This window comes from Bradyrhizobium sp. F1.13.3 (assembly GCF_040548265.1).
In the GTDB taxonomy this organism is placed as follows: Bacteria; Pseudomonadota; Alphaproteobacteria; order Rhizobiales; family Xanthobacteraceae; genus Bradyrhizobium.
The window spans coordinates 112,850-169,822 of record NZ_JBEPRI010000012.1 but is presented as its reverse complement, the minus strand read 5'-3'; the positions used below and the strand labels follow the sequence as shown (position 1 = coordinate 169,822).

50 protein-coding genes and 2 pseudogenes (1 of these 52 running past the window's edge) are annotated in these 56,973 nt (G+C 64.1%); 25 read left to right on the top strand and 27 right to left on the bottom strand.

From position 1 onward, the window contains the following. Positions 1-66: 66 nt before the first annotated feature. A complete protein-coding gene (locus tag ABIB66_RS28920) occupies positions 67-414 on the bottom strand; it encodes a hypothetical protein (RefSeq protein WP_275171496.1) in 348 nt (115 codons plus the stop codon). 164 nt (positions 415-578) lie between these two features. Beyond that, positions 579-1,385, bottom strand: coding sequence for a hypothetical protein (locus tag ABIB66_RS28915; protein ID WP_354209137.1), 807 nt, complete (start codon positions 1,383-1,385; stop codon positions 579-581). Between the two features lie 228 nt (positions 1,386-1,613). On the opposite strand from ABIB66_RS28915, the gene ABIB66_RS28910 reads away from it, so the two are divergent. Continuing rightward, complete coding sequence (locus ABIB66_RS28910; protein ID WP_007607017.1) at positions 1,614-1,907, top strand: antibiotic biosynthesis monooxygenase; 294 nt, start codon at positions 1,614-1,616, stop codon at positions 1,905-1,907. A gap of 109 nt (positions 1,908-2,016) precedes the next feature. Here the strand turns inward: ABIB66_RS28910 and ABIB66_RS28905 are convergent, their stop codons facing one another. Continuing rightward, the gene (locus ABIB66_RS28905; RefSeq protein ID WP_275171499.1) at positions 2,017-3,462 is read right to left on the bottom strand and encodes a helix-turn-helix domain-containing protein; all 1,446 of its coding nucleotides are present in this window, start codon (positions 3,460-3,462) and stop codon (positions 2,017-2,019) included. A 228-nt stretch (positions 3,463-3,690) separates the two neighbouring features. Between ABIB66_RS28905 and ABIB66_RS28900 the strand changes: the two genes are divergently transcribed. The 3 genes from ABIB66_RS28900 to ABIB66_RS28890 all read left to right on the top strand — a co-directional run bounded on the left by ABIB66_RS28900 (position 3,691) and on the right by ABIB66_RS28890 (position 6,295). Continuing rightward, the gene (locus ABIB66_RS28900) at positions 3,691-5,322 is read left to right on the top strand and encodes an isocitrate lyase (protein WP_354209135.1); all 1,632 of its coding nucleotides are present in this window, start codon (positions 3,691-3,693) and stop codon (positions 5,320-5,322) included. Between the two features lie 30 nt (positions 5,323-5,352). Then, positions 5,353-5,559, top strand: coding sequence for a DUF4170 domain-containing protein (locus ABIB66_RS28895; RefSeq protein WP_007595122.1), 207 nt, complete (start codon positions 5,353-5,355; stop codon positions 5,557-5,559). A 181-nt stretch (positions 5,560-5,740) separates the two neighbouring features. Further along, positions 5,741-6,295, top strand: coding sequence for a hypothetical protein (locus ABIB66_RS28890; RefSeq protein WP_354057305.1), 555 nt, complete (start codon positions 5,741-5,743; stop codon positions 6,293-6,295). 125 nt (positions 6,296-6,420) lie between these two features. Here the strand turns inward: ABIB66_RS28890 and ABIB66_RS28885 are convergent, their stop codons facing one another. Beyond that, entirely contained in the window at positions 6,421-7,302 is an 882-nt protein-coding gene (locus tag ABIB66_RS28885) for a metallophosphoesterase family protein (RefSeq protein ID WP_354057303.1), read from the bottom strand. An 80-nt stretch (positions 7,303-7,382) separates the two neighbouring features. On the opposite strand from ABIB66_RS28885, the gene ABIB66_RS28880 reads away from it, so the two are divergent. From ABIB66_RS28880 to ABIB66_RS28860, 5 genes are all read left to right on the top strand, one after another. Next, complete coding sequence (locus tag ABIB66_RS28880) at positions 7,383-7,874, top strand: NUDIX domain-containing protein (protein ID WP_354209134.1); 492 nt, start codon at positions 7,383-7,385, stop codon at positions 7,872-7,874. Between the two features lie 62 nt (positions 7,875-7,936). Next, positions 7,937-8,884 (top strand): glycosyltransferase family 2 protein, encoded by a 948-nt coding sequence (locus ABIB66_RS28875; protein WP_354209133.1) that lies wholly within the window; start codon positions 7,937-7,939, stop codon positions 8,882-8,884. Between the two features lie 67 nt (positions 8,885-8,951). Then, positions 8,952-9,467: a GNAT family N-acetyltransferase gene (locus ABIB66_RS28870; RefSeq protein ID WP_354209132.1), complete on the top strand. Its 516-nt coding sequence runs from the start codon at positions 8,952-8,954 to the stop codon at positions 9,465-9,467. A 37-nt stretch (positions 9,468-9,504) separates the two neighbouring features. After that, the gene (locus ABIB66_RS28865) at positions 9,505-10,206 is read left to right on the top strand and encodes a methyltransferase domain-containing protein (protein ID WP_354209131.1); all 702 of its coding nucleotides are present in this window, start codon (positions 9,505-9,507) and stop codon (positions 10,204-10,206) included. Positions 10,207-10,237: 31 nt separating this feature from the next. After that, positions 10,238-11,410: a hypothetical protein gene (locus ABIB66_RS28860; RefSeq protein ID WP_354209130.1), complete on the top strand. Its 1,173-nt coding sequence runs from the start codon at positions 10,238-10,240 to the stop codon at positions 11,408-11,410. An 11-nt stretch (positions 11,411-11,421) separates the two neighbouring features. Here ABIB66_RS28860 and ABIB66_RS28855 read toward each other — a convergent pair whose 3' ends face one another. From ABIB66_RS28855 to ABIB66_RS28825, 7 genes are all read right to left on the bottom strand, one after another. Further along, entirely contained in the window at positions 11,422-13,779 is a 2,358-nt protein-coding gene (locus ABIB66_RS28855) for a TonB-dependent receptor (protein WP_354209129.1), read from the bottom strand. 148 nt (positions 13,780-13,927) lie between these two features. After that, positions 13,928-14,332, bottom strand: a complete 405-nt coding sequence (locus ABIB66_RS28850; protein WP_275171809.1) for a DUF2946 domain-containing protein — start codon at positions 14,330-14,332, stop codon at positions 13,928-13,930. Positions 14,333-14,490: 158 nt separating this feature from the next. Further along, the gene (locus ABIB66_RS28845; protein WP_354256342.1) at positions 14,491-15,417 is read right to left on the bottom strand and encodes an alpha/beta fold hydrolase; all 927 of its coding nucleotides are present in this window, start codon (positions 15,415-15,417) and stop codon (positions 14,491-14,493) included. Between the two features lie 374 nt (positions 15,418-15,791). Continuing rightward, on the bottom strand, positions 15,792-17,855 hold the full coding sequence (locus ABIB66_RS28840; protein ID WP_354209127.1) for a hypothetical protein: 2,064 nt from the start codon (positions 17,853-17,855) through the stop codon (positions 15,792-15,794). A 7-nt stretch (positions 17,856-17,862) separates the two neighbouring features. Beyond that, on the bottom strand, positions 17,863-20,676 hold the full coding sequence (locus tag ABIB66_RS28835) for a DUF4159 domain-containing protein (protein WP_354209126.1): 2,814 nt from the start codon (positions 20,674-20,676) through the stop codon (positions 17,863-17,865). Continuing rightward, the gene (locus ABIB66_RS28830) at positions 20,673-21,617 is read right to left on the bottom strand and encodes a DUF58 domain-containing protein (protein WP_354209125.1); all 945 of its coding nucleotides are present in this window, start codon (positions 21,615-21,617) and stop codon (positions 20,673-20,675) included. Before ABIB66_RS28830 ends, ABIB66_RS28835 begins: the two co-directional genes overlap by 4 nt. Then, a complete protein-coding gene (locus ABIB66_RS28825; RefSeq protein WP_275171517.1) occupies positions 21,617-22,615 on the bottom strand; it encodes an AAA family ATPase in 999 nt (332 codons plus the stop codon). The genes ABIB66_RS28830 and ABIB66_RS28825 overlap by 1 nt, the downstream gene beginning before the upstream one ends. Before the next feature lie 280 nt (positions 22,616-22,895). Here ABIB66_RS28825 and ABIB66_RS28820 point away from each other — a divergent pair, with 280 nt between their 5' ends. From ABIB66_RS28820 to ABIB66_RS28800, 5 genes are read left to right on the top strand one after another with little or no spacing between them, the layout of a single operon-like run. Continuing rightward, positions 22,896-23,507: a DUF1285 domain-containing protein gene (locus ABIB66_RS28820; RefSeq protein ID WP_354209124.1), complete on the top strand. Its 612-nt coding sequence runs from the start codon at positions 22,896-22,898 to the stop codon at positions 23,505-23,507. After that, positions 23,504-24,175, top strand: a complete 672-nt coding sequence (locus ABIB66_RS28815) for a CoA pyrophosphatase (RefSeq protein WP_247466246.1) — start codon at positions 23,504-23,506, stop codon at positions 24,173-24,175. The genes ABIB66_RS28820 and ABIB66_RS28815 overlap by 4 nt, the downstream gene beginning before the upstream one ends. Beyond that, on the top strand, positions 24,172-24,435 hold the full coding sequence (locus ABIB66_RS28810; protein ID WP_018454951.1) for a DUF6111 family protein: 264 nt from the start codon (positions 24,172-24,174) through the stop codon (positions 24,433-24,435). The genes ABIB66_RS28815 and ABIB66_RS28810 overlap by 4 nt, the downstream gene beginning before the upstream one ends. 9 nt (positions 24,436-24,444) lie before the next feature. Beyond that, positions 24,445-25,701 (top strand): CCA tRNA nucleotidyltransferase, encoded by a 1,257-nt coding sequence (locus ABIB66_RS28805; protein WP_354209123.1) that lies wholly within the window; start codon positions 24,445-24,447, stop codon positions 25,699-25,701. Next, positions 25,698-26,465, top strand: a complete 768-nt coding sequence (locus ABIB66_RS28800) for a sulfite exporter TauE/SafE family protein (protein ID WP_354209122.1) — start codon at positions 25,698-25,700, stop codon at positions 26,463-26,465. The genes ABIB66_RS28805 and ABIB66_RS28800 overlap by 4 nt, the downstream gene beginning before the upstream one ends. A 51-nt stretch (positions 26,466-26,516) precedes the next feature. Here the strand turns inward: ABIB66_RS28800 and ABIB66_RS28795 are convergent, their stop codons facing one another. Continuing rightward, positions 26,517-26,972, bottom strand: coding sequence for a nuclear transport factor 2 family protein (locus tag ABIB66_RS28795; protein ID WP_354209121.1), 456 nt, complete (start codon positions 26,970-26,972; stop codon positions 26,517-26,519). Positions 26,973-26,977: 5 nt separating this feature from the next. Here ABIB66_RS28795 and ABIB66_RS28790 point away from each other — a divergent pair, with 5 nt between their 5' ends. The 3 genes from ABIB66_RS28790 to ABIB66_RS28780 all read left to right on the top strand — a co-directional run bounded on the left by ABIB66_RS28790 (position 26,978) and on the right by ABIB66_RS28780 (position 32,985). Then, positions 26,978-30,493, top strand: coding sequence for a LuxR C-terminal-related transcriptional regulator (locus ABIB66_RS28790; protein ID WP_354209120.1), 3,516 nt, complete (start codon positions 26,978-26,980; stop codon positions 30,491-30,493). Positions 30,494-30,840: 347 nt separating this feature from the next. Beyond that, positions 30,841-31,863, top strand: a complete 1,023-nt coding sequence (locus ABIB66_RS28785) for an L-dopachrome tautomerase-related protein (RefSeq protein WP_354256339.1) — start codon at positions 30,841-30,843, stop codon at positions 31,861-31,863. 39 nt (positions 31,864-31,902) lie between these two features. Then, complete coding sequence (locus ABIB66_RS28780; protein WP_354209118.1) at positions 31,903-32,985, top strand: two pore domain potassium channel family protein; 1,083 nt, start codon at positions 31,903-31,905, stop codon at positions 32,983-32,985. A gap of 96 nt (positions 32,986-33,081) precedes the next feature. On the opposite strand, the gene ABIB66_RS28775 is transcribed toward ABIB66_RS28780, so the two are convergent. Next, a complete protein-coding gene (locus tag ABIB66_RS28775) occupies positions 33,082-33,297 on the bottom strand; it encodes a hypothetical protein (RefSeq protein ID WP_007595064.1) in 216 nt (71 codons plus the stop codon). A gap of 404 nt (positions 33,298-33,701) precedes the next feature. On the opposite strand from ABIB66_RS28775, the gene ABIB66_RS28770 reads away from it, so the two are divergent. Then, positions 33,702-34,775, top strand: a complete 1,074-nt coding sequence (locus ABIB66_RS28770; RefSeq protein WP_354256335.1) for a TauD/TfdA family dioxygenase — start codon at positions 33,702-33,704, stop codon at positions 34,773-34,775. Positions 34,776-34,959: 184 nt separating this feature from the next. On the opposite strand, the gene ABIB66_RS28765 is transcribed toward ABIB66_RS28770, so the two are convergent. After that, positions 34,960-35,871, bottom strand: a complete 912-nt coding sequence (locus ABIB66_RS28765; RefSeq protein ID WP_354209116.1) for a DUF1127 domain-containing protein — start codon at positions 35,869-35,871, stop codon at positions 34,960-34,962. A gap of 278 nt (positions 35,872-36,149) precedes the next feature. Between ABIB66_RS28765 and ABIB66_RS43655 the strand changes: the two are divergent. After that, positions 36,150-36,455 (top strand): annotated as a pseudogene (locus ABIB66_RS43655) (winged helix-turn-helix domain-containing protein); the annotation flags it as partial. 1,055 nt (positions 36,456-37,510) lie between these two features. Here the strand turns inward: ABIB66_RS43655 and ABIB66_RS28755 are convergent. The 6 genes from ABIB66_RS28755 to ABIB66_RS28730 all read right to left on the bottom strand — a co-directional run bounded on the left by ABIB66_RS28755 (position 37,511) and on the right by ABIB66_RS28730 (position 41,329). Next, positions 37,511-37,714, bottom strand: coding sequence for a YodC family protein (locus tag ABIB66_RS28755; RefSeq protein ID WP_354057261.1), 204 nt, complete (start codon positions 37,712-37,714; stop codon positions 37,511-37,513). 372 nt (positions 37,715-38,086) lie between these two features. Then, positions 38,087-38,833 (bottom strand): HAD family hydrolase, encoded by a 747-nt coding sequence (locus tag ABIB66_RS28750; RefSeq protein WP_354209113.1) that lies wholly within the window; start codon positions 38,831-38,833, stop codon positions 38,087-38,089. After that, the gene (gene hemF, locus ABIB66_RS28745; RefSeq protein ID WP_354209112.1) at positions 38,830-39,717 is read right to left on the bottom strand and encodes an oxygen-dependent coproporphyrinogen oxidase; all 888 of its coding nucleotides are present in this window, start codon (positions 39,715-39,717) and stop codon (positions 38,830-38,832) included. The genes ABIB66_RS28750 and hemF overlap by 4 nt, the downstream gene beginning before the upstream one ends. 119 nt (positions 39,718-39,836) lie before the next feature. Beyond that, complete coding sequence (locus ABIB66_RS28740; protein WP_354256331.1) at positions 39,837-40,202, bottom strand: 6-pyruvoyl trahydropterin synthase family protein; 366 nt, start codon at positions 40,200-40,202, stop codon at positions 39,837-39,839. A gap of 16 nt (positions 40,203-40,218) precedes the next feature. Next, entirely contained in the window at positions 40,219-40,851 is a 633-nt protein-coding gene (gene queE, locus ABIB66_RS28735; RefSeq protein WP_354209110.1) for a 7-carboxy-7-deazaguanine synthase, read from the bottom strand. Positions 40,852-40,870: 19 nt separating this feature from the next. After that, the gene (locus tag ABIB66_RS28730; RefSeq protein WP_354209186.1) at positions 40,871-41,329 is read right to left on the bottom strand and encodes a tRNA (cytidine(34)-2'-O)-methyltransferase; all 459 of its coding nucleotides are present in this window, start codon (positions 41,327-41,329) and stop codon (positions 40,871-40,873) included. Positions 41,330-41,607: 278 nt separating this feature from the next. Here ABIB66_RS28730 and petA point away from each other — a divergent pair, with 278 nt between their 5' ends. From petA to ABIB66_RS28700, 6 genes are all read left to right on the top strand, one after another. Further along, positions 41,608-42,138, top strand: coding sequence for a ubiquinol-cytochrome c reductase iron-sulfur subunit (gene petA / locus ABIB66_RS28725; protein WP_026232845.1), 531 nt, complete (start codon positions 41,608-41,610; stop codon positions 42,136-42,138). Positions 42,139-42,199: 61 nt separating this feature from the next. Continuing rightward, positions 42,200-44,272, top strand: a complete 2,073-nt coding sequence (gene fbcH, locus ABIB66_RS28720) for a cytochrome b/c1 (protein ID WP_275171541.1) — start codon at positions 42,200-42,202, stop codon at positions 44,270-44,272. 142 nt (positions 44,273-44,414) lie between these two features. Then, positions 44,415-45,089, top strand: coding sequence for a dienelactone hydrolase family protein (locus ABIB66_RS28715; protein WP_008134159.1), 675 nt, complete (start codon positions 44,415-44,417; stop codon positions 45,087-45,089). 109 nt (positions 45,090-45,198) lie between these two features. Continuing rightward, positions 45,199-46,350 carry a DMP19 family protein gene (locus ABIB66_RS28710; protein ID WP_354209109.1) on the top strand — a complete coding sequence of 384 codons (1,152 nt, stop codon included), beginning with the start codon at positions 45,199-45,201 and terminating at the stop codon, positions 46,348-46,350. A 249-nt stretch (positions 46,351-46,599) separates the two neighbouring features. Continuing rightward, positions 46,600-48,765: an anthranilate synthase component I gene (locus ABIB66_RS28705; protein WP_354057248.1), complete on the top strand. Its 2,166-nt coding sequence runs from the start codon at positions 46,600-46,602 to the stop codon at positions 48,763-48,765. Positions 48,766-48,773: 8 nt separating this feature from the next. Then, positions 48,774-49,313: an adenine phosphoribosyltransferase gene (locus tag ABIB66_RS28700; RefSeq protein WP_007595035.1), complete on the top strand. Its 540-nt coding sequence runs from the start codon at positions 48,774-48,776 to the stop codon at positions 49,311-49,313. Positions 49,314-49,338: 25 nt separating this feature from the next. Here ABIB66_RS28700 and ABIB66_RS28695 read toward each other — a convergent pair. From ABIB66_RS28695 to smc, 7 genes and pseudogenes are all read right to left on the bottom strand, one after another. Further along, positions 49,339-49,671: pseudogene (locus tag ABIB66_RS28695) on the bottom strand (GIY-YIG nuclease family protein). 84 nt (positions 49,672-49,755) lie between these two features. Then, the gene (locus tag ABIB66_RS28690) at positions 49,756-50,424 is read right to left on the bottom strand and encodes a hypothetical protein (protein WP_354209108.1); all 669 of its coding nucleotides are present in this window, start codon (positions 50,422-50,424) and stop codon (positions 49,756-49,758) included. A gap of 60 nt (positions 50,425-50,484) precedes the next feature. Continuing rightward, entirely contained in the window at positions 50,485-51,237 is a 753-nt protein-coding gene (locus ABIB66_RS28685; protein WP_028134861.1) for a P-loop NTPase family protein, read from the bottom strand. Positions 51,238-51,453: 216 nt separating this feature from the next. After that, the gene (locus ABIB66_RS28680) at positions 51,454-52,665 is read right to left on the bottom strand and encodes a M48 family metallopeptidase (protein ID WP_275171552.1); all 1,212 of its coding nucleotides are present in this window, start codon (positions 52,663-52,665) and stop codon (positions 51,454-51,456) included. Positions 52,666-52,697: 32 nt separating this feature from the next. Beyond that, positions 52,698-53,258: a LemA family protein gene (locus ABIB66_RS28675; RefSeq protein ID WP_007595027.1), complete on the bottom strand. Its 561-nt coding sequence runs from the start codon at positions 53,256-53,258 to the stop codon at positions 52,698-52,700. Positions 53,259-53,396: 138 nt separating this feature from the next. After that, complete coding sequence (locus ABIB66_RS28670) at positions 53,397-54,374, bottom strand: small ribosomal subunit Rsm22 family protein (protein ID WP_354209106.1); 978 nt, start codon at positions 54,372-54,374, stop codon at positions 53,397-53,399. 111 nt (positions 54,375-54,485) lie between these two features. After that, a protein-coding gene (smc, locus tag ABIB66_RS28665; RefSeq protein ID WP_354209105.1) for a chromosome segregation protein SMC crosses the window boundary here: on the bottom strand, positions 54,486-56,973 show its 3' portion. The gene runs 977 nt beyond the window's last position; only the last 2,488 of its 3,465 coding nucleotides appear in the window; its start codon lies off the right edge, out of view; the stop codon is at positions 54,486-54,488.

Below are 56,973 nucleotides of genomic sequence, written 5' to 3'. Positions count from 1 at the left end.
AAACAACCCCTCATCCGGCGCTTCGCGCCACCTTCTCCCACAAGGGGAGAAGGAAGAAAGTGAGCGCTACTTCGCCTTCTTGGCTTTGGCCTTCTTCGCCTTCTTCACCGGCTTTTCCTTGGGCGCCTTCTTCTCCACCTTCACCGCGACCGGTGTGCTGGCGGCGATCCGCATCGACCGCGCGTAGCTGTCGGCGACGTTGTCGGCGGACATCTGCAGGCGCTTGGCGGCGGCGATGGCCTGCTCCATGGTGGTCTTGGCCATCATCTTGAAGCGGTCGCCAGTCTCCTTGCTCTTGGCCTTGGCCGCAAGGCCGTTGAATCGATCCCGCCGCTCCTTGGCGCGGGTCATCAGGCCCGTATGCAGCTGTCTGGCCAGTTGCCGGATCACGACATCCAGGTCGGCGTCCGCCATGTTGTTCTATCCTCTTCGAAAACAGTATCGATGCGGGCGGGACTATGCAGATCGGCCCCCACCTTGGCAATTCCCGGCCACGCGTCATCCGCAGCTTCCGGTGACCAAAACAAAAGAGCCGCGCTGTGCGCGCGGCTCTCGGGCTTGGTTTGGCGTTTTTAGCCTTACTTCAGCGAGGCGACTGGGCCGCTTGCCGCTGCCGGATCGGGGTCGAAGCCGAACACGCCGACCAGATATTTGTAATAGTCCGGCAACTTCTCCTTGAGCGCCTCGCGCGACTTCGGGTCGTGGAATTCGCTCTTCCCGGCCAGGAAGATGCTGGCGGTCACCGCAAAGAATTCCATGTGATTCTTCAGCGCATAGGATTCCTTGGGCAGGAGATCCTTGGACTTGGCGTAGGCGTAATAGCCGATCACGCCCTTGTTGGCGTAGCCGTCCGGCAACAGCCGCGCGTGGTAGGCGTGCAGCAACTCGTGCAGCAGCACGGCTTCCTTTTCGTACCGCATCATGTCCGGCCGCAGCATGATCACGCCGAGGCCGGAATCGACCGCGAGGTCGACGGCGTTCGGATTGCTCCAGCGCTGCTTGTTGGGGTCCCAGACCGTCAGCGTGCGGGGAGCGGTGCGCTGGATGTCAGGCGTGACCCGGCCGTAGCACGCGGTCGCGGCGCCTTCGTCGAGGCAGGCGAGTTCGCTGGCGATGATCGGGACGGTGCGGAAGAAGCGCAGCACGCGCGGCGAAAGGCCGGCTGCCTCGACCACGTCGATCTGGCTCTTCACATTGTCGGTGAGCTTGTCGACATCCTGGCGGTCGGAATTCTCCGACAGGTCGAACATGTAGCCGCGGTAGCTCTGGAAGCCCGGCGGTAACGCCTGCGCTGCGCCGGCGGACGCATCAAGCGGTCCGGCATGGGACGGATTGGCAAAGAGCGCGCCGACAATGGTCGCGGTCAGCAGCAACGCAATGCGCATGATGAACCCCCTGATGTCACTTCACGCGGCAGAATAAGCCGCCGTTGTTTGCGAAAAGTGAGTGGGGCGAGACTAAGGCAGCGATGTTGAGGCGTGCTTAACCGATGGTTGCAGATCGCTGAAGTCAATTAGTGCCGGGTTAACCAAGCGTGGATTGCCCGCGCGGTTCGGCGTAGCATGCGATCCGGGCACCGAGCCCCAAACCAGATAGCCGGAAGGGAGGATGCCATGTACGCCGCCATCCGTCAGGCCAAAGCGAAAAGCGGGAGCGCCGAAGAGCTGGCGCGCCGTATCAAGGAAGGCGCCGTTCCGATCATCAGCGACGTCGACGGCTTCCGTGCCTATTACGTCGTCTACGCCGGCGACGACACGGTCACGGCGATTTCGATCTTCGACAAGTTCGAGCAGGCGGAGGAGGCGAACAGGCGTGCGATCGCCTGGATCGAGAAGGATCTGGGCGCGCTGCTTGCAGGCGACGCCCGCGCCGCCGCGGGTCCGGTGATCGTGCATACGCTGGCGTGAAGCCTTCGTCATTGCGAGGAGCGGAGCGACGAAGCAATCCAGGCTGTCACTGCGGAGACAGTCTGGATTGCTTCGCTTTCCCTCGCAATTACGAGGAGGTTGTGCCCTCTCACAACTCCCGTGCATTCGAGAACGCAAAGCTCGACACCCGCCGCGTCGTCTCATCCAAAATCAGCGTGCGCGTGATCGGCGGCTCGGCGCGCTGGGCGCAGTTTTCCCGTTCGCAGAGACGGCAGTTGACGCCGATCGGCGTGCCCTCCGTTTTCTCCAGATCGATGCCGGCAGCATAGACCAGGCGCGCGGCGTGACGGATCTCGCAGCCGAGGCCGATGGCGAAGCGCGGCTGCGGCAGCGGGTGCGGCGCGACGGGGCGGCGCACCATCTGCGCGATCGAGAAATAGCGCGTGCCGTCCGACAGCTCGATGACCTGCTTCAGCAGGCGATCAGGCGTGTCGAAGGTCGAGTGCACGTTCCACAACGGACAAGTGCCGCCGAATTTCGAGAACGGGAACGTGCCCGATGAAAATCGCTTCGACACGTTGCCGGCATTGTCGACACGAAGCAGGAAGAACGGGATGCCGCGCGCGTTCGGCCGCTGCAGCGTCGTGAGCCGATGGCACACCTGCTCGAAGCCGGAATTGAAGCGCTGCGCCAGCAGATGGATGTCGTAGTTCAGCGCTTCCGCCGCAGCCAGAAAAGCCGGGTAAGGCATCATCACGGCGGCCGCAAAGTAGTTGCCGAGCGTGATGCGGAACAGGCGGCGCGGTGTGTCGTCGAGCGGCCCGGCGCGGCCGATGATGGTCTCCAGATGCTGCGCGCATTCAACCAGGCCGAGCTGAAAGGCGAGCTGGAACGCGCGGCCGGGCGGGTCGACCAGCTCGGAGATCAGGAGCTGGCGGCGGTGGCGGTCGAAGCGCCTCAGCGTCTCGCGCATCACGTCCACCGGCATGATGCGGGTCTGGATTGAATGCTTTTCGCGCAGCCGTGCCGCGAGCGCCGCGTAAAGCTCTTCGGCCGGCACGTTGAGCTCGTCGCGCAGAGTCTCCGCGGCCTGCTCGAGTTCCGGAAAGTAGTTGCGGTTGGCCTCGATCAACTCGCGGACGCGCTCGACCGGATTGGCCTCATAGCGGGTGCCGACGTCGCGGTCGGCCATTTGTGCCGCGGCCAGCGTCTCGCCCTGGCGGGCCTCGGTATAGGCGGCATAGAGCCGTTGCAGCGCATGGGTGACGCCGGGGCAAAGCTCGGCGAGATCGCGCAATTCCTGCTTGGGAACGTCGATCTGGCGGAACAGCGGGTCGGAGAAGATCTCGTTGAGTTCGGCGAAAAAGCGGTCCTCGTCGGCGGTCGCGAGGTCGCGCAGGTCGAGGTCGTAGGTTTCGGCCAGCCGCAGCAGGATCTGGGCGGTCACCGGACGCTGGTTACGCTCGATCAGGTTGACATAGCTCGGCGAGATCCCGAGCCCCTCGGCGATCTGGGTCTGCGACAGCCCCAATTGCTGCCGGATCCGCCGGAAGCGGGGGCCGACGAAGAGCTTCTTGCTGGAACCGGCGGGCATTCTCAGGTCTCCGGAGGTGGATCGAAGGCAGTCTTGCTGACCTATTTATTTACAAGATTTACAAAGTGACATCTATTACAAGTACCGATGTTACATGACATCACCATTCAAATACAAGCCTACTATACGAGCTGAGCTTTCTCGCGTTTAGCTTCTGACACGCATCTCGCAATGCGTTGTCAAGAATGTCGATGGCTGGTGGCCATCGTCAGCGAAAGGATCAGGCACATGAACTACCAGCCCCGCGGCATCAGCACCCTCCAGGCCCCCGCCTCCTACCAGAGTGAGGTCGAGGCGGCCCGGTCGCTCCTAGAGACCCAGCCGACCTGGAACGGGGTGTCGGCCGAGGCCGTCGCCCGCATGCGCCTGCAGAATCGCTTCAAGACCGGCCTCGACGTCGCCCGCTACACCGCGGCGCTGATGCGGGCCGACATGGCCGCCTATGACGGCGACCCCACCAAGTACACGCAGTCGCTGGGCTGCTGGCACGGCTTTATCGCCCAGCAGAAGCTGATCTCGGTCAAGAAGCACTTCGGCAAGACCGATCGCACCTATTTGTATCTGTCCGGCTGGATGATCGCGGCGCTGCGTTCCGAGTTCGGCCCGCTGCCGGACCAGTCGATGCACGAGAAAACCTCGGTGCCGGCGCTGATCGAAGAGCTCTACACCTTCCTGCGTCAGGCCGATTCGCGCGAGCTGAACGATATCTTCCGCAACCTCGATAAGGCCCGCAAGGAAGGCGACAAGACCCGAGAGAAGGAGTTGATCGAGAAGATCGACAACTTCCAGACCCATGTCGTGCCCGTCATCGCCGACATCGACGCCGGCTTCGGCAATGCGGAGGCGACCTATTTGCTCGCCAAGAAGATGATCGAGGCGGGTGCCTGCGCGCTCCAGATCGAGAACCAGGTCTCGGACGAGAAGCAGTGCGGCCACCAGGACGGCAAGGTCACCGTGCCGCACGAGGTGTTCCTGGCCAAGATCCGGGCCTGCCGCCACGCCTTCCTCGAACTCGGCGTCGAAGACGGCATCGTCGTGACCCGTACCGACTCGCTCGGTGCCGGCCTGACCCAGCAGATCGCCGTCAGCCACAAGCCCGGTGACCTCGGCGACCAGTACAACAGCTTCCTGGATTGCGAGGAAGTGACGGCGGAGAACGCCCGCAATGGCGACGTCATCATCAACCGCAACGGCAAGATGATGCGTCCGAAGCGGCTGCCCTCCAATCTCTATCAGTTCCGCCCGGGCACCGGCGAAGACCGCTGCGTGCTGGACTGCGTCACCTCGCTGCAGAACGGCGCCGACCTGCTCTGGATCGAAACCGAGAAGCCGCATATCGAGCAGATCGCCAAGATGGTCGACCGGATCCGCAAGGTGGTTCCGAACGCGAAGCTGGCCTACAACAACTCGCCCTCGTTCAACTGGACGCTCAACTTCCGTTGGCAGGTCTACGACGCGATGAAGGAAGCCGGCCAAGACGTCAGCAAGTACAATCGCGCCGAGCTGATGAAGCCGGAATATGACGATACGCCGCTGGCGAAGGAAGCCGACGAGCGCATCCGTACCTTCCAGGCGGATTCGGCCAAGCGTGCCGGCATCTTCCACCACCTGATAACGTTGCCGACCTACCACACGGCGGCGCTCTCGACCGACAATCTGGCGAAGGAATATTTCGGCGACCAGGGCATGCTCGGCTATGTCAAGAACGTCCAGCGCGCCGAGATCCGTCAGGGTATCGCCTGCGCCAAGCATCAGAACATGGCCGGCTCCGACATCGGCGACGACCACAAGGAATACTTCGCCGGCGAGGCTGCCCTGAAGGCGGGCGGCGCCCACAACACGATGAACCAGTTCGGCTAACGCATCACGCTAATCGACAGGAGACTGACAATGACCAACAGCAATTTCTGGGTGATCGGCGGCGAGTTCGGCTCGATGAACTTCCACAAGCTGGTGGAAGGTTCGGCCCAGGTGCAGGGTCCGTTCAAGACCCGCAAAGAGGCCGAGGACGCCTGGCGCTCGGTCTCGGAAGAGAACCGCCACAAGGCGGGCGTCCGCTTCTCGATCGTGGAAGAGCCGTCGCGGGTCTCGGCCTGATAACCTGAATAAGAAGACGTCCAAGGACGGAGGGTCCCATCCGGCGCAAGCCGGGTGGGACCGTCTGTTTTTGGCACAGGTGAACGGCCTGTGGGCACCGTAAGTAACTGGAATTGTAGGGCCTTTGCGGACACTTTGGTTGCTGATAGGTTAATCCGGCCAAGTGAGGACGAGGCCGCCAATGTCAGAGCCCGAGACCAGCGGAATCCATCCCAGCCAGCCGCGCCCGGTGCGGCTGCGCGATGCGCTGTTGCGGGCGCGGATCGAGGCCGCGGACCGGACCGGCGTCGTCGTCGATTTGCGCGATGCCGAGGTGGCGCGGCTCGAGATCCTCAACGATTCGCTCGATCCCCTGTTTGCGCAGGTGCCGGAGCAGATCGACCTGTTCGACCGCGGCATCAGCCAGGGCGATACGCCCAGGCTCTGGATCGACGTCGTCGCGCACATCTTGATGGGGCGCGACAAGCGGATGTACCGCTTCGTGCAGGACACCCGCTTCGGCCGCATCGTGCTCGCCGAATCGCACGACACGTCTGTCATCGTCGAGGCCGTGACCGATTACGTCGCGCGCCGCATGATCGAGCGCGAGCATGCGATGGTGGTCCCGCCCGAGCCGAAGCCCGACGTCGCGCCGCCGCGGCGCCGCTCGCGCCTCTGGCCATTCGTGTTCGGTTTTGTGCTCGGCGCCGCTGCGCTGTTCGGCGTTGCCGTGCTCGCGGCCCTGCGGAGCTGGTGAGGCGTCGTCATTGCGAGGATCCCGCGACAAAATTGCGAAGCAATTTTGCGCTGGCGACGAAGCAATCCAGGCTGCCTCCGCGGAGGGACTCTGGATTGCTTCGCCGCGCTCGCAATGACAGCGGTTTAAATCAACTTCACATGCTTGATCTGCCCGATCTGAAATCCGGCCCCCAGGCTCCGCACCGTCTGCTCGCAACGCCAGCCGATGTTGTCCTTCTCGATCGTGAACAGATTGTACGCCGCAGCCGGGGTGTGCCCGTGCGCGAGCGCGGAGGCCGAGGGCACGCCGATTGCGGGAATGTTGCCGTTGGATCCCTCGAACCACATCGTCGAATGAATGTGGTCGTGTCCGTGCAGGATCAGCTCGACGCCGTGGCGTTTCAAGACCGTCAGCAGCCCGGCCGAGTCAGTCATCCGCTTGTGACGCGCGCCGGACTTCAATGGATGATGCACCAGCAGCACGCGAAAGACGTCCTCGGCCGCGAGCTGCTCGAGCACCTCTTCGAGCGATGCGAGCTGATTGCGTCCGAGCGTGCCTGTCGCCATCAACGGCAAGGTGGGCACCGCCGTGGACAGGCTGATCAGCGCGAGCGGCCCGCGCCGGCGCAGGCTCGGAAAGCCGATACGGCCATCGTCACCCGCAAGATAGGGCGCGAATGTTTCGCCGAAGCGATGAGAGGTGGCGCGGACATAGGCGTCGTGATTGCCGGGAATCGTGGTGACGCGGTCGGGCGGACCGACGCCCTCGAGCCAGGCGCGCGCCGGCGCGAACTCCGCCTCCAGCGCGAGATTGACGAGATCGCCTGTGACCGCGATGTGGTCGGGACCTTGCGCCTTCACGTCGGCGACGAGTGCGTCGAGCACCTCGCGGCGCTGGTACTTGTGACGGTTGCGCGTCCAGTTGACGTAGCCGAGCGCGCGCTTGCCGGCGAGCTCGATCAACCGCGGCTTCGGCAGCGGCGGCAGATGCGGGTCGGATAGATGGGCGAGCGTGAAGGGGGCCATGGGGCGCGATTGCCTCGCTATTCGCCCGCTGTAATGGCAAGGTCGCAGGCTACGTGCAAGCGCGGCATCGAGGGAGCCCGATGGCGGAACGTCTGAACAGCGTCCGACGGAGATTCGAGCCGCTGCTGCGGCGAATCTTCCACGCCTATTTCCTGCTGGTCCGCGGCATGACGCTCGGCGTCCGCGCGGTGGTGCTGGATGCCGACACTAGGGTGTTCCTGGTCAGGCACAGCTACGTCACGGGCTGGTATCTGCCCGGCGGCGGCGTCGATCTCGGCGAGACCATGGAGCAGGCGCTGCGGCGCGAGCTCAAGGAGGAGGGGGATATCGATCTCACCGGCGACGCCGTGCTGCACGGCATCTTCCTCAACAGTCACGTCTCCCGCCGCGACCATGTCGCGGTCTACGTCGTCAGGCAGTTCAAGCAGGATCGCCTGCCCGCGCCCAACCACGAGATCGCCGAGTGCGGGTTCTTCGCGGTCACCGCGCTGCCCGAGGGGACCACGCCCGGCACGCGGCTGCGGATCGCGGAAGTGCTGGACGGCAAGCCCTTGATTGCGACGTGGCGATGATGGCGGCCTGTGCTAGTAAATCGCCGCGCCTGCGGTGTCGGCGCAGGGACGAGGGATGAAGATTGTCTGAATCGACAAGGCCATGGCCGTTTCGGGTCGCCGTGCTGGTGCCCTGCTACAATGAAGAAGCCGCCGTCGCGACGGTCGTCGCCGATTTCCGCAAGGCGCTGCCTGCGGCCGAGGTCTACGTGTACGACAACAATTCGACCGACCGTACCGCGGCGGTCGCGCGCGAGGCCGGAGCGATCGTGCGCAGCGAACGGCGCCAGGGCAAGGGCCACGTCGTACGCCGCATGTTCGCGGACATCGAGGCCGACATCTACGTGCTCGTCGATGGCGATGCGACCTACGACGCGCCGAGCGCCTCGCGCATGATCGACCAGCTCCTCGATGAGCATCTGGATATGGTTGTCGGTCTGCGTGTCGATCAATCGCAAGCGGCCTACCGGCGCGGTCATCGCATCGGCAACCGGCTGTTCACCGGTTTCCTGGCATCGACCTTCGGCCACGCCTTCAAGGACATCCTGTCCGGTTACCGCGTGTTCTCGCGCCGCTTCGTCAAATCCTTTCCGGTCCTGTCCGGCGGCTTCGAGATCGAGACCGAGTTCGCGGTCTATGCGCTGGAATTGTCGCTGCCGGTCGCCGAGGTCGAGACGCCCTATTACGCGCGCCCGGAAGGCTCCTACTCCAAGCTCAATACGTGGCAGGATGGGTTGCGCATCTTCAACACGATGCTGAAGCTCAACCGGTCGGAGCGGCCGCTGCGGTTCTTTTCGGCGATCGGCATCGTCTTCGCGCTGCTGTCGATTGCTTTCGGGCTGCCGGTCGTGATCACCTTCCTCGAAACCGGCCTCGTCCCGCGCCTACCGACCGCCGTGCTCTCCATGGGTCTGATGATCATGGCGCTGCTTTCGGCTTCGTCGGGGCTCGTGCTCGACACCGTGACGCGCGGGCGGCGGGAAATGAAGATGCTCGCCTACCTGTCCCAGCCGCCGCTCGGGAGGACTTGAAATTGCCCCCGGGGCCGAGCGCAATCCCATGGACCGCTGCCCTCCAAGGTGATATCCCGCCGACGCGATGAACGATCTCTCCCTCACCATCCGGTCCGAAGCCGCCGGCGATGCTCAGGCGATCGAGCGGCTGCACGAACGCACCTTCGGGCCCGGCCGCTTCGTGCTCAGCGCATACCGCATCCGCGAGCATGTGGATCATGTGCTCGATCTATCCTTCACCGCCCGCGTCGGTACGTTGCTGGTCGGATCCGTCCGGCAATTGCCGATTTGCGTCGGCGACACGCCGGCGCTGCTGCTCGGGCCCCTGACGGTCGAGCCTCCGTTCCGCAGCCGCGGCGTCGGCCGGCTGCTGCTCGAGCGCGCGCTGAAGGATGCGAAGGCGCAGGGCCATCGCCTGGTGCTGCTGGTCGGCGACGAGCCCTATTACAGTCGCGTCGGCTTCAAGCAGGTCGCCAAGGGGCGCGTCACCATGCCGGGCCCGGTCGATTACAGCAGGCTCCTCGTCATCGAGCTCGTCGAGGGCGCGTTCGAAGGGGTATCGGGTCCGGTCGGCCCCGACTGGAGCAAGGCGCGAACCTGACGCGCCATCGCTTCGAAGCTCACATGAAGGTAGGGCAGTGCCGGTCGATCAGCAATATTACCGGGAGGTGGCGTCCGGGAGCACGGCGGAAAAGCTGCTGATCGCGGCGCGCGACCGCATCTTCCAGGATTTCATCGCCCGGATGCAGCCGTCTGCCTCGGACGAGATCCTGGATGTCGGCGTGTCCGACGTCATCAACGACGGCGCCAACGTGCTAGAGCGAAGCTACCCGCATCAGCACAAGATCACGGCCTGCGGGCTTGGCGAAGGAATCGAATTCAAGGCGGCTTTTCCGCTTTGCCGTTACGTGCAGATCGAACCGAATACACGGCTGCCGTTTGACGACAATGCGTTCGATGTCGCGACGTCCAATGCCGTGCTCGAGCACGCCGGAAGCCATCGAAATCAGGTGCTCCTGGTCGAGGAGCTTTGCCGCGTCGCACGGCGGGTGTTCATCACGGTGCCCAACAGGTTCTTTCCGGTCGAGCACCACACGGCCATCCCGCTGGCGCACTATCTGGATGGCACCTTCAGGATCGCCTGCAGGATCGCCGGCAAGTCGGAATGGACCGACCACCAAAACCTGATTCTGATGACGCGAAAACGGCTGCTGGAGCTCGCCGCGCTGGTTGCCAAATCTGCGAGTGCCAAGTCGTCCAACTCTAAGTCCGCGGCCGTGGGCTACACCGGTCTGTCGCTCGGCCCGCTATCGTCCAATCTCTATCTTGCATTCCGCTGAAGCAGCGACGCCTCCCCGCAGCATGATCCCGATGAACAAAATCCACGCCAGCAAAGCCGTCTTCGCCGTCTTGTTTCTCGCGGTGCTGGTCGGCCATTTCTGGACCATGATGCGATGGAATGAGGCGCGCGGCGTCTATGACGACATCTGCTACCTCAGGCAGGCGCATCTGTTCCAGAGGTTCGGGCTTGTGGAGGGCTTCGACACCAGCCTCGCCCGCGACGACGACGGCTATCAGAAAGCAAAGCTGAAGGAGATCGGCTACCCCGACTGGAACGATACGACCGCTGCGCCCTGTCACAATCTGATGCCGGCCACGGGGAAGGTCGTCATTCAATACCCGCCGGGTGTCGGCCTCGTCTTGGCGTTGTTTCCGCCGGGTCACCAGGTCGTGCCCATGTACATGCTGGCGACCATTGTCGTCCTCGGCTTGGCGCTGTTTGCCCTTTCTCTCGCGCGCAGCATGAGGTCGGTCTTGATGGCCGGGACGTTCGGCTGTCTTGCGATCTACCTGATGGTCAATCCGGTCAAGGCGAGCTATTCGATGGCCCCGACCGTCGTCGTGTGCGCGCTCGCAGGATGTCTCACGGCGCGATGGCTGGCGGGCCCGCGATCCCAACCTAATATCTGGCTGCTGGCGCCCATCGGTTTCCTGCTCGGACTGACCGTCGATTTCCGGTTGGCCAATCTCTTCCTGGCGTCCGGCTATGGCCTGTTTCTCCTCGTCGCGTTCCTTTTGGATCGGACGTTGTCCCGGTTCTTGCAAGGGGTCGTGTTCGGCGTCGCATTGCTGGCCGGCGTGATCCCGACCATCGTCTCTTACGCCGTCAACGCCGGCAGTCCATTCGCGTCGACCTATGGCAACAACCCCGATGTCAGGCCGCTGGATTTTTCGTTCGCGGTGGTCCGGGACTACCTCGCCGATCCGCTCCAGACTTTGCTGATCGTCATCGGAATTGTGGGCTCGATCTGGCTGTTGCGGCAGGCGAACGGCATTCGTCGCGTCGTCGCGCTGCTCACGTTGGCCAATCTGGCGCTCAACCTCGCCTTCTTCTTCACCTATCCGATCGCGACGCCATACTACACGATCCCCATTTCTCTCCTGACATTGTGGACCCTGCTGTTTGCCGTGCTGTTTCAGGAGGCGGCAGAGCACGCCCCTGAAACAGCCGCTTTCAGCCAACGCGCGATGAAGTCCGGCTAGCTATCGCGCTTTCAGAACTTGAAGTTCGCAAACGCCCGCACGCCGATGCCGGGCATCAACACCTCGTCCTTGGTGTAGGACACCGAGTTGCGGATGTTCTCGTTGAGGAGATTGTTGCCGACGAGGCCGGCGATCATCTCGCGCGCACCGAATGCATTCGGATTGAGCTTGGTCTTGTAGCTGACCTCGGCCTTCAGCAAATTGTAGCCCGCCGTCGGCGTCTCCGCGATCACGGCGACGTTGTTCTGAGCGAAGGCGTGCAACAGATTGACGCGCATCAGCCAATTGCCGTCGCGCCAGAACACGCCGCCGCCCAGTCTCACCGGCGGAATTCGCGGCACGTTGGTGCCGTCGGTGAAGGTGGCACGGACCACGTCGAACTGGTTCTCGATGCCCCAGATGCCGCCCTGGAATGCACCGACGTCGAGCTGCGACTGGAATTCGCCGCCGCGGAAGTTCGCGTCCCGCTGCGAATAGACCGCCTGGTTCACCTCGGCGCCGGGTGTGCCGCATGAGGCAAAGTCGTCGTCGCACATCACGCCGGTGAGACGGCGATAGATGAAGTTGTTGAAGTGCGTGTAGTAAACGGTCGCCTCGAACCGGAACGGCCCCGTCGCCTTGCGCAGGCCGACCTCGGCGGACTTCGCGGTCTCGATGCCGAGGTTGGGGTTGCCGATGTCGAAGGTCGCGGTCGCATCATGCGCGCCGCGCGAGAACAGCTCGGCCGCCTTCGGCGCGCGCTCGACATATTGCGCGGTGATGCTGCCGACCAAGCCGCCCGGCAGGTCCTGCAACAGGCCGATGCTGCCGCTCTTCGGCGTGAAGGACGGATTACGGCCGATACCCGCCTGCGGCGTGCCGTCGGGCAGGAAGTCCGCGGGAAAATCCGGCGTCGTGCCGTGCAGCTCGACATGTTCGATGCGGCCGGCGATCTGCGCCCGTGTCGCGTCCGTGAACTTGAACTCGTTGAAGGCGTATCCAGCAACGCGCGTGCTGTTGTTCGGGTCCCACAGGCCGTTGAACAGCGTGCCCGGATTGTCCGGGCTCGGCGCGCTCAATTCCTGATGGCCGACCTGGAAGCCCAGCGCCGTCGTCACCTCGGCGAAGCGTGCGTTGAACGGCATCAGCTGCACCTCGGTGCGGATCTCCTGCTCCTTGTTAGTGAAGGTCTGCCGCACGCCGTCGCTGGTGGGATCGGCAGGATCGGCAAGCCCGATCTCGTTGTGCCGATAGTCGGTCGCACCGGCCCAGAAGCGAACGACGTCGATCGCCGTAGCGTCGGGATGGTACTCGCCCTTGACGTTGATCTTGGTCTGGTGACCGTCGATCCGCGTGTTGTGGTCGGCGCCGTCGATGCCGGGAATGTGGTAGAGCGAGTCGTTCTGCGTGATCGCCGCGCCGATATAGCCGCCTTGGAAAAAGTAGGAGCCGCCGATCGAGGCGCCGTCCGAGCGTGTCGCCGAATTGGGCTGGCGTCCGTTGGCGACGGTCCGCGTCTGGTCATTCAGGTACGGGTAGCTCGGGATGCTGTAGTCGGTGGTGTTGCGCCCGTAGACGTCGGCATGGAACGCAAAATTGCCGCCGCCGGTGTCGAGCAGCACGCCACTTTCGACGCCGCGGTCGACCGAGCTGAACGCGCTACGGGTCTCGGCGGTGACGCAAGGCGACGTCGCGGCCGCTGCGAGCGGCGCCTTGGTTGGCATGCCGTAGGTCTGGAACGACGGAGCGCAGTTCGGCAGCGCGTCGGGAATCCGGTTGTTGGTGGCGCTGACGACGCCGCCGATCGAGGTCGAACCGTAGCGCAGCGCAGCCGGCCCGCGCACCACCTCGACCTGGTTGGTCGCGAGCGGATCGATCGGGACGAAGTGATCCTCGCCGAGGTCGGAGGCGCCGCCGGAATTGGTGCCGTTCTCGACGATGCCGACGCGGTTGACGTCTAACCCCCGGATGATCGGCCGGCTGGAGGCGCCCGGCGCAAAGCTCGAGCCGGTGATGCCGGGCTTCGAGAACAGGAGATCGCCGAGCTGGCCGCCGCCTTCGCGGCGGATCTCCTCATTCGGCACCACCGTGACCGTCGCGAACTGGTTGGTGACGATCGGCAGCACGCCCTGCTGAGGTGCGGCCGGCGTGGAGGCTGCCGGCGTGGCGTCCGCGGTGCGCTCGTGGCTGCGGGCTCGCGCGGTTCGCGTGGGGCGGCCCGGATTGCGGTTCGGCACCACGGCCCTGCGTACGATGGGGCTCGGAGCCGTCACGGTGACGGCGGGGATCTCGGTCGATGATTTATCCTCGGCGAGCGCCGAGGTGGCGGCGCCGAGCAGGAGCAGGCTTGCTCCACCTAGACGCTGCGCGCGCCGCAATTTGAATGACATGGTCCTGATTCCAGTCAGGCGCCGTCCGCAAGTTCGTCTGCTGATCGGAGGCGGCCTGCCGTCGCTGCGCGACGGAATTCGACTTCAACGTCTCCCGGGCATGCGCCTGAAAGCGGCGAGCCTGGGCGTGATCAAGCGATGTTGGAAGTCAGGACGCGGGAGGGGCGCGCGGCTGGAATGCCGTGCCGGCCGATTTCAGATGGACGAATTCGGCGTCGGTGGTGCGGTAGAGCAGGTCAATTGCCTGCGGCAGCAACAACACAGGCGGCGCCGCGAACATGACGGTGCCGGCCATCGCAACCAATGCGCAGATCGCGCAATTGTCCTCGCCCGGGTGCTCCCTGTCCGGAGCCAACGGCGATTGCCTCTCGATCGCAGCGCGGTCGATCGAAGCGAGACTTTGGTTGCTGTCGGTCTGCTGCAGCGAGGATTGGGCAAGGGGAGCGGCCTGGGCGAACCAATGGCTGTGGCCGAACGTCAGCGCGAACTGCACCAGCATCGCGAAGATCGCGAGCCGGGCGCCGTGCCTGATATTCGACCGGAACCATTTCATCCGAAAACGCCACCCCACATCGCGAGGCATCATCCCCTGATCCCGCGACGTTATAATGTAACATCGCCCGATCGGTCTGCGGATGTCAACTGCTGTCGAGCCGACCTGCGCCAGCCGGCTCCTCGATGTGTTGTGCGGGCAACTGAAGGCCTACGGCATCAGAGCTTTTTGCTCTGGAGCCAGGTGCGAATGGCCTCGATGTGTTCTGCCTTGCGCTCCAGCGGCAGCCAATGTCCTGCGGGCATGCTCGTCACGGTCAGGTTCGGGCAGGCGGCGCGCATCGGGTCACCTTGGCGATTTCCGGTGATGCTGCAGATCTGATCAAAGTCGCCGTTAACGAACAGCACCGGCTGCGACAGGCGGCCGCCATTGGGTGCCTTGCGCGCATAGGCGATGTTGGCGTCGTCGTTCAGGTACCACGCGCAGGATGGGCGGAAGCCATGAGCCTTGAACGTCTGCACCAGCACGTCGAAGTCCGCCGGCGGCCAGAGAGCCGGATCGGGCTCAGTCGGCGGAGCGCGGTGCACGGCGCCAAAGCGTCCTCCATTGCGCGTGACCATCGCATTCGGCGAAACCTTGCCGATGCCGGCGGGGTCGCCTGGCCGAAAGATCGACGCCAACGATGCTGCCAGATCTGCATCGAGATCGGCGACTGCCGCCTCGAAGTGCGTGTTGTAGTAGCGGTAGTAATCCCATTGGCCGTCCGGATATTGGTCAACCGGATAAATCGTTCGGTCGACCAGCGGGACGACTGTGCGCATGGCGTGCCCGTCGGGTTGATACGCCAGTGAGGTCAGCACGACGCCGCGGCTGCGCCTTGGCTGATGCGCGACCAACTGACCAACCACAACACAGCCCCAGTCGTGACCGACCCAGATCGCAGGCTTGCCGCCAAGGTGATCATGGAGTTCGACCATGTCCGTCACGATTTCCTCGATGGTATAGGCGTCGTTGGCTGCAGGCGTGGAAGAGCCGCCGTAGCCGCGCAGATCGGGAGCGACGCAGTGCCAACCGTCGGCGGCAAACGCGTCCATCTGAGCGCGCCACATCAAACCGATGCTCGGCCAGCCATGGACGAAGATCATCAACGGTCCGTCGGCCGGCCCGCACTCGATGTAGCGCGTTGTCTGACGAGGCGAGCTGAACGTGCGCTGATCGAGCGTTAGTTCGGCTCCAGAACCGATCGGTTGAAGTGGGTCTGTCATTGTCGAACTCCGCTTCTCACCGAACGCTCGCACTCTTTGAGTGCTGCGAAGGCTGCGTCCAGAACTGCTCTTGCCGCGGGGGCGATGCCTGGACAGGGACACGCCTGCCCAGGGCCGAGGAAGAACCGCCTCCAGATTTCACAACGCGCTACATTCGACCGAGTTCGGGGGCGAAGGCGCTCTGGAGCTTCCGGCGAAGAAGGGGCGATGGGGGTTATCCGACTAACGGAAGCGAAGGGAGGCGCGTAAGCCGCCTAGCGCCCCTCGCGCATCCACGTCGCAGCAAACGCGCCGAGCAGCAGCAGCAGCCCGATCAGGCCGGCAAAGATCGGCAGCACGCCGACGCCCTTCACGACGCTGGCGTCGCGCATCCGCACGCCCATCCAGCCGTCACCATGGAAGACGCTCGCCGAGCGGACCGGCAGGATGCGCGGCAGCTCGACGCTGGCGCCGTCGACCACGCGCACGGCGTCACCGCCGGTCGCCTGGGTCAGCGGCTTCAACGTGTCGACGGTGGAGGTGACTTCCGAAAACTCCTTCGGATTGGTCGGGCCGACATTGATCAGCGCCTTCAGCGTGCCGTCGGTGGCCTGCCACAGGCCGAGCTCGCTCGCCGGCAGGCTGGCGCGCCATTCGCCGGGATCGCCGGCTGCAAGCGTCAGGTCGCGCGACACGCCCGACGGCGAGGTCACGCTCACCGGCTGAACGCTGTCCGCCATGGTCTGGCGCACCACCACGAGATTCTTGCCCTGCACCTGCAGGCGCAACGCTTCCTCGTCCAGATCAGGCTGCTTCATCAGCCAGTGCGACATCCGCCGCAACAGGTCGAGATGCGGGCCGCCGCCTTCATAGCCGCGCGCCCACAGCCAGATGTGGTCGGAGAGCAGCAGTGCGACGCGGCCCTCGCCGAAACGCGACAGGAACAGCAGCGGCTTACCGTCGACGCCCGTCATGACGGGCGGGTTGACCGCATTGCGGGTGTCGACGGTGCGGAAGAATCGGCTCCAGCGCGGCGGCTCGGAGGCCGAACCCTCGAGGCCGCGCGTGACGGGATGGCGTTTGCCGACGTCGGACAGATGCGCGTAGAACGGCTTTTCCGTCACCCCGACCGGTTCGGCCGGCAGCACCGAATCCAGCGGCGTGCGCCAGATGCTGGTGTTGGAGGCGTAATCGGGGCCGGCCGAGACCAGCACCGCGCCGCCGGAACGCACGTAGCGTGCGATGTTGTCGAAATAGGCGATCGGCAGCACGCCCTGGCGGGCATAGCGGTCGAAGATGATCAGCTGGAATTCGTTGATCTTCTGCTGGAACAGCTCGCGGGTCGGAAACGCGATCAGCGACAATTCGTTGATCGGCGTGCCGTCCTGCTTCTCCGGCGGCCGCAGAATGGTGAAGTGGACAAGATCGACGCTGGCATCGGATTTGAGCAGGTTGCGCCAGGTGCGCTCGCCGGAATGCGGCTCGCCCGAGACCAGCAGCACGCGCAGCTTGTCGCGCACACCGTCGATGGCGACGACGGCGCGGTTGTTCACCGGCGTCAATTCCCGCTCGAGCGGCGAGGCCTCGATCTCGACGATGTTCGGCCCGGAATGCTTGATGTCGACTTCGACGCTTGCCGCCTGGCCGCTCGAAAGCGTGCGCTCGTTGATGACCTCGCCGTCCCTGCGGACCGTGACCTTGGCGCGCTCGCCGCTGACGCCCTGGTCGTCGAGGCGGTAGGTGATGGTCTGGGGCTGTCCGACGATGCCGAAGCGCGGAGCAGCGATGACCGCGATACGGCGGTCGCGCTCGTCTTTTTGCCCGGTGATCAGCGCGTGCACCGGCGCCTGGAAGCCGAGCCCGGCAGCGTTGGCCGGAATGTCGTGAACGCGGCCGTCGGTGATCAGGAACGCACCGGCGACGCGGTCGACCGGCACGTCGGACAAGGCCGAGGCCAACGCCCCGAACAGCTTTGTGCCGTCGGTCTCGCCGTCGGCCTGTCCGGCATCGACGACGCGGACCTCGAGCCCCTTGATCTTCTTCAGGCTGTCGACCAGCGCTTCCTGCGCCTGAGCGGCCTCGCGATTGCGATTGCCGAAATTCTGGCTCGGGCTCTTGTCGACGACGATGGCGGCGACCGAGGTGAGCGGATCGCGGTCCTCGCGGGTGAAGGAGGGGTTGGCGAGCGCCAGCAGGAACAGCGCCAACGCGGCCACGCGCACGGCAGCGCCGCGCGCCCGCGCCAGCAGCAGCACGATCGCGATGACGACGATCGCGGCCAGCGCGATCCACAGGACGATCGCGGGAACCAGCGGCGTGAATGCGATGCCGTAATTCATATAGATCCTACTGCCCCAGCCGTTCGATCAGAGCCGGTGCGTGCACCTGGTCGGCCTTGTAGTTGCCGGTCAGCGTGTACATCACGATGTTGGCGCCGGCGCGGTAGGCGAATTCGCGCTGGCGGGGGTCGCCGCCGGTCACCGGCAGCATGGCCTGGCCGTCGGGCCGCACGGCCCAGGCGCCGGCAAGGTCGTTCGAGGTGATGATGATCGGTGAGACGCCGTCGCCGCCGCGCGCCGGCCGCTGCGCGCTGTCCTCGTCCTCTTCGCGCGGCAAGGTCTCGACCCAGGTCTGGCCGGTGGTGAAGCGGCCGGGGAAGTCGCGCAAGAGGAAGAAGGTCTTGGTCAGCACGTGCTCGCGCGGCACCGGCTCCAGCTCGGGGACGTCGAGCGAGGACAGGATCTCGCGGAGCGTCTGCATGGCCGGGGTCTGCGCGGCGCCGTTGGCGCCGGGCGGCGCTTCGACCGCGTCGCGAGTGTCGAACAGCACGGTGCCGCCCTGCTTCATGTAGGCGTCGATCTTGTTGATGGCGTCCCGCGACGGCTTGGGCGCGCCGGGCACGATCGGCCAGTAGATCAGCGGGAAGAAGGCGAGCTCGTCGCGCGCCGGATCGATGCCGACGGGATCGCCGGCCTCAAGCGCGGTGCGCTGCGCCAGGAACAGCGTCAGTCCTGACAGCCCGGCCCTGACGATGGAATCCACGTCGGCATTGCCGGTCACGACATAGGCGAGGCGGGTCTGCGACACCGCCTTCATCGCGAACTCGTCGGATGCGCTGTCCGCGTGCGATGGCGTCGGCACGAACGAGGCGAGGCCTGCGAGCACCAGACCGAAGACGATCATCGCGGGCGCGGCGCGGCGGCGCAGCAGCGCGGCAAGGCCGCCGCCGAGCACCGCGACGATGATGGCGTCGATCAGGAACAGCGCGAGCGCCGTTGACAGCAGCCAGCCGCGCAAGTCCTGCGGCTCGGCATTGGTGTAGGTGGCGTGCCGGGCGCGCAGGCTTGCGGTGTTCAGGGCTGCGATACGGTCGGCGCTGGCAAGCGTGTTCACGGCGAGCGGTCCTTCTGCCGGACCATAAAAGCCCGGCGGATGATCGGGTGTGGCGCGGTCGCGATAATCCGCGGGCAGCGGCTTGGCGGCGGCCGGCGGCGGACCGAAGGCGCCGAAGCCGTCGAGGATATGCAGCGGCGCCACCGTTTCGGCGGTCGCCTCAGTGGCAACGCCTGGACCCGGCTTGGCGGTATAGCCGGACATGTCGACGACGCGCCGCAGGATTTCGACGAAGGTGCCCGACATGGGCAGATCCGACCAGCGCATGTCGGCGCTGACGTGGAACAGGCTGACGACGCCCTTGCCGCGATGCTCGCCGGTCACGAGCGGCGTGCCGTCTTCCAGCGACGCCCAGCTCTTGGTGGCAAGTACAGCGTCGGGCTCGGCCAGCACCTGGCGGCTGATGGTGACGTCCTTGGGGACCACGACACCGGCAAACGGACCATCGGCGGCAAAGGAGGCCAGATGTTGCGGCTTTTCCCAGGTCAGGCTGCCGCCGAGCGTCCGGCCGCCCTTGCGCAGCTTGACCGGAACGAGATCGTCCTCGGCCTGCGCCAGCCGCGGACCGGCGAACCGCACCAGCACGCCGCCCTGGTCGATCCAGGCATTGAGACGCTCGCGGATTTCGGGGGCGATGGTGCCGACATCGGCAAGGATGATCATCGGCAGCTTCTGGTCGAGGAACTGCGTGATGCCCTGCTGAGGCGAGCCCTTGTCGGCGAGCCGCACGTCGGCGAACGGCGCCAGCGCGCGGGTGAGATAGAAGGTCGGCGCCAGCAGCGGCTGCGCGGTCTCGCTGGTCGAGCCCGAGACGATGCCGATGGCACGGCGGCGCCAGCGCTTGTCGAGCAGCTGCACTGCGCCGGCGGAGCGCTCACCGGCGATTTCAAGCCGCGTGATGTCGTTGCGCAGCTCGACCGGCAGATCAAACGACGCTTCGGCTTCCTTGTCCTGCGGACCGAACGAAAAACGCGCTTCGCCGATCGGCGAAGACTTCTGGTCCAGCGCGCGCACGGTGCCGATGGCGATGCCGCCGTCGGTGCGCAGCACCTTCACCGTCATCCTGGCTGCGGCGTTCTCGGCCGCGACCAGGGCCAGGGCTGAGGAGGTGCCGCCTTCGAACACGGTCAGGCTGCGATCGCCGACGGTCTTGCCGAGGCCAGCCACGAATTCCTCGCCGCGACCGGTGTCGACCCCGTCGGAGAGCCAGGCGATCTCGCAGTCGCCCGTGGCTTTCAGGAAGCGATCGATTGCGGTCAGGGTCTCGACGCGCTCGATCGAATACGGCTTTGGCGTGAGCTGCCGCAGCGCGACGCGCGCGGCGCCCGCCGGCATCAGGGTGATATCGCGGTTCGGCTCGGACAGCGGCACCAGCGCAATCGCACGGCGGTCGTTCTCGGCACCGGCGATCAATTCGTCGGCGGCCCTGATCCGGATGTCCCAGTTCGAGGCCGCGCTCCAGCCGTCGTCGAACATGATCATCAGCGGCGCCTTGCTCGCGGCCGCACCTGTTTGCGGATTCCAGATCGGACCGGCGGCGGCGAAAATGACCAGCGCCGCAGCCAGCAGCCGCAATGCGGTCAGCCACCACGGCGTTCGCGACGGGGTCTCTTCGCGCGGTGCGATGTCGAACAGGAGGCGGGTCGGCGGAAACTCGATGCGGCGCGGCCGCGGCGGCATCACGCGCAACAGCCACCACAGCACCGGCAGGCTGACGAGGCCGATCAGGAGCAGCGGTTCGGTGAAGGCGAGCGGCAGTCCCATCATGCGGCCGGCCCCGCCTTGATCGTGGTGGTGCGCGCCCCCGATTTGCTCACCTGCATGCCGGCATGCAGGAACAGCAAGAGCTCAGCGGCCGAGCGGTCGGTCGCATGCGTCGTGAACAGCCAGTCGAGCTTATTGGTCTCGGCGCGGATCTGGTCGCGGTGCAGCGCGAGCCGCGCGGTGTAATCCAGCGCCCAGCTCTCGGCGCGGCCGGCGGTGATCACGCCGAACCCCTCGGGCTCGACGAACTCGACGCGGCCGGAATAGGGGAATGATTCCTCGGCGGGATCGACGACCTGCACCAGCGTGCCATGCGCACCGGAGCCGGACAGGCCGCCGAGCGTGGTCCTGATCTCGGAGATCGGCGACCAGAAATCCGACAGCACGATCGTCTCGGCCAGCGCCGCGGGCACGAAGGACGGCGGCAGGCTCAAGCGATCGGCATCGTCATGCAGCATCGCCTGCGCCATCTTGTCGATGACGCTGCGGCTTGCGGTCGGTGCCATCAGCCCGGGAATGCCGACGCGTTCGCCGCCGGAGACGAGCAGCTCGGCCAGCGCGAAGGCGACGATCAGCGTCCGCTCGAGCTTGGATTCGCGCGCCTGTTTTGAAGCGAAGGCCATCGAGGGCGAGCGGTCGGGCCAGATCCAGACCGTGTGCGAAGCTTCCCATTCGAGCTCGCGGACATAGAGCAGATCGTCGCGCGCCGAGCGCCGCCAGTCGACGTTCTGCGACGGCTCGCCGGAGACGAAGCGGCGGTATTGCCAGAAATTTTCGCCGGAGCCGGCGCGACGGCGGCCGTGCAAACCGTGAATGACGTTGGCGGCGATACGGCGGGCCTCGAGCACCAGGCGCGGCAGCGAAGCGGCGAGCGTGCGGCTTTCGCCATCGGCACGTCGGATCGCGATGATCTCCTTCGCTGCGTGCCCGTTCTCTGCGGCCATCAACCGATCCGTGTCTTGAGCTGCTTGATCACGTCCGGAATCGTGCGGCCTTCGGCGCGCGCCTGGAACGTCAGCGCCATGCGGTGCTTCAGCACGGGCTCGGCAAGGTCGAGCACGTCGTCGATCGAGGGCGCGAGGCGGCCGTCGATCAGCGCGCGTGCGCGCACCGCGAGCATCAGCGATTGGCTGGCGCGCGGGCCCGGTCCCCAGGCGATGAACTTGCTGGTGTCGCCGCCGTCCGGACCCGGACGGGCCGAGCGCACCAGCGACAGAATCGCCTCGACCACGGAATCGCCGACCGGCAGGCGCCGGATCAGTCGCTGCGCGGTGATGAGTGCATCAGGTGTCATCGCGCCCTTGGCCAGCGTCTCGTCGGCGCCGGTGGTTTCGAAGAGGATGCGGCGCTCGGCGTCGCGGTCGGGATAGTCGACGTCGATCTCCATCAGGAAACGGTCGAGCTGGGCTTCAGGCAGCGGATAGGTGCCTTCCTGCTCCAGCGGGTTTTGCGTGGCGAGCACGTGGAACGGCTTCGGCAGATCGTGACGCGCGCCGGCAACGGTGATGTGCTGCTCCTGCATCGCCTGCAGCAGCGCCGACTGCGTCCGCGGGCTGGCGCGGTTGATCTCGTCGGCCATCAGCAGTTGCGCGAACACGGGGCCGGAGATGAAGCGGAAGGCACGCTTGCCGGAGGTGCTCTCGTCGAGCACTTCGGCGCCGAGAATATCGGATGGCATCAAATCGGGCGTGAACTGGATGCGCTTGGCATCGAGGCCGAGCGTGATGCCGAGCGTCTCGACCAGCTTGGTCTTGGCGAGGCCGGGGACGCCGATCAACAGCGCATGGCCGCCGGAGAGGATGGTGACCAGCGTGTTCTCGATCACGCGATCCTGACCGAAGATGACGGACGCGATCGCATCCTTTGCCGCGCGAATTTGGCTCGACACCTGCTCGGCCGAACGGACTATCCCGTCTTCGAGCTTCTCGACACTCTCCGCCATCCGTTAGCTCCTTCAGCCTGCCATGCGGCTCGCTTGCGTCGTCATGTCATCACGTCCTCAACTCAAGACGTGGGCCCTATGCTAGACTTGCAGGAAGGCCATGTATTCGTTGAATTAACCTATCCCCACCTTATCGGCTTAGGGATATGTAGGGCATCACGAAGTGGCGACCTCCACACCGGACTAATGCGGGGTGGAACCGAGCACCCGGATACAACGTAAACCTGCACCAATCGTGCCAAATGACCGATCGTGCCAAATGACAAAGTCAGGGCAAACCATGGCGAACCAAGGGCAGAGCGCCGATCGCGGTCTTGAGGGGCTGACTGCCGCTGCCAAAACTGCTGCCGATGCCGAAGGCGCCAAAAAGGGCCTGCCTCCGGTGCATTTGTGGAATCCGCCGTTCTGCGGCGATCTCGACATGCGAATCGCGTCGGATGGTACTTGGTTCTATTTGGGGACGCCAATCGGCCGTCACGCTTTGGTTCGCCTGTTCTCGACCATCCTCAAGCGTGAAGGCGACAAGCATTTCCTCGTGACGCCGGTGGAGAAGGTGGGCATTCGCGTCGACGACGCACCGTTCATGGCGGTCGAAATGCAGAAGGACGGCGAGGACGACCACCGCGTGCTCCGCTTCCGCACCAATGTCGATGACTGGGTCACCTGCGATGCGGCGCACCGGCTGCGCTTCGAGCAGGCCAAAGACGGCGGGCTGACGCCCTATCTGCACGTCCGCGCCGAGCTGTGGGCCAAGGTCACCCGCGCGCTCTATTACGATCTGGTTGACATGGGTGAGGAGCGGATGGTCGATGGCCAGCCGATGTTCGGTGTCGAATCGGCCGGCGAATTCTTCGCCATGGCCGATGCGGAGCAGGTGAGGGCCGCGCTTTGAACAAGCCTATCTCCAGGAACGATCCCGCCGTGATCGGTGCGGCCGATTTCTTCGCCCGCTCCGCCGCGCGGCTCGGCTTCGACGTTCCGCCCGGTCTCTATGATCCCAATATCATTCCGGCCTCGGGCGATCCCGGCACCGACAAGATGCTCGAGATCATCGCGCGTGAGCAGCCGGTGCGGCCGGCGGCGGTCTTGATCGCGGTGGTCGATCATCCCGAGCCGACCATCCTCCTGACGCAGCGCTCGGCGCATCTGAACGACCATGCCGGCCAGATCGCCTTTCCCGGCGGCAAGATCGATGCGACGGATTCCTCGCCGCTCGATGCGGCGTTGCGCGAGGCCGAGGAGGAGGTCGGGCTGTCCAGAGACTTCGTCGAACCGATCGGCTATCTCGATCTCTACGGCACCGGCTTCGGCTTCCGCATCCTGCCGACGGTTGCCAGGGTGCGCCCGGGTTTTGAGCTGACGATCAACCATTCCGAGGTTGATGATGCGTTCGAAGTGCCGCTATCGTTCCTGATGAACCCGGCCAACCACCAGGTGCACAGCAAGGAATTCCGCGGCATGGAGCGGTCCTACTACGCGATGCCGTTTGCGGAACGCTACATCTGGGGCGCGACGGCCGGCATGCTGCGCGTGCTCTACGAGCGGATCTATTCATCATGATCCGGCCGATCCTGACCGAGATCGGAATCTTCCTCGTTCCCTTTGCCGTCTATGCGCTGTTCCTGGCCGCCACGCGCTCCGGCCTGTTCGTGCAATCGTCCTGGCCAATCACCATCGTCGCGCGTCTGATGCTGGCGGCGCTCGTGCTGGTGATCGCGGGGCTGATCGGGTTTGCGCATTTCTCCGGCGCTGCGCCGGATTCGACCTATGTCCCCGCCCACGTCGAGAACGGCAAGCTCGTGCCGGGCGTGGAAAGATAGGACCGGCCGATGAGCGCGGTGCCCATGCTCGCCGATGCACCCTGGCTGATTTCGGGCGGGACCGCGCGCGTCCTGCAATTGCTCAACGCGGATGGCGAGGAGGCACGGGTGGTCGGCGGCGCCGTGCGCAACGCGCTGCTCGGCCTTGTGCCCGGTGACATCGACATCGCGACCACGGCGCTCCCGCACGAGGTGATGCGGCGGGCCAAGAGCGCCGGCATCAAGGCCGTGCCGACCGGCATCGACCACGGCACCGTCACGCTCGTCATCGACAGCCAGCCTTATGAAGTCACGACGCTGCGCGAGGACACCGAGACCTTCGGCCGCAAGGCCAAGGTCGCGTTCGGCCGCGACTGGGTGAAGGACGCCGAGCGCCGCGACTTCACCATGAACGGCCTCTCGGCCGATGCTGACGGCGTCGTCCACGATTACGTCGGAGGCATCGCGGATGCAGCGGCGCGGCGCGTGCGCTTCATCGGTGATCCCGACCAGCGCATCGCCGAGGATTTCCTGCGCATCCTGCGCTTCTTCCGCATCCACGCCGCCTTTGGCGCCGGCGATCCCGACCGTGACGGCTATCTTGCCTGCATCCGGGGACGCGCGGGCCTCGCGAGCCTGTCGGCCGAGCGGCTGCGCATGGAGACGCTGAAGCTGCTGGTCGCCCCCGGCGCGTCCGCCGCCGCGGTTGCGATGGCCGATGGCGGATTGCTGCAAGCGCTGACCGGCGGCGTCGCCTATACCGGGCCGCTCTCGGCGATGATCGCGATCGAGCGCGAACTTGGCCTCACCGCAAGCAGCACGCGGCGGCTCGCCGCGCTGACGGTCGCCGTGACCGAAGACGCCAAGCGCGTCGCCACGCGCCTGAGGCTCTCCAATGCGGAAACCAAGGCGCTGGATTCGATGGGGCACCGCTGGTGGCGCCTGGCCACCAAGGGCGAAGCCGATGCGCGGCGGCTGCTCTACCGGCTCGGCGCGGAGCGCTATCACGATCGCGTGTTGCTGGGCTGGGCGCGGGCCGGGGGTGATGTCGGCTCGTCGCGATGGCGTGCGCTCGCCGAGTTGCCACAGCGCTGGACTGCGCCGAGATTTCCGCTTCGCGCCGCCGACTTCATCGCGCGCGGCATGACGGAAGGACCAGCGCTCGGACATGTCTTGACCCTGGCCGAGGACGCTTGGCTTGCGGCGGATTTTCCCCTAGAGGACACCGCACTCGCTTCCATCGCCGATCAAGCTGCGGCACGCATCAGCCGCGATGAGAGAACGTGACCATCGTTTCAGGCTTCGCCGACATCTCGATCTTTCAGCTCCTGCTGGTCGCGTTGATGGCGTTGTTTGCTTCGATCATCGGTGGTCTCGCCGGCTACGGCACCGGCGCCCTGATGCCGCTGGTGCTGGTGCCTCTCGTCGGCGCCGAGCCCGTGGTGCCGATCATCGCGATCTCCGCGATCTTCACCAATTCCAGCCGCGCGCTCGCCTATCTCCGCTATGCCGATCGCCGCCGCGCGCTGATCGTGCTCGCCTGCGCAGCGGTCACGACCGCGCTTGGTGCCTACGGCTATACGCGGCTGACCAATGCGGGCGCGGCGCTGGTGATCGGCTCCATGCTGATCCTGAGCGTGCAGCTGCGCCGTGTGCTCCGCCGCCGCCAGGTGAAGCTCGGCGACACCGGTCTCGCGGCAGGCTCGGTCGGCTATGGCGTGCTGGTCGGCGGCACCTCCGGCTCCGGCGTGATCCTGCTGTCGCTGCTGATGGCCGCGGGGCTCGAGGGCGCCGCCGTCATCGCGACCGATGCGATGATCTCGCTCGGCACCGGCCTCATCAAGATCTCCGTGTTCGGCCTCGCCGGCGCCGTGACCGCGCAGGTGCTCGCCTTTGCATTGCTGATCGGCGCCATCGCGATTCCCGGCGCGTTCCTGGCCAAAGCCTTCGTCGAGCGGATGCCGGTACACATCCATACCTCGATCCTTGACGTCGCCGTGATCACCGGTGGGCTGGTGATGATCTCGGCTGCGGCGAGGCAGCTCATCTAATCAATCGGATGTGGCGCGTGTCCCGCTGCAGGTTTGGATCACGCCGCAGGTCTAATGTGAGGGACTGCAGTCCAGTTCCTTGATCCTGCCGGCGGCGTCAAACGCCAAAAGTGCACTCATGACGCCAGCACTGGTGATGTACGAGATAACGGTCCCGTCGTTCTGCCAGGGATTGAGATCATCCAACGTGCCCGCCGGATATTTCCGGAGGCGATCGACCCAATAGGCACGAAGTGCCTCCCGGCCGGTAATGGTTTGGACGCCAGCGCAGCCGCAGTGCACAACGGCATCTTCGGCATAGAGCTCCAGGATGGCCTCGATATCGCCCGCGCGATAGGCATCAAGCCAGTCGACCGCGACGGCCATGGGATCAAAGGACATATTTTTCACTCGCATACCGTCCAAATCTGCTTCAGGCTCTGGAACTGCCAAGCCTTTTTTGATTTTAATATCCCACCCGGGCACGGCCATATGGCGAACGACATAGCGGACCGGGCCGAGGGCCAAAGTCGATGTTGGACGCGTCCGCCAGGCAGGGGATACTCAAGCCCATCCGGCTTGTGATCGTCGATCCACAGCCGATCGTTTTGCAGGGACTGAGGTCGGTCCTCGGGACGCAGCCGGACTTCGACGTTGTCGCATCGTCCAGCGATCGGACAAGCTGCCTCGAAGCAATTCGGAAGCTGACACCTGACGTCGCGATTCTCGCCGACAAGGTGCCAGATCTGACGGTCTCCGAGATCCTCGCGATTGTGAAAGCTGAGAAGCTCTCCACGCGCCTGGTGTTCTTCACCGAGTCCGACACCAACCACGATCTGACTTCCGCCATCGCAGCCGGCGCCTGCAGCGCAATTTCGAAGTATGCCTCTCCCGCCACGATGCTGCGATCGCTGCGGCTGATGACGAAGAGCGGTGTGGCACTGGAGAAGTCCGATCTCTCGGCAGCCGGCAAGGAGGCGGACGGCGACGGCAAAGTCGAAAAGATGCTGGAGCTGTTGACGCAACGGGAACGTCAAATTGCACGACTCGTGTCGGAAGGAATGTCGAACAAGGAGATCGCGCGTCAGCTCAACGTTTCCGACGGGACGGTCAAAGTCCACCTGTACAATATTTTCCAGAAGCTTGAGATCACTAACAGAACTGTGCTCGCGACCATCGCATTGCTGCAACGCCCCTCCGGCCTGGCTGCGCTCTCCCTGGCCTTTCTGGCGTTGGCGATTGCGGACGAACTCAAGGCGTCGGAAGCGAATGGCATCTTTCCGGATGAGAACGGCGTCGGCCACGCGGACGAGCACGCCGCGTACGAGCCCTGGAAAAAAGGGATTCTCCGGCACCTCATCGCCTGGGAATCCGGCGAGACGCCCACGCTCGCCCAGAGAGACTTGTTCGCCAAGGCCACCCAAATCACCAACCCGGCGGCGGCCATGGAAGCGCTGCGCACGGCCGAGCAATCCGGAGGCTCGAAACCGTGGACGCACTTCGCTCCTGTTGGATCGAGCGCGCCCGATCTTCCCGTGCCCTTACTGCGAGGAGCAAGCGACATACAGGTCGGAGTTGACCCGGCCCCGGAACATCAATTCCCGCGGCTTCTTTCCAATGCGATGTCGATGCACGGAGGGTATGGCAACTTCGCTATTCTCACCGGTGCGTTGATCTACGCACTACAAGACTCCGATCTTGCCGTGGAGGCGCATGAGCTCCGTCAAGCGTCGATCGACAGCATCCTGGCCGTCACTGAAGAGAACGCGACCACAAAACTGGCCGCGATCACTCATGCCGCCGCCAATCATGACGACAATTCAGCCCCGGGTTTCCTCTCGCACGATGTCCGCCTGTCCTCCGCCGTTACGACCAGTGGAAACGGCAACGTCGCTGAAGGCGCTCTGGGCCAAAAGGGCCCGGGCGATGCGGGTGACAACCTCCATAAACCTGATGGCGCGGACCTTGGTCACGATGCCAGTATCGGCGTAGGCGGCAACGTTGAAAACGTTGTTTATCGCTTCCCGATCGATTCCGAGTCTAACAATTCCAAGTCGACCTCTTCCGACACCGTGTTCGATTTCGCATCTGGGCCGGGCAGGATCAATCTTGCGACTTTCGGAGCGCTTGCTTGGCTGCATATGACGGCGGCAAGCAAGTCCATACCGCCACATACACTCGCCTGGGTCTACGACTCCGCAAGCAACGAAACGATAGTCTATGTGAATGCGACCGACCGTATCCTTGATATCGGCGATCGCGGCTTGCTGGAAATCCATCTGGAGGGAATTGTAGCCGTTGCGGAGGCGGATGTCGTCTCCGAGCCAGATGGCGTGGCTGTTGCGACCACCTTGGAGCAGCTCGAAGCCGCGCTGGTACAGGCGGTGGCACCCGATGAGACTGTTCTGACGAAGGACAATGTCCAAACCAGTATCGAGGGGAGCGAGAGCTCGCTCGGGACGGCCGGAGCGTGGGCCCTTCTGGCCAACAACGGCTCGGGTTTCCATTTCGGGCAGACCCGGACCGGATTGGGAACGCCGACGAAGTTCGGAAGCTCCAACGGCCCGTCGGCGGATGCAACGGAAGAAAGCGATGCTGCATCTGCCGCGTCGGCTCACGCATCGCCAGTCCAACTTGCTCATAGCGCGACGGCGCCGGCAGTCGCAAATGTCACATCGACCAGTGGTCCGATCAATGCGGGCACCGGCGTTTCCTCGACTGGGCCTAACGAGATCGGCCAACCGAGCGTCGTAACGGCCGACAACGCGGGGCACGGCAACTCGCAGCACGCTTCGGAGCCGGGATCTGCAAAGGATGCAGCTACCGAATCGACTGGAGCCGGCTCCAAACCGGGCAATGACGACGGCAATGGCGCCCAGCATCACGCCTCGGCTTCGGAGGCTGCACCAGGGGCCGCGACGGGAGAACCAGCGGGCGCGGAACACGGCAAATCGGGGCACCCAACCACTGGAAGCGCGCCGGCCGCAGCCGAGATCAATCCGGGCACAACGGGTGCCAGCCCAGGAAACGGCAACGCGCAGCACGCTTCGGAGCCTGGGCCTGCAAAGGCGGCATCCACGGAACCCACTGAAGATGGGGCCAAAGCGGGCAACGCCGCCGACCGTGGTGCCGAGCACCACGCTTCGGCTTCTGACGCTGCGCAAGCACCAGCGAAGACGGCAGAACCAGCGGGCGCGAAACACGGCGAATCCGGGCACTCAACCGCCGCAAACGCACCGGACGCAGCCGAGATCGATCCAGGCGTCGCAACGGCCGCCAGCGCGGGCCACGACAACTCGCAGCACGCATCGGAGCCAGGGTCTGCAAAGGCGGCAGCTACCGAATCGACTGAAGCTGGCTCCAAACAGGGCAATGATGGCGGCCATGGCGACGATCATCATCGCGCTTCGGCTTCTGACGCCGCGCAAGCACCAGCGACGACGGCAGAAGCAGGCAGCGCGGAACACGGCAAATCCGGGCACTCTGCCGCTGCAAGCCCGCCGGACGGAGCAGAGATCGATCCGGGCGCCGCAACGGCCGCCAGCGCAGGCCACGGCAACTCGCAGCACGCTTCAGAGCCAGGGTCTGCAAAAGTGGCATCCACCGAGTCGACTGAAGCTGACTCCAAGCCGGGCAACGGCCCGCGCGATGGCGGCGAGCATCACGCTTCGGCTTCGCAGGCTGCGGGGACCGTGAAGACGGCAGAACCAGCCACCGTGGACCACGGCAGCTCCCAGCACGCTGCGCAATCTGCAGCGATCGCATCAGACGACGCACACCCGGCCAAGGCTGCGTTCGAAACCGGCGGCGCAGACCAAGGACCGGTGTTCCGGTTCGATAGCGGACCAACTCCTTCTCCTCTCGTCGCGATAGTTGAGGTTAAAGAGTTCAATCATCCGCTCGATGCGCACGTTCCGCCTGGTCAGGAAGAGAGCCTCGGGTTCAACGGCAAGATCGTCCCTCATGCACTGAACGGACACGCGGACGACCACGGCAATAACGGGCCGCATCAAGCCATTGTACCTGCGCATCATGATTTGCTGATTTGAACTGTGACCGCGACGGGGGCGATGCTCTCGCTCGCCCGGCCATATCCCTCGGCAACCATCATCGCTGGACCGCTGGTTGGAACTCCCCATCAAAGGCGCGTTGGCAGATGTGGAGTCGCTAGGAACGATCGAAGCAAAGCCGGATTGGGCCCTAAACTTTTTGGAAAGGGCCTCTCATGCGTCCAATCGCGTTCAGCTCCTGCGTAGCAGTCGTGCTATCCATTTCGTCCGCGGTTCATGCGCAATCCGCAACAGAGGATATCAAGTCCAAGGCCCAACGGCTTGTCGCGCCTCTTGTCGAAAATCGCGACAGTCGGCTCCACTCGGTCGCAACGTTCGACCATCAGGTGACCGGGGTCACGGTCGCCCCGGACGGCCGCATATTCGTGAACTTCCCGCGCTGGACGGAGGATACGCCGGTTTCGGTGGCCGAACTCATGCCAGACGGGTCGACCAAGCCATATCCCAATGAGGAATGGAACGGCTGGCGCAATGCGCGAATGTCCGAGGTGTCGCCCAATGATCACTTCGTTTGCGTTCAAAGCGTTGTTGCGGACCGGCGCAGATCGCTTTGGGTCGTCGATCCCGCGGCTCCCAATGCCGAGAAGACCGTGAAGGGTGGACCCAAGATCGTCGAGGTCGATCTGAAATCGAACAACGTGAAGCGGATCTTTCCGATCGGGCCGGACGTCGCTGGTCCGGCCAGCTACCTCAACGACATCCGTATCGCCCCCGACGGAAAGTTCGCCTATCTGACCGATTCCGGTTCGCCCGGCGGCCTGGTTGTTCTCAACATCGAATCCGGGCAGGCTTGGCGTGTGCTGAGCGACGATCCTTCGACCCAATTCGATCCGAGCGTCACCGTAGTGACAGATGGCCAGCCCTTGCGGCGGCCGGACGGACGGCAGCCCTTGTTCAATGCCGATAGTCTGGCGCTGTCGAAGGACGGCAACACCCTCTACTGGCAGGCCCTGACCGGGAAGACTCTCTACCGGATCGCCACGTCCAGTATCCAGAGTGCGGACGCGGCGGCTCGCGCTCGCCCGGAAACAGTGGCAACGACGGAGCCCGTCGATGGGCTCTGGACCGGCGAACATGACGAAATCTATCTGAGCTCGATCGCCAACAACGCCGTCAAGGTTCTCAACCCCAGCGACGGTACCGTGCGACAGCTGTTGACGGATTCGCGCCTGCGCTGGCCGGACACCTTCTCGCAAGGTCCTGATGGCGCAATCTATGTCACCGCGTCGCATATCCAGGATTCGCCCTGGTTCCACATGGCTTGGACGGACAAGAACTTCACGCTGTTCAAATTCATGCCCGGCGACGCGAACACCGTCGGGTCAAGTCGCGAGCCGAACCGGCAGTAAACGTACGACTCTGGAGGCGGCTCAGGACGAGGAGGACAGATGGCCCATTGGGTTGAGCCTATAGCCGGCACGCTGCTGATGGCACTGGTCCTTGCCGACGTATTCCTCACGGTTCTCTACGCACGCGCCGGCACCGGAATCATCAGCGACCGCCTGGCCAGACTGGTCTGGCTTGCACTGCGCCGGCTTTCCTCGGCCGGCAATGGCAACCATCTGCTTTCATTCTGCGGCCCGTTGATCGTGGTCGCCTTGCTGCTGACCTGGTCTATTCTGCTCGCGCTCGGGGCTGCACTGATTGTGCACCCTCAGCTCGGGACCAGCATCACCAGCAGCAACCAGGAGACTCCAACCGACTTCGTGACCGCGCTTTACGTCGCGGGAAGCAGCCTCTCTATCGTAGGCGGCAGCAATTTTGGTCCGCAAAGCGCCGGAGCGAAACTGTTGTTTCTTCTGAATTCAGTGATCGGGACGTCAGTCATATCGCTCACCATCACTTACCTGATGCAGATCTACGGCGCGCTCAGGAGCAGGAACTCGCTTTGCCTCAAGATTCACGCACTTTGCGGTGAGACCGGCGATGCCGCGGACCTGCTCGCGCATCTGTTCGCGAACAACCAGCTGAGTGCGGGTTACAACAACCTGTCGGAGTTGGCCGCAGAGGTCACCGACGCCAAAGAAGCTCACCACTTTTATCCCGTCCTGTTCTACTTCCGCTTCCCTGAACCGTTCTACTCCGTCTCCCGGTCGTCGCTCATCGTCCTCGATGCCGTCTCGCTGATCAGAAGTGCATTGCCGAAGGACGCCGATTGGCTCAAGCAATCCGGCGCAGTCACCCAGCTATGGTCCTCCGCGCTGCTACTCCTTTCGACCCTCAACAACGTTTTCCTGCACGAGAAAGCATCGGCTGAAGCCGACGAGGGAGATCGGCAAGTCTGGCGGGTCCGGTTCGACAATGCACGACGGCGGCTGCGGCAAGCTGGCATCAGTGTCACCGACGATCTTCCGCATTCGTGCGAATCCTACATGGAACACCGAAGAAGGTGGGACTCTCTCGTTTGTGTGCTTGGCAATTCCATGGCTTACCAGCCCTCGGACATCGATCCGGCGATACAAAGGGCGTAAACCCCTGCCGGACTTCTCGCCGAGCGCGCCTGGCCTGGTCTCGCGTCTCAGAAACGCGACGCCTTCGGCGGATCAGCATCATTGGGCGGAATTGTTTCAGGGTTGCAGCCGTGAGAGCAGACGTTGCCGATCCTGGTCGCGACGTCGCTGCTCCATCCGCATCCGTTCGAGTTCGCCTTCCGCTTTGGCTGTGTCCTCGTTCTGGCGCTTCATTTCAATGATCAGCGCCTCCTGCTCTGCGAGCCGCCGTTCTCCTTCGACGACGTCGCGCTCGATCTGCCTCAGCTCATCGTATATCGCCGTCGTGTACATCGTCGTCCTCGCGCGGCCGTGCTGCCAAGCACGCCGCAAAGTAGCTTTCGCCTCTTGCAGAGCCTTATCCGGGCCGCCTGGTGCGGCCACGACCGCGGCACGAGGCGCATGACTTTCAACTCAACCAGCTTCGCGAACGTTCCGGCTGATGCCATTTTTTCCCAGGCTTCATTGGTCGTACGAGCGGCCATGTTGTTACCCGATCATTTTGGTGGAAGCGGCTCGCTGAACTGCCTGAAACGGTCCTCGTCAACGAGCGCACCCGTTGGCGGCGACAGTGCACTCGGCTCATTGCTGCGCTTCAGCCAAGTTGCAAACAAGCGGTCGGCACAATATCGTTGGTCGTCTGCCCCCATGTCTTCCGCCCCGATGTCTGACGTCCAATCTCCCCAGGAGCCAACACGATGAATGTGGTCTCAGTGCCCGGCGGGATTCATCGCCCTCCAGGGAAGGTCGATATCCCGTCCGCCTGGCAGGGCGCTGAGATGAAAGCCAATCCTGATCGATGGTTGATATCGCTTGCGGCCGGCGAGATCGCGGAACTCGAGGGCGCGGCTGAAACATATCTCGGCAGAAACAAAAAAATCGCCGAGATCACGAAGGAAAGCTTTCCGCTTCCCAATCTCGGTGCGCACCTGGAAGATCTCAAGACAAAGCTCCTGGTCGGCTTGGGCTTCGAGGTCATACGCGGCCTCCCGGTGGCAAAATATAACCAGGAGTTCGCCGCTACGATCTTTTGCGGAGTGGGCGCGCATCTCGGATCGGCGCGGTCTCAGAATGCAGCGGGTCACATTCTCGGTCACGTCCGTGACACCGGCGCGGATGCGAAGGATCCGAACACCCGAATTTATCAAACTTCGGAACGGCAAACATTCCACACGGATTCGTCCGACGTGGTTGGATTGTTATGCATTCGCGAGGCGATGGAGGGAGGGGATTCCCTCCTTGTCAGTACGACGACAATCTACAACGAGATGTTTGACAGACGTCCCGACCTTGCCGCTCTCTTGTTTGATCCGATCGCGACAGATCGGCGAGGCGAGGTGCCGGAGAACGAAAAGCCATATCTTGAAATCCCGGTGCTGAATTGGCATGCGGGGTTCCTGACCGGGTTCTATCAGCGCCAGTATATCGATAGTGCGCAGCGCTTTCCCGATGCGCCGAGACTGACGCCGGCTCGCGTCGAGGCGCTCAATCTCTTTGACGCGCTCGCAAATGATCCCGCGCTGCATTTCGGCATGCGGCTTCAGCCGGGCGACATGCAGTTCGTCTACAATCATGCCTTGCTGCATGACCGGACTGGATTCCGCGATTGGTCCGATGCAGGCCAGAAGCGTCATCTATTGCGCCTTTGGCTCAGCATGGAAGGCGATCGGCCGCTGCCCGATTGTTTCAAGCAGCGCTATGGTTCGATCGAGGTTGGCAACCGTGGTGGCATCATCACCAAAGGTACCAGTTTGAACGTTCCGTTGGATTGACGTTCCGATGGTTTGAACCGGAAGCCCGGACCCAACCTGGCCTCGCAAGCTCAAACCGCAGGAGCAGGCCGGACAATCCCTTCGACAGCGCCAGGCTGAAACTCTCAACGTGGATCGACGTGACCAGGGCGAGTACCCACAAATGCTGCATCTCGGCGTAAAGCGGACATACGCATGACCCGAGCTACTTGAATGCCGCGGTCTCCGCCTGGGCGGGCGTACTTGGCCGCACGAATAAAATGGTGGAGTTCACTGGAATTTCCGCGTTCTCGCGGGTGCCCTGGCCGATGAGAATGAGGCCTGCTCCACCATTCGCCACCGTCAGGATCACCGGTTCACCCGCCCAGGTCCTGATCGGCTCCATTCCGATGATGAGAAACTCACCAATTGGCTGGTCCAAGTACTGAAGTCTCAGCTGCGGACCGATTTCTGCGGGCGCAAGTCCGAAACCCAGCCGTTGCGCGCGCGCATAGATTTCGGTCAACGACGCTGTCTCGCCCTCGAAGCCGAGCTCAGCGGCCGAGACAGGGACGAGCTCCACGTCCGTTTTCTTGCCACTCAGAGTAAAAGCCGGCCGCGCAAGGACTTCAGCAGCGGCGCTTCCGACGTCGCAGCCCATTGCACTCATCGCCTTGCGAAGGGAGCGCATGTCCCTGAACGTCCCTATCGCAATCGTCTTCCACAGCCGAACATCGGCGGCCGAACTGACGGGAGTCTGCGATCTCGGCACCGGAGGAGCGGTCTTGAGGTCCAGGTGATTCCGCAGAACGTCGTGCGCAGTGCATTGGGCTTTGGCCTCGCTTGCGAAAGCGAGGATAAGCGCGCTACAGAGCAGCAGGGTAATAACGCCGCTGTCCCGTTCTGTCGAACGACTCGGCCTCGTGATGTTTCGGTGCGAGGCGATGTAGTCGATCTCGCCGCGCGTCGTGCCGATGTCCATGAGCTCCCTGTCGCTGAGGCCGCACAGGGTCGCTCGTGCACTCCGGCGTCTGCGGCGCTCCCGCCATGCGCTCAAGAATTGCCGGACGAGGCTAACAACGCGCTGCGTTGATCCGAAGGGCCGCCGCATCCACGCGGCGCCATAGATCGCGCTCATCGCAATCTCCTTTGGCTTGCTTCTCACCGAGGGCTAAGGTGCCAATGCTCGGTCCGGTACGCTTGACGAGGGGCTTACATTTTTCTTACCGGCGGCTTATTCTTTGCGTTCCAGCCGGTGCGAGGGCGTTTCCGTGCGGCTGACGTCGGCCGATCCCGCGACACTGGGGCAAGGCACACTTGATATTCGGCTTACATTTTCCGTTTCGAAGGCCTATCTTCGCTGGACAATCGCTGCGGCGCTCTCGGAAGTAGAGGGCAAGCCTGGGGAATGGTGCCATGCGCTATTTCTTCGAGGACTGTGTGCTGGATACCGACCGGCGCGAGTTGCGGCGCGGGCCCGATGCCGTGCCTACGACGCCACAGGTACTTGATCTGCTCGGCTATTTGATCCGCAGCAGGGATCGCGTCGTCAGCAAGGATGATCTGATAAACGCAATTTGGGATGGTCGGATCGTGTCTGATGCGGCGCTGACGACCCGATTGAATGCGGTCCGACGCGCGATCGGCGACTCCGGCGCGCAACAACGTCTTATCAAGACATTTCCACGAAAGGGCTTTCGTTTCGTGGGCGCTGTCCACGATGACGAGCGATGTCTTGAAACAGCGGTGATCTCAGACGCCCTCGCAGAACCGTCGAATCTTGCGCGCGCAGCCGCGGAGTCAGCGGTTTTGGTCCCGGAGTTCTCCGAAAAAGTAGCTTGCAAACGACGATCCAAAAACTGGATGCGTCACATCAGAGGTCCTCTGAAGTTCGTCGGCGGGACGCTGGCGTCCGTTGCTGCCATCGGTGCAATTGCCGGCGGCCTTCTCGGTTATTGGAATGTCTGGAAGACGCTCCGTACTGACGCAGTTCGGGAAGCTCGAGAGCTTCAAGGACAACCGATAGTCGGGCCGGAGATCGCGCATCGGCTCTCTCTCATCGTATTGCCCTTCGCTAACCTCAACAACGATCCAGAGCAGGATCCCCTTGCCGATGCCATCACGACAGGTTTGACGACCGATCTTGCGCGAGCGCCCGCCACTTTCGTCATCGGACGCGAGGCCGCCCTTAACTACAAGAATAAGTCGATTGATCTGAAGCAGCTTGGAGGAGATCTCGGCGCCCGCTGGGCCGTGCGCGGCGCGGTGAGGCGCAACGGAGATCAGGTGCGGATCAGCGTATCGCTGACCGATCTTCAGACCGCGCGCGACATATGGTCCGACCGGTTCGACGGCGATCGGACAGATCTGGCCATTGTGCAGAAGAATATCACGGTGCGGCTCCTCTGTGTTGCGCACCTGCAGCTCCGTCAATACGAAGAAGCCATCGAACCGTGTAGCCGATCGTTAAATATCGGCGCGGGCCTTCAGGCTTACACAAGCTGATCTCGGCTTACGGCCGACGAGACAAATGGGAAATCATCGTGACGGTGCCGGCTGCACCCCTTACGCGAGACACGATGATCCTGAAAGTATCCGCCGAGGAATCCCGTCAGCAAGGTAACGGATGCTGACAAGAGGATGTTCCGGACAACGTCTCGTCGGCCGTTCTGCCATGCAGCGATGTCCGCTGTCGCGCCATTGTTGGCGAAGAAGCGGACATCATGCGCGCAGGAGCCGAGCACTCCGATCAAACTAGGACGCGGCCTCAGCCGCGCTTACTCCTCGTCTTCGTCTTCGTCGTCCTCGTCTTCGTCGAGCTCTTCCAGTCGATCGAGCACTGCGAGCGGCAGCGTCTCGCGAAACAGATCGCCTTCCGCGCCCATCCAAAGACAGATCACGTCGTCGCCCTTTACGTCAGCGACGGTGAGCGGCTGGCCGCCGGATTTCAGCATGACGATATCGCCGGCTTTTAGTTCCATGGATGGTCCTTTCGAGTTGAATGACGGGAGAAGCTAGCAAAACGGCATGACATGCCGATCACGGGCTACTCGGTCAGTGGATGTGTTGTGGTAGCGCGCATGCGCCGGCCGGGCTGCTGAAACGTCGATCAGAGAGCTTTAGGCCGGAGCGATCCCATCACGAGAGGCAATGGCGCCTGTTCGATGGATGGCGCAAAGGCTCTTCCGTCCCGTGCGTCGCGACGATGACACCATGCGCCTGTTTTGCCCGACGGAGCAACCGATTTCGTCAGATCCCCAGTTTGCGTTTGCCGCAAGTCTTTGATTTTGCTGCGGCCGTCTACTGTGCATGGGGTTGTTTTCGATGTTTTTGTTTGCGCATCCTGATTGCGGTCAGCCCGGCACCAGTTCTGTCAGCGAGCGGATGATGCGGTCGGGCTTGACGATCGAGCCTTCGGGCAGGCCGTCGCCATGCACGTCGATCCAGATCGAGTAGATGCCGAGACGCTGCGGAGTCACGACTTCCCATTCCAGATTGTCGCCGATCATCCAGGTATCCTCGGCGGTGACGCCGAGCGCGTCCATCGCATGCAGATAGGCGCGCTCCTCGGGCTTGCCGAAACCGTGCTCGCCCTCGATCTGGATGTGGTGGAAGCGGTGCGCCAGCTCGAAGCGCTCGACCTTGGCGCGCTGGGTGTCGGCGGCGCCGTTGGTCACCAGCGCGAGCTTGATGCCGAGCGCCTTGAGCCTGTCGATGGCGTCATGCGCGCCCGGGAAGACGAACATCTCCTCCTCGCGATAGCTTGTGAAGCGGTCGGCGAGGCGAATGGCGAGATCGTCTGATAGTGTGCGATGACCGGCGGCCGCGAGCGCGGCGAAGCCACCCTTGACGGTGAGGTGCCGGGCCTCGGCGAGCTTGAGCCGCCACGAAGCGTTCGCATTGGCCCAGAAATTTTTCGCAAAGGCCAGGACGGTGCTGGCGACCAGGTGTGGCGGCAGCGGCGCGAGCTCCTCGGCGAACTCCGCCGTGATCGTGTTCCAGGCGATCTCGGGCCGGCCATAGGCCGACAGGATGGTGTCGTCCATGTCGATCAGCATGGCGCGCGGCAGCGGCCTCATTGCGGGGGTCATCGTCGTCATGGCCACTTCACCTCCGGCGGCAGCGACGACAGGATCGAATCCACATTGCCGCCGGTCTTGAGACCGAAGATGGTGCCGCGGTCGTAGAGCAGGTTGAACTCGACATAGCGGCCGCGCCGGATCAATTGCTCTTCGCGATCCTCCGCGGTCCAGCTTGTCGCGAAATTGCGCCGCACGATGTCGGGGTAGATCTTCAGGAAGGCGCGGCCCACGTCCCGGGTGAAGGCGAGGTCGGCGTCCCAGTCGCCGCTATCGTGCCAGTCGTAGAAGATGCCGCCGATGCCGCGCGCCTCTTTGCGATGCGGCAGGTGGAAATACTCGTCGCACCACTTCTTGTACTTGTCGTAATCGGCGATGCCGTTCGGTTGCGTGCAGGCCTGTTTCATTGCGGCGTGGAAGGCGATGCTGTCGGCATCGTCCTGCGTGCGGCGGCGGTCGAGCACCGGCGTGAGATCGGCGCCGCCGCCGAACCAGGCTTTTGTGGTGACGACGAAGCGCGTGTTCATGTGCACCGCCGGCACGTGCGGATTGCGCAGATGCGCGATCAGCGAGATGCCGGAGGCCCAGAACTTCGGGTCCTCCGCCGCACCGGGAATCTGCGCGCGAAACTCGGGCGCGAATTCGCCGTGCACGGTGGAGCAATGCACGCCGACCTTCTCAAACAGGCGGCCTGACATCATCGACATCACGCCGCCGCCGCCGGCCGCGCCGGTATGATCGGTGCGCTGCCACGGCGTGCGTTTGAAGCGGCCCGGCTCGCCCGAATAAAGGCCTGGCGGGGCATCGTCCTCCAGCCGCTCCAAGCTCGCGCAGATGTCGTCGCGCAGCGCTTCGAACCAGGCGCGTGCGCGCGTCTTGCGGTCTTCGATCGTAGAAACGTCCATCTGCAAATCCCAACGAAGCGGCTCGTAGGGTGGGCAAAGGCGCACTTGCGCCGTGCCCACCATCTGTCACCGTTTATCTTGAATGGTGGGCACGCTGCGCTTTGCCCACCCTACCAATTCTAGCCTTGCGGACCGTAATAGGTGCAGCTCTCGTTGCAACTGTCGCGGTGGATGCTGACGCGGGTGAGCTTGCCGATAGGGGACAGCTGCTCCCAGACGAAGCGCGAGAGGTTTTCCAGCGTCGGTGTGCCCAGCGCCTCGATCTTGTTGAGGTACTTGTGGTCCAGAATCATGCGCACGTCCTCGATGGCGCGCTGGACTAGGCCGAGATCGACCACCATGCCGGTTTTGGGATCGGGCGTGCCGCGCAGCGTCACCTCGGCGCGGAAGGAGTGGCCGTGGATCTCTTCGCTGGCCGCGCCGAACGTCGTTCCCGACAATGAGTGCGCCGCCTCGAAGCGAAACGATTTCGTCAATTCCCACATCTGTTCGAAACCAATCCTATCTGATACCGAGCGATTTATGCGTCTGCACGCTGAGCCGCCATTGCGGATGATTGAGGCAATAGTCGATGGCGCCCGCGGTGTTTTGGGCGACCTCGGGCCCGTCCATCGGCTGCAGCGAGAAGCGCTCGAAGGCGAGATCCGCGAAGGCCTCCGGCATGGCGAGCGGCTGCGGATAGACCAGCTTCAGCTCGTGGCCACGCCGGACCACCAGATCGCTGCCGCCCTTCGGGCTGACGCAGATCCAGTCGAGCCCCTCGGGCGGGGCGATGGTGCCGTTGGTCTCGACCCCGATCTCGAAGCCGCGTGCATGGAGCGCGTCGACCAGCGCGGTATCGACCTGGAGCAGCGGCTCGCCGCCGGTGAGCACCACGTAACGGTTGTCGGTGGAGGCCGTCCATTGCGCCGCGATTGTGCCGGCGAGTTCCGCGGCCGAAGCATAGCGCCCGCCGAGCGTGCCGTCGATGCCGACGAAATCGGTGTCGCAGAATTTGCAGGTGGCCTCGCTGCGGTCCACCTCGCGCCCGCTCCAGAGGTTGCAGCCGGCAAAACGGCAAAATACGGACGCGCGCCCGGCATGGGCGCCTTCGCCTTGCAGTGTCAGGAAGATTTCCTTGACCGCGTAACTCAACCGTCTCTCCTCAACATTATCAAACTTGCGGGTTCCGGAGCTGCCGCAGCGCTTCGCCTGCGGCCATCGCCGCGGTCATGGCGACATTGAGCGACCGCAGCCCCGGAGCGATCGGGATCACCAGCCGCGCGTCCGCGGCGTCGACCACCGCCTCGGTGACGCCGGCGCTCTCGCGCCCGAATAGCAGGATGTCCGCCGTCTGGTAACGGAAATCGCGGTAATCGGTCGCGCCTTTGGTGGTGAACAGCAGCAGGCGGGCGCCCTGCGCCGCGCGCCATTGCTCGAATTTCGCCCAGGAGTCGTGCCTGACGATGCTGACCTGATCGAGGTAATCCATTCCCGCCCGGCGGAAATGCCGGTCGGAGACGGGGAATCCCGCCGGTTCGATGATATGGGCGGCCACGCCCAGGCAAGCGCAGAGCCTGAGAATCGTGCCGGTGTTCTGGGGGATGTCGGGTTGGAAAAGCGCTATCTGCATGGGCTGTGCCGGGTTCGGTGCGGGCCGGAAATGTCTCAATAAAACATCGCTGGCCGCGGAATTCGTGCATTGCACGCTCCCGCGCCGATAGCGGGCTTGCGCTCGCCCGGCAAGGGTGCCAATAGAACGATTCTGGACTGCTGTTTTCGCCTTGTTTTGGTGGGGGCACGTGAAGTTCTGCCGCCGCGGGGGGCCGCGGGCGCCGGCAGACTGTTCTGGGGACCTTGGGGGCTCCTGGAGCGGTTCCGCCGGCTGCATAAGAAGAAAGGGTTGGAATCGTGACGACAGCGTCTTCGGCGGACCATCCGACACGCCGTGATTTCTTATTCGTTGCAACCGGGGCAGCTGCAGCAGTAGGGGGCGCAGCTGCGCTCTGGCCCTTTATCTCCCAAATGAATCCTGATGCGTCGACCATCGCCGCCGGTGCGCCGATCGAGGTCGATCTCAGCCCGGTCGCCGAGGGGCAGGACATCAAGGTGTTCTGGCGCGGCAAGCCGATCTACATCAGCCACCGCACCAAGAAGCAGATCGACGAGGCGCGCGCCGTCAACGTGGCGAGCCTGCCCGATCCGCAGTCCGACGAGGCCCGGGTCAAGTCCGGCCATGAGCAGTGGCTGGTCGTGATCGGCATCTGCACCCATCTCGGCTGCATCCCGATCGCCCATGAAGGCAATTACGACGGGTTCTTCTGCCCCTGCCATGGTTCGCAGTACGATTCGTCCGGCCGCATCCGCCAGGGGCCCGCGCCCGCGAACCTGCCGGTGCCGCCGTACCAGTTCGTTTCCGACACCAAAATTCAGATCGGCTGAGCTTCGGGCCTCGTCCGAAGCTTCGCGCCGTCTCGTCGTATTATTTCCTCAGGATCGCATCATGAGCGGACCATCCGACTACCAGCCGAGCAACCCGGCCCTGCAATGGATCGAGCGACGTCTGCCGATCCTCGGCCTCATGCACTCCTCCTTCGTGGTCTATCCGACCCCGCGCAACCTGAACTATTGGTGGACCTTCGGCGCCATCCTCTCCTTCATGCTGGGGATCCAGATCCTGACCGGCGTGATCCTGGCGATGCACTACACGCCGCATGCCGACCTCGCCTTCAAGTCCGTCGAGCTTCTGGTTCGTGACGTCAATTACGGCTGGCTGCTGCGCAACATGCATGCCGTCGGCGCCTCGATGTTCTTCGTCGCCGTCTACGTCCACATGCTGCGCGGCCTCTATTACGGCTCCTACAAGGAGCCGCGCGAAGTGCTGTGGATCCTCGGCGTCATCATCTACCTCCTGATGATGGCGACCGGCTTCATGGGCTACGTGCTGCCATGGGGACAGATGAGCTTCTGGGGCGCCACCGTCATCACCAATCTGTTCTCCGCCATCCCCTATGTCGGCGAGAGCATCGTGACGCTCTTATGGGGCGGCTATTCGGTCGGCAATCCGACGCTGAACCGCTTCTTCTCGCTGCACTATCTCTTGCCGTTCCTGATCGCGGGCGTCGTCGTGCTCCACGTCTGGGCGCTGCATGTCTCCGGCCAGAACAACCCTGATGGCGTCGAGCCCAAGACGGAAAAGGATACGGTTCCGTTCACGCCGCATGCGACCATCAAGGACATGTTCGGCGTCTCCTGCTTCATGCTGCTCTACGCCTGGTTCATCTTCTACATGCCGAACTACCTCGGCGACGCCGACAATTACATTCCGGCGAACCCGGGCGTGACGCCGCCGCACATCGTGCCGGAATGGTATTACCTGCCGTTCTACGCAATCCTGCGTTCGATCCCGAACAAGCTCGCGGGCGTGATCGGGATGTTCTCGGCGATCATCATCCTGTGCTTCCTGCCCTGGCTCGATGCCGCCAGGACGAAATCGTCGAAGTACCGTCCGCTGGCCAAGCAATTCTTCTGGATCTTCGTCGCGGTCTGCATCCTGCTCGGCTATCTCGGCGCGCAGCCGCCGGAAGGCATCTATGTGATCGCCGGCCGGGTCCTGACGTTCTGCTACTTCGCCTACTTCCTGATCGTGCTGCCGCTGCTCTCGCGCATCGAGAAGCCGCGGCCGGTGCCGAACTCGATCTCGGATGCCGTCCTGGCCAAAACCGGGAGCAGGTCGACGCCGATGGTGTCGAGCGCGATCGTGCTTGCGCTGGCGGGCGCGTTGTTTGCGGGCTCCGCCGACAGCGCGCGTGCCTCCGAAGGCAGCGACAAGCCGCCGGGCAACAAATGGTCGTTCGCCGGTCCGTTCGGCAAATACGACCGCGGCGCATTGCAGCGCGGCCTGAAGGTTTACAAGGAAGTCTGCGCCAACTGCCATGGCCTGTCCTACGTCGCCTTCCGCAATCTCGCGGAAGCCGGCGGTCCCGGCTATTCGGTCGCGCAGGCTGCAGCCTTCGCCTCCGACTACAAGGTCAAGGATGGTCCGAACGATGCGGGTGACATGTTCGAACGCGCGGGCCGGCCGGCGGATTATTTCCCCTCGCCATTCCCGAACGAGCAGGCCGCGCGTGCGGCGAATGGTGGCGCGGCGCCGCCGGATCTGTCGCTGATCACCAAGGCGCGTTCCTACGGTCGCGGCTTCCCGATGTTCATCGTCGACTTCTTCACCCAGTATCAGGAGCAGGGCCCGGACTACGTCTCGGCGTTGCTCCAGGGCTTTGAGGACAAGGCGCCCGAAGGCGTGACCCTCCCCGAGGGCTCCTACTACAACAAGTATTTCCCGGGCCACGCCATCAAGATGCCGAAGCCGCTCAGCGACGGCCAGGTCACCTATGACGACGGCTCGCCGACCACGATCGCGCAGTATTCCAAGGACGTCACCACGTTCCTGATGTGGACCGCCGAACCGCACATGGAAGCGCGCAAGCGCCTCGGTTTCCAGGTCTTCATCTTCCTGATCATCTTCGCCGGCCTGATGTACTTCACCAAAAAGAAGGTCTGGGCCGACTCGCACTGAGCGGCCCGAGGCGAGAATGAAAAGGCCCCCGCAAGGGGGCTTTTTTGTTGGGCACGAGAGTGTGTTGTCAGGCGCGATTGCCTATCGCCCGCTCAAACGCCAAAATGCCGCGAACCGCCCCAAAAACTCGTCGGAGGACACCATGGGAACCGCCATCACCTTCAAGCGCCCGGACGGCAAGGACGCATCGGGCTATCTCGCCAATGCCGCACGCGGCAACGCGCCTGGCGTGGTGGTCATCCAGGAATGGTGGGGCCTGTCGGACCAGATCAAGGGCCTGTGCGACCGCTTCGCGCTCGCCGGTTTCGATGCTCTGGCGCCCGATCTCTACAAGGGCAAGGTGGTGCCGTATCACGACACTGACGCGGCCGGCAAAGAGATGAACTCGCTCGATTTCATGGACGCCACCACGCAGACTGTGCGCGGCGCCACGCAATATCTGTCACGCAACGGCGCCAAGGTCGGCCTGACCGGCTTCTGCCTCGGTGGCGCCGTCACCATCATCGGCGCGGTGCATGTGCCGGAGCTCGCGGCCGGCGTGGTGTTCTACGGCATTCCGCCCGAGCAGGCAGCCAAGCCCGCCGACGTCAAGATCCCGCTCCAGGCCCATTTCGCCAACAAGGACGATTGGTGCACGCCTGAGCTGGTCAATGGCTTCGAAAAGGCCATGAAGGCCGCCGGCAAGTCGCTGGAGCTGTTCCGCTATGACGCCGAGCACGCCTTCGTCAACGAGCAACGCCAGGCCGTCCACGACCGTGAAGCCGCCGAGCTCGCCTGGGGCAGGGCGACGGAGTTTTTCCGGAAGCATCTCGGGTAGGCTGGTCGCCGACGGACCGCGATCAGCGCTACTGCCGCGCCACGATTGAAAATCAATCACCGCAATCATAGAGTGCAGTCACAGGGGTTTCCGCCTGCTGGAGAGCACGATGATTGTGGATGGCCGCTTGACCAAGATTGTGGTGCCGCGCAAAGCGCTGGAAGCGGCTCGGGATCCCGAGAAGGCCGATTATCTAACCTGCGCTGTGGTCGACTATGTCAGCCAAATTCAGCACGTCGGCGTCTACACGAGAGGTGAGCTCCCGGCCGTGGCCATACAGGCCTATCATGCCGACTACTATCTCGCTCAGGTCTGCAACGGCGGTCACAGCCAGTTCATCGGCAACACAGGGCTCGCGATGCTCCCAACGACGTCCGGCGATGCACTCGCTGGATTGCAGGCGATGGGAGCGAGCGCGCAACACCAGATCTTGCAGGAGATGATCGCCTGGGTAGAGGCACATCCCGACGAGGCTGCGCTGCAGACCGGATTCGAAAACCGCGCCGCGGCGCTCAGCGCGCTTGATAAGCGCTTCTATGCGGTAGAACGAGAGCAACCAATGATACCACTCGCGGCCCGATGGATCGCGAGCTGGCCCGAATTGCACGCCGTCGCGCAGGAGCAATATTCTTCTGAAATCGAGCGGCTTGCGCAGCTTAACCCGCATCTGTCCCACCGCCGGATCTGGCAAAGCGTTCGCCACATCAGCTTCCAGATGACTGACGACTTGCAGATCACGGTCGCGGCGGCCTGCGGGGCGGTGAGGCCTGACCCAGAGCTCAAGGTCATGGTGCTTCCAGGATTCGACACGGATGTGGAGGGGCAGCAATGCACGGCGTTCGGCGTAAGGACCAACAAGGGCTCGCGGCTATGCGTCTTTGACGAGGCGGGTGGACGACTTTATGAACTTGCGACGCCCCCTACGATAGTGGGCGCGCGGCTGTCGACTGTTGGGACTGACACGATCCAGAATTTCTTGAGAATTGCCGAGCAGAACTTTGCGGCCGAAGCGACCGACCTGCTGTTGCGGAAGTTGGGTCTGGATCCCGCCGCGGCGATCACGGCCCTGAGCGTGAACGACGATCGAGCCACTTGGTGTGCGGTCACAGGAGAGACCAGCGTTTTAGTCGAAACCTTTGGCGATCGCGCCCAGGTCATCGGATCTGACGGCGAGCTCGTGCTCACGGTCATGCGAGACGAAATCGAGCGTCATGCCGCAGACGCGGCCGTGGGGCGCGCCAGCCTGCAAGACCGGCGATAATCCTCGTTGCGATTTGCGCCATTTTGCCGGTCGAGCCTGCCCAGCGGCGCTTGACGCCGTTCCCGCGCCATGATGAGTATCCGCCAATGAGCACCGCCGTCCGCCCATCCCGTCTTTGGTGGCGCACCTCCTGAGAGGTGGCCGGTGCGATTTATTCTCCAAAAATCGTCTGAGGTCGCCCACGCAGTGCGGCGGCCTGATCGTTTGTCCTGTGTGGCGTTCCCTCGACAAGTTTCGTAAGAGGACCCCATGAACAGGACCGTCTTTGCCCTTCCGGCTCGAAGCGACTATGTGACCCGCGCGGGGCTCGCGATCACGCGCGTGGCGGAACAGTTTTCCGGCGGCGCCAACCGGCTCGACGATCTCGTCAGCCTGCTCGACCGTCGCCGCGGCGTGGTGCTGTCGTCGGGTACGACCGTGCCCGGCCGCTACGAAAGCTTTGACCTCGGCTTCTCCGATCCGCCGCTCAAGCTCGAGACCACTGGCGTCAATTTCAAGCTGGAAGCGCTGAACGCGCGCGGGGAGGTGCTGATCGCCTTCCTCGCCGACGTCTTGCGCGAGCCCTGCGTCGTGATCTCCGAGACAACGCCCACGCGCCTTGCCGGTCATATCATCCGCGGCGAAGCTCCGATCGACGAAGACCAGCGCACGCGGCGCGCCAGCGTGATGTCGCTGGTGCGCGATCTCGTCGCCGCCTTCTCCGCCAATGACGACGGGTCGCTCGGCCTGTTCGGCGCCTTCGCCTACGATCTCGTGTTCCAGATCGAGGACCTCGTGCAGAAGCGCGCGCGGGAGAGCGACCAGCGCGACATCGTGCTCTATGTCCCCGACCGCCTGCTCGCCTATGACCGCGCTACCGGCCGCGGCGTCGTGCTCACTTACGATTTCGCGTGGAAGGGCAAGTCCACCGCGGGCCTGCCGCACGAGACCGCCGAGAGCCCATACCTCAAGACGCCGCGCCAGGGTTTTGCCGATCACGCGCCCGGCGAATATCAGGCCACGGTCGAGACCGCGCGCGCCGCCTTTGCGCGCGGCGATCTGTTCGAGGCGGTGCCGGGGCAGCTCTTCGCCGAGCCCTGCGACCGCTCGCCGGCCGAAGTGTTCCAGCGGCTCTGCGTCATCAACCCGTCGCCGTACGGCGCGCTGATGAATCTTGGCGAGGGTGAATTTCTCGTCTCGGCCTCTCCGGAAATGTTCGTGCGCTCGGACGGACGCCGGGTCGAGACCTGCCCGATCTCGGGTACGATCGCGCGCGGTACCGATGCGATCGGCGATGCCGAGCAGATCCGCCAGCTCCTGAACTCCGAGAAGGACGAGTTCGAGCTCAACATGTGCACTGACGTCGACCGCAACGACAAGGCGCGCGTCTGCGTCCCCGGCACGATCAAGGTGCTGGCGCGCCGGCAGATCGAGACCTATTCAAAACTCTTCCACACCGTCGACCATGTCGAAGGCATGCTGCGCCCCGGCTTCGATGCGCTCGATGCGTTCCTCACCCATGCCTGGGCCGTCACCGTCACCGGCGCGCCAAAACTCTGGGCGATGCAGTTCGTCGAGGATCACGAGCGCTCGCCCCGCCGCTGGTATGCGGGCGCGATCGGGGCGGTGAATTTCGACGGCAGCATCAACACCGGCCTCACCATCCGCACCATCCGGATGAAGGAAGGCCTCGCGGAAGTGCGTGTCGGCGCCACCTGTTTGTTCGACTCCGATCCCGCCGCCGAGGACCGCGAATGCCAGGTCAAAGCTGCCGCTTTATTCCAGGCCTTGCGCGGTGATCCGCCGAAGCCGCTGTCGGCCTTTGCGCCCGATGCGACCGGAAGCGGCAAGCGGGTGCTGCTGATCGACCATGACGACAGCTTTGTGCATATGCTGGCCGATTACTTCCGCCAGGTCGGCGCCGACGTCACCGTGGTCCGTCATGTGCATGCGCTCGACATGCTCAAGCAGAAGCGGTGGGATTTGCTGGTGCTGTCGCCCGGCCCTGGCAGGCCTGAGGATTTTGGGATCAAGAAGACCATCGACGCGGCGCTGGAGAACAAGCTGCCGGTGTTCGGCGTCTGTCTCGGCGTCCAGGCGATCGGCGAATATTTCGGCGGCGAGCTCGGGCAGCTCACGCATCCCGCCCACGGCCGGCCCTCGCGGGTGCAGGTGCGCGGCGGGCGGCTGATGCGCAATCTGCCGAAAGAGATCGTGATCGGCCGCTATCACTCGCTCTATGTCGAGCGCGACAGCATGCCGGAGGTGCTATCCGTCACCGCCAGCACCGAGGACGGCGTCGCCATGGCGCTCGAGCACAAGACCCTGCCGGTCGCCGGCGTGCAATTCCATCCGGAATCGCTGATGTCGCTGAGTGGCGAGGTGGGCTTACGAATTGTCGAGAACGCGTTCCGTTTGGATGCGCGCGCTGATTGAGAGGCACCATGACTTTTGACCACGATCTGAAGGCAAGCGTCCGCACCATCCCGGACTACCCGAAACCCGGGATCTTGTTCCGCGACATCACCACGCTGCTCGCAGATGCGCGTGCGTTCCGCCGCGCGGTCGACGAACTCGTCAATCCCTGGGCCGGCAACAAGATCGACAAGGTCGCCGGCATGGAGGCGCGCGGCTTCATCATCGGCGGCGCGGTGGCGCACCAGGTTTCGGCCGGCTTCGTGCCGATCCGGAAAAAGGGCAAGCTGCCGCATACCACCGTGCGCATCGCTTACTCTCTCGAATACGGCATCGACGAGATGGAGATGCATGTCGACGCCATCCAGCCCGGCGAGCGCGTGATCCTGGTCGACGACCTCATCGCCACCGGCGGCACCGCGGAAGGCGCGGTGAAATTGCTGCGCCAGATCGGCGCCAATGTCGTTGCCGCCTGCTTCATCATCGACCTGCCCGATCTCGGCGGCGCGGCCAAGCTGCGCGCGATGGACGTGCCGGTGCGCACGCTGATGACGTTCGAGGGGCACTGAGCGGCAACGGCGCCGCTGGCGACGTTCAGATCGGCTCCGCCTTCAGCTCCGACAGCCAATGCAGCATGCGCTCTTTGAGCAGCGCATTCCTGACATAGGCGGTCTCCTCATCCTCCAGACGCTCACATTCACCAAACGTCAGGCCTGCCTCGCCATGCGTGTTCCACGCAGCCTGGAGACTACGGCAGGTGTGGCTACCCTGCGCAGCGAGAACCAGATGCGGTTCTGGATTGTCTCGAGATTCGGCGCTTGGCCGATCCAGGCCTCGCCCGAGGCCGCGCAGCGGATGACGTAGATGCCTGCAACGGTCTTCCGCTCCCTGGTAGGCGGCGATCGCTGCTTTCCGGTCGATGGTCACGGTGAGGTCCTTGCTGAGGAACGCTGGTGCGTGGGCTCAGTAACCGCAGGACCGCTCGGCGTCAATATTATCCGGGTAAAATATTCAGGACCGTTGCAGGATCAGGCTGAGCTCGAGCTCGCGGAAGGCGAGATAGTTGCGCCGGGTCCACTGGTGCAGCTCGGTCGAGGCATCCTTCTCCTGGCGCAGATAGCCGGTGAAGGAGAAATTCAGGCGGCCGATATAGGTCTTCAGGAAGCCGGGCAACGCCGGCAGGCGCAGCAGCCGGCCGCCGGCCATCGCGGCCGGCAGCTCGCCGCGCACGATGTGCTCGTTGTCCACGGTGATCAGGTTGATCCGCGGGATCTGTTCGCGCAGCATCTCGTGCGCGCGGGCCGAGACGCGGTCGGTGTCGGCGACGAACAGGATCATCGGCGCGACGTGGCGGCGCGCCGCCTCTTTCAACAGGCCGATCTCTTCGGTCATCTTGAAGAACTCGTCAAAGGCGTGGAAGCCGAGGTCGATCACCTTGGCCACCCCGTCATCGACGATGACGCGATCCATCAGTTGCATCTTGCCATAGGTGTCGATCACGTCGGCGGTCTCGGTGATCTTTGGCAGATAGTCGAGCAGCGACGGCTCCTTCAGGTTGACGTCGAAGGCCACGACGTTGCCGTTCTTGAGCAGCAAAAATTCGCTCAAAAGCCGCGCCAGCAGGGTCTTGCCGACCTGCGGGCGGGGCGAGCAAATGATGTAGAGGGGCGTCGCGGGCATCGATAGCTATATCAGTCGAACTCGGCGACCAATCCAGCCGTATCCGCCCGGCTTGCGCAACTATTTTTCGCTGTTGCGGGTGACGGGCTTGGAGCCGACGATGTCGGTCAGCCGGATCCGGTCGAATTCGCTCCAGACGTTCGCCAACCAATGCCGGACATACCCGCGCAGCACGAACGAATAGTTCGCGGCCTCGTCGTTGATGCCCTTGTTGGCGACGAATTTCAGGAACGGGACGGAGGAAACTTCGACCTGCTCATAGGCCATTTCGTTGAGCTTGGGGATGGTCAGCTCGGTCGCATCCTTGATGCGGTGGAAGTAGGAATTATAGGTCGCCTGGTCCCATTGGAAGAACTGGGTGTCGTTGATGAAGTTCTTCACCAGGAAGTATTTGGCACCGGTCATGAAGCCTGCGGTCTCGGCGATTTCGTCCAGAGAGGCGATTGAGGGTCCGAGGATGTGGAACACGGCAAAGGTGATCTGGCCGGCCTTGGCGGCATCGAGGAAGCCGATGTCGCGCAAGGAGGCGAGCGCCGGCGACAGCAGACCGGCGCGGACGTCGATCACGGTGACCGACGGGCTCGTCGCGTTCAGCGTATCGAAGATCTTCATCTGATCCGACGTCGTCGTCATGTCGACGATCTCGGTGATGTCAGGGTGGAAGCGCTTCAGGGTTCCGCGCGGCGACTCGGTGTCGAAGGCGCGCGTCGGCACGTTGTTGGCGGAAAAATAATCGAGCAAGGTCCGCGACACCGTGGTCTTGCCGACCCCGCCCTTGTCCGCGCCCACCACAACCACTGCCGGCTTTGCCATTGCTGTCCCCTAACGCGCGCCCCCGATCGCGAAGTCGCAATCGGCCGGGCCCCAAATCGATGTCCCAAGGATGTCCCGAGGATGTCCCATGCCTGCTGTTGGGCGCGAACATGGCAGAAACAAGGGAGAATTCAATTCCGCAGGCCCCAGTTACGGCAATTCCCGAGGTTTTTCCCAATCGCGACGAGGCCTGCCGCGCGTGGCGTCAAATCACGCTCAATGGCGGCCCCAAGGACCTATCGGGTTGCTGGTGGCGGTTCCGGCGGGGCTGGGTGCGGGCACGGGCGGCGGACTGGTCGCGCCGCTGGCGTCGTTCCAGGGACCCTGACGCAGCGGCGGTGGGGTGTCCTGCCGATCGGCTTGCGTGTCTGGCTCCTCGGCCTCGTCGGCGGGAGACGGCAGCGGGCCAGGATCATGGCCGCCGGCGAACTTGACCAGCGCGTCGACCCGGGACTGCACCGAGGGGTGGGTCGCGAACAAATCGGCAAAACCCTCGCGCGGATTGTCGACGCAGAGCTCCATCACCGCCGAGGTTGCGCCCGGCAGCTCGCCGCGGTTCTCGATCTTGCGCAGGGCCGAGATCATGGCGTCCGGGTTTTTCGTCAACTCGACGGAGCCCGCGTCCGCGAGATATTCCCGCGAGCGCGACAGCGCGAGCTTCACCACCTGCGACAACAGCCAGGCCACCACGATCAGCACGATCGCAATGATGATGACGATCACCGCGCCGCCGCCGGAACTCTTGCTGTCACTCGACGACGAGGATGATCGTGACGACGAGGAGGAGCCTGACGACCACGAGCCGCCGGAGCCGGAGCTCCAGCTGAAATTCGTGAACAGGCGGAAGAACAGTTCGCCGAAGAAGCCGACCACGCCTGCGATGATGACGGCGACCACCATGAGCTGCACGTCGCCGTTCTTGATGTGGGTCAGCTCGTGGCCCAGCACGGCCTCGATCTCGTTGTCGTTCAGCGCATTGAGGAGACCGGTGGTAACGGTGATCGAATATTGCCGCGGGTTGAGGCCGGTCGCGAACGCGTTCAGCGCCGGGCTCTCCATGATCTTCAGCTTCGGCATCGTGATGCCGCGCGAGATGCAGAGATTTTCGAGCAGATTATAGAGCCGCGGCTCCTCCTGCCGGGTGACGTCGTGGCCGCCGGTCACCGCATCGATCATCGACTGGTGGAAGAAATAAGCGATCGCGATCCAGGCCGCTGCCACGAGGGTCGCAACCGGTGCGGCGACTTTCAGGTCATAGAAGGCGCGTCTCAGATAATGGACGACAGTCTCGTCGCCGTTGATGACGACTTCGGCGATCAGCGCGCCGGCGTAGACCAGCACATAGACCAGCGCGAACAGGCCGGCGAGCAGGAGCATCGAACGAAACTTGTTCGAGGCGATGTGCGTGTAGAGACCATACGCGGCCATGACGCGATGCCCTGCCGGCCTATCGGCTCAACTCAGAACTTCACCTGCGGCGTGGCTTCGACCTCGGAGCGGCTGGCACCGAGATCGAAGAAGTCCTTTTTGGTGAAGCCGAACATGCCGGCGAACAAGGCGGCCGGCATCTGCTGGATGCCGGTGTTGTATTCCTGGACCGCGCTGTTGAAGAAGCGGCGGCTGGCCGCGATCTTGTTCTCGAGGTCGGACAGCTCGCTGGCGAGTTGCTGGAAATTGGCGTTGGCCTTGAGGTCGGGATAGGCCTCCGACAGCGCAATCAGTCGGCCGAGCGCGCCCGAGAGCTGGTTCTCGGCCGCGGACACCTGCGCCGGTCCCTGCGCCGACATCGCCGAATTACGCGCCTTGATGACGTCGTCGAGCGTGCCGCGCTCATGCGATGCGTAGCCCTTCACGGTCTCGACAAGGTTCGGGATCAGGTCGTGGCGCTGCTTGAGCTGCACGTCGATGTCGGCAAAGGCCTGGCCGACGCGCTGGCCCAGCGCCACCAGCCGGTTGTAGGCGGCGAAGGCAAAGAACACGAGGACGACGATAACGCCGAGGACGATCCAGCCGGTCGACATGGAGAACTCCTGAAGGGGGAAGAAGGCGGGCGCAGCCTAGACCAAATTGGCGCGGAGCGAGAGCCCCGGCGCAGAAGGGAGGTAGGATTTGGTCGGATGAGGGACTATCCGAGTTCAAGGCGAAAGCGCCGGAGGAGGTTAACTTTCAGACAGGACGGCATCACCCCAGCGCCAGCGGCGGGCGCTTGCATAGGCGGCCTTGTCGCGGCGCGGGACCTTGGCGAGTTCGACGCCTTGCTCGCTGCAGACCTTGGCCGTGATCTCGGCCTTGCTGACGTCCGGCGGCGCCAGCACGCGCGCGGCGCGGGTTGCAGGCGGCGTACGGGTCAGCGCCACATAGATGAATCGTTCGTCCTCGAACGGTACCTCGGCGCCCTTGATCTGGCGATGAGCCTGCGAGCGCGGCAGGCGCTGGGAGAAATGGCACCAGTCGGGCGTCGTCAGCGGACACGGCTTTTCGTGCGGGCAGGGTGCGGCGACATAGGCGCCGGCCGCGATCAGTTGGTGGCGCAACGCGAGGATGCGCGCGTAGCCGGCGGGCGTGCCGGGCTCGATCACGACCAGCGCGTGGCGCGCTTTCGCCCACATCATTTCCGCGAGCTTGCGTTGATCGCCTTCACTGAGCTCGCCGATGACATAACTCGCGACGACGAGATCGGCTGGGGAGACCTCGGCGAGGTTCGCGCCGGCATCGCCCGGCAGATAGCGGCAATCCGCCAGACGGGTGCTGTCGCGGGCCAGTTCGAGCGCGAGACGGCTCAGGGTGGCGTTGGCATCGAGCAGGGTGAAATCCTGCAGCGAGGGAAACGCCTCGGCCGCGGCCCAGCTCGCGGTGCCCGGACCCGCGCCGACGTCGAGCAGCGTTTCCGGAGCGAGGTCCGGTGCGATCTCGGCCAGCGCATTCAGGCTTGCTGCCACCGCCGCGTAGGTCGCCGGCATGCGTGCGAGCGCATAGGCGAGCGCGTCGGCCTCCGACTTGATCGTGCCGGAGCCGCCGCCTGCGCGATAGCTGGTCGAGATTTCCTGCGATCGCTGCGCAGCGTCGGTGCGCGAGAACCCCTGGAGCTTGCCGTCGAGGGCCGCCTTTAGCTCAGCGGGAAGCGTGGGCGAGATCATCTTAATTCGTCGTCATTCCGGGCGCGTGTAGCGCGAACCCGGAATCTCGAAATGGTGGCGCGAGATTCCGGGTTCGATGCTGCGCATCGCCCCGGAATGACGCCCAAAAAATCACGCCACGTTCTGGTCGAGAATGTCCACCGCCTCTTGCAGGTTCACCGACACCAGTTGCGAGACGCCGCGTTCGGCCATGGTGACGCCGAACAGGCGGTTCATCCGCGCCATCGTGATCGGGTTGTGGGTGATGATGATGAAGCGCGTGTCGGTCGAGGCAGTCATCTCGTGCAGCAAGTTGCAGTACCGCTCGACGTTATGGTCGTCGAGCGGCGCGTCGACTTCGTCCAGCACGCAGATCGGCGAGGGATTGGTGAGGAACACCGCGAAGATCAGCGCCATCGCGGTCAGCGCCTGTTCACCGCCGGAGAGCAGCGACAGCGTCTGCGGCTTCTTGCCCGGCGGCTTGGCGATGATTTCGAGACCGGCTTCGAGCGGATCATCGCTCTCGATCAGATGCAGCGCGGCTTCGCCGCCACCGAACAGCTCGACGAACAGGCGCTTGAAGTGGTTGTTGACGACCTCGAACGAGGTCAGGAGCCGCTCGCGCGCCTCCTTGTTGAGGCTCTGGATGCCCTGGCGCAGCCGCTTGATGGCCTCGACGAGGTCGTCGCGCTCGGTGACCAGGCCGTTGTGCTGGGTTTCGACCTCGCGCAGCTCTTCCTCGGCGCGCAAATTGACCGCGCCCAGCCGCTCGCGATCGCGGCGCATTTTTTCGAGGTCTTCCTCGATGTCGTGCAGCGGCGGCAGCTCCGTGCCGGGTTCGATCTCGGCGAGGCCGGCAACGGCCTGCGGTTCGACCTCGAGCATGTCGCGGATTTCGCGCTCGATGTCCTCGAGCCGGCGCCGCGCGCCTTGCATGCGCTCCTCGGCGCGGGCGGTGGCCTCGCGGGAACTCGATAGCGCCTCGAGCGTCAGCTTCGCGACGCGATCGGTTTCGGCCATCGCGGTCTCCGCGCTGGCGAGCGCATCGGCAGCCATGCGGCGGTCGTTTTCGGCGTATTCGATCTCGGTGATCAGCGCGCTGCGCTTCTCCGCGAACACCGCCGGCGCGTTCTCGAGATCGCTGCGCTCGATCGAGACTTCGGTGATGCGGGTCTGGATTGTGTCGATGTGGGAGGCTGCGCTCTCCTTGCGGTTCTGCCACTCGGTGCGTTCGGCGAGGATCGCCTGCACGCGGCGGTCGGCCAGCTCGGCCTCGCGCGCCAGCGCCTGTGCCTCGGCGCGGACCTGGGCGGCCATGCGGCGATGGCCTTCGATGTCGCTGCGGACGGCGGCGAGACGGGTTTCGGTGTCCTCGCTCGACGGCAGCTCGGAGATCCCGGCTTCGGCGTATTCGTAGGCGGCTTCGGCCTCGGCGCGGTCGGCGGCCAGACGGCTGTGCGCTTCCGACAGCGTCGCCTTGCGCGCGGCGTGGCGGCTGATCTCGCGCTCGACCGTGGCATGGCGCTCGCGCGCGACGTTGAGCTCGCGCTGCGCGGCACGCCAAGCTTCGCGGCTCGCACCTTCGGTGCTGGCGGCCATCTGCAGCTCGGCTTCGGCGTTCTCCAGCGCCTGACGCTTGATCTGCGCGTCGATGCGGGCCTGCTCCAGCTCGTTCTCGATGTCGATGAGGCGGGCGCGCTCGGCAAGCCGCCGTGCTGCGCCGGTCGGCGCGTGGGCGGCTGCGACAAAACCGTCCCAGCGCCAGACGTCGCCTTCGGGCGAGACCAGCCGCTGGCCGGTCTTGAGCTGCGAGACCAGCTCGGCGCCGCGCTCGCGCGGCACCACGCCGATCTGCGCTAGGCGGCGGGTCAGCTCGGCCGGGGCCTGAACGTGGTTGGCGAGAGGCACGACGCCTTCGGGCAGTTCCGGATCGCCGTCGGTGACGCCGGCATTGGTCCAGCGCATCGGCGCGGACGGATCGACCGGGGCGTCGAGATCGTCGCCAAGCGCTGCGCCGATCGCCTTTTCGAATCCCTTGTCGACGGTGATGCCGTCGATGATCGGCGGCCACAGATTCTTGGTCTCGCCGTTGAGGATCTTGGAGATCGTGCGCGCCTCGGTATCGAGCCGCTGCACGCGCTTGTCGGCTTCGACGAGCGGCGAGCGCGAGGATTCCAGCGTCTGCCGCGCGACGACGTGCGCGGCTTCGCTGGCCTGAGCCGCGGCTTCCGAGGCTGCCAGCGTCTGCTCGGCGTTCTCGACGGTCGCGGTCAGCTCGTCGAGATCGCCGAAGCCGCCGGTCTCCTCGGTGAGCTTGTGCTCTTCCGCCGCGACGTTCGAAATCTCCTGGTCGAGCCGGGCGAGCTTGTCGCGGTGGGTTCGAACGTTGGCTTCGAGTTGATTGCGCTTGGCGGTGAGGTCGGCGAGCGCGGTGGTGAGCTCGGCGAACTGCTGCTCGGTTTCGGTCAGCACCGCCTCGGCTTCGGCGACACGCTCATCGACGCCGGAGCGCTTCTCGACGCGCGACTTGATCTCTTCCTTCAGCTCGGCATCTTCGGCGTCGAGGCGCTGCAGCGCGACATCGGCGTCCATGGTCTGCTGCTGGGCGCGCGAGATGTCG

Excerpts from the sequence above, each read along its gene's own strand:
- ABIB66_RS28920 (WP_275171496.1), bottom strand. The coding sequence starts at position 414 with ATGGCGGACGCCGACCTGGATGTCGTGATCCGGCAACTGGCCAGACAG.
- ABIB66_RS28915 (WP_354209137.1), bottom strand. The coding sequence starts at position 1,385 with ATGCGCATTGCGTTGCTGCTGACCGCGACCATTGTCGGCGCGCTCTTT.
- ABIB66_RS28910 (WP_007607017.1), top strand. The coding sequence starts at position 1,614 with ATGTACGCCGCCATCCGTCAGGCCAAAGCGAAAAGCGGGAGCGCCGAA.
- ABIB66_RS28905 (WP_275171499.1), bottom strand. The coding sequence starts at position 3,462 with ATGCCCGCCGGTTCCAGCAAGAAGCTCTTCGTCGGCCCCCGCTTCCGG.
- ABIB66_RS28900 (WP_354209135.1), top strand. The coding sequence starts at position 3,691 with ATGAACTACCAGCCCCGCGGCATCAGCACCCTCCAGGCCCCCGCCTCC.
- ABIB66_RS28895 (WP_007595122.1), top strand. The coding sequence starts at position 5,353 with ATGACCAACAGCAATTTCTGGGTGATCGGCGGCGAGTTCGGCTCGATG.
- ABIB66_RS28890 (WP_354057305.1), top strand. The coding sequence starts at position 5,741 with ATGTCAGAGCCCGAGACCAGCGGAATCCATCCCAGCCAGCCGCGCCCG.
- ABIB66_RS28885 (WP_354057303.1), bottom strand. The coding sequence starts at position 7,302 with ATGGCCCCCTTCACGCTCGCCCATCTATCCGACCCGCATCTGCCGCCG.
- ABIB66_RS28880 (WP_354209134.1), top strand. The coding sequence starts at position 7,383 with ATGGCGGAACGTCTGAACAGCGTCCGACGGAGATTCGAGCCGCTGCTG.
- ABIB66_RS28870 (WP_354209132.1), top strand. The coding sequence starts at position 8,952 with ATGAACGATCTCTCCCTCACCATCCGGTCCGAAGCCGCCGGCGATGCT.
- ABIB66_RS28860 (WP_354209130.1), top strand. The coding sequence starts at position 10,238 with ATGAACAAAATCCACGCCAGCAAAGCCGTCTTCGCCGTCTTGTTTCTC.
- ABIB66_RS28855 (WP_354209129.1), bottom strand. The coding sequence starts at position 13,779 with ATGTCATTCAAATTGCGGCGCGCGCAGCGTCTAGGTGGAGCAAGCCTG.
- ABIB66_RS28850 (WP_275171809.1), bottom strand. The coding sequence starts at position 14,332 with ATGAAATGGTTCCGGTCGAATATCAGGCACGGCGCCCGGCTCGCGATC.
- ABIB66_RS28845 (WP_354256342.1), bottom strand. The coding sequence starts at position 15,417 with ATGATCTTCGTCCATGGCTGGCCGAGCATCGGTTTGATGTGGCGCGCT.
- ABIB66_RS28840 (WP_354209127.1), bottom strand. The coding sequence starts at position 17,855 with ATGAATTACGGCATCGCATTCACGCCGCTGGTTCCCGCGATCGTCCTG.
- ABIB66_RS28835 (WP_354209126.1), bottom strand. The coding sequence starts at position 20,676 with ATGATGGGACTGCCGCTCGCCTTCACCGAACCGCTGCTCCTGATCGGC.
- ABIB66_RS28830 (WP_354209125.1), bottom strand. The coding sequence starts at position 21,617 with ATGGCCGCAGAGAACGGGCACGCAGCGAAGGAGATCATCGCGATCCGA.
- ABIB66_RS28825 (WP_275171517.1), bottom strand. The coding sequence starts at position 22,615 with ATGGCGGAGAGTGTCGAGAAGCTCGAAGACGGGATAGTCCGTTCGGCC.
- ABIB66_RS28820 (WP_354209124.1), top strand. The coding sequence starts at position 22,896 with ATGGCGAACCAAGGGCAGAGCGCCGATCGCGGTCTTGAGGGGCTGACT.
- ABIB66_RS28810 (WP_018454951.1), top strand. The coding sequence starts at position 24,172 with ATGATCCGGCCGATCCTGACCGAGATCGGAATCTTCCTCGTTCCCTTT.
- ABIB66_RS28805 (WP_354209123.1), top strand. The coding sequence starts at position 24,445 with ATGAGCGCGGTGCCCATGCTCGCCGATGCACCCTGGCTGATTTCGGGC.
- ABIB66_RS28790 (WP_354209120.1), top strand. The coding sequence starts at position 26,978 with ATGTTGGACGCGTCCGCCAGGCAGGGGATACTCAAGCCCATCCGGCTT.
- ABIB66_RS28780 (WP_354209118.1), top strand. The coding sequence starts at position 31,903 with ATGGCCCATTGGGTTGAGCCTATAGCCGGCACGCTGCTGATGGCACTG.
- ABIB66_RS28775 (WP_007595064.1), bottom strand. The coding sequence starts at position 33,297 with ATGTACACGACGGCGATATACGATGAGCTGAGGCAGATCGAGCGCGAC.
- ABIB66_RS28770 (WP_354256335.1), top strand. The coding sequence starts at position 33,702 with ATGAATGTGGTCTCAGTGCCCGGCGGGATTCATCGCCCTCCAGGGAAG.
- ABIB66_RS28765 (WP_354209116.1), bottom strand. The coding sequence starts at position 35,871 with ATGAGCGCGATCTATGGCGCCGCGTGGATGCGGCGGCCCTTCGGATCA.
- ABIB66_RS28755 (WP_354057261.1), bottom strand. The coding sequence starts at position 37,714 with ATGGAACTAAAAGCCGGCGATATCGTCATGCTGAAATCCGGCGGCCAG.
- ABIB66_RS28750 (WP_354209113.1), bottom strand. The coding sequence starts at position 38,833 with ATGACGACGATGACCCCCGCAATGAGGCCGCTGCCGCGCGCCATGCTG.
- hemF (WP_354209112.1), bottom strand. The coding sequence starts at position 39,717 with ATGGACGTTTCTACGATCGAAGACCGCAAGACGCGCGCACGCGCCTGG.
- ABIB66_RS28740 (WP_354256331.1), bottom strand. The coding sequence starts at position 40,202 with ATGTGGGAATTGACGAAATCGTTTCGCTTCGAGGCGGCGCACTCATTG.
- ABIB66_RS28730 (WP_354209186.1), bottom strand. The coding sequence starts at position 41,329 with ATGCAGATAGCGCTTTTCCAACCCGACATCCCCCAGAACACCGGCACG.
- fbcH (WP_275171541.1), top strand. The coding sequence starts at position 42,200 with ATGAGCGGACCATCCGACTACCAGCCGAGCAACCCGGCCCTGCAATGG.
- ABIB66_RS28715 (WP_008134159.1), top strand. The coding sequence starts at position 44,415 with ATGGGAACCGCCATCACCTTCAAGCGCCCGGACGGCAAGGACGCATCG.
- ABIB66_RS28710 (WP_354209109.1), top strand. The coding sequence starts at position 45,199 with ATGATTGTGGATGGCCGCTTGACCAAGATTGTGGTGCCGCGCAAAGCG.
- ABIB66_RS28705 (WP_354057248.1), top strand. The coding sequence starts at position 46,600 with ATGAACAGGACCGTCTTTGCCCTTCCGGCTCGAAGCGACTATGTGACC.
- ABIB66_RS28700 (WP_007595035.1), top strand. The coding sequence starts at position 48,774 with ATGACTTTTGACCACGATCTGAAGGCAAGCGTCCGCACCATCCCGGAC.
- ABIB66_RS28690 (WP_354209108.1), bottom strand. The coding sequence starts at position 50,424 with ATGCCCGCGACGCCCCTCTACATCATTTGCTCGCCCCGCCCGCAGGTC.
- ABIB66_RS28685 (WP_028134861.1), bottom strand. The coding sequence starts at position 51,237 with ATGGCAAAGCCGGCAGTGGTTGTGGTGGGCGCGGACAAGGGCGGGGTC.
- ABIB66_RS28680 (WP_275171552.1), bottom strand. The coding sequence starts at position 52,665 with ATGGCCGCGTATGGTCTCTACACGCACATCGCCTCGAACAAGTTTCGT.
- ABIB66_RS28675 (WP_007595027.1), bottom strand. The coding sequence starts at position 53,258 with ATGTCGACCGGCTGGATCGTCCTCGGCGTTATCGTCGTCCTCGTGTTC.
- ABIB66_RS28670 (WP_354209106.1), bottom strand. The coding sequence starts at position 54,374 with ATGATCTCGCCCACGCTTCCCGCTGAGCTAAAGGCGGCCCTCGACGGC.